The sequence below is a fragment of the Stieleria bergensis genome (assembly GCA_007745635.1).
GTDB classification, from domain to species: Bacteria; Planctomycetota; Planctomycetia; order Pirellulales; family Pirellulaceae; genus Stieleria; species Stieleria bergensis.
Genome location: CP036272.1, coordinates 6,382,383 through 6,440,053, shown reverse-complemented (window position 1 = coordinate 6,440,053; position 57,671 = coordinate 6,382,383). Strand labels below are relative to the sequence as shown.

The 57,671-nt window shown below is 55.4% G+C and carries 36 protein-coding genes; 18 read left to right on the top strand and 18 right to left on the bottom strand.

The features are described from left to right. Positions 1 to 289: 289 nt before the first annotated feature. The 3 genes from hemP to SV7mr_RS22490 all read left to right on the top strand — a co-directional run bounded on the left by hemP (position 290) and on the right by SV7mr_RS22490 (position 3,481). Positions 290 to 520: a hemin uptake protein HemP gene (hemP, locus tag SV7mr_RS22500; RefSeq protein WP_419187782.1), complete on the top strand. Its 231-nt coding sequence runs from the start codon at positions 290 to 292 to the stop codon at positions 518 to 520. 119 nt (positions 521 to 639) lie between these two features. Beyond that, the gene (locus SV7mr_RS22495) at positions 640 to 1,659 is read left to right on the top strand and encodes a DUF1559 domain-containing protein (protein ID WP_145276927.1); all 1,020 of its coding nucleotides are present in this window, start codon (positions 640 to 642) and stop codon (positions 1,657 to 1,659) included. Between the two features lie 151 nt (positions 1,660 to 1,810). Then, complete coding sequence (locus SV7mr_RS22490; protein WP_419187781.1) at positions 1,811 to 3,481, top strand: Kelch repeat-containing protein; 1,671 nt, start codon at positions 1,811 to 1,813, stop codon at positions 3,479 to 3,481. Between the two features lie 66 nt (positions 3,482 to 3,547). On the opposite strand, the gene SV7mr_RS22485 is transcribed toward SV7mr_RS22490, so the two are convergent. From SV7mr_RS22485 to SV7mr_RS22475, 3 genes are all read right to left on the bottom strand, one after another. Continuing rightward, on the bottom strand, positions 3,548 to 6,433 hold the full coding sequence (locus SV7mr_RS22485) for a sialate O-acetylesterase family protein (protein WP_145276923.1): 2,886 nt from the start codon (positions 6,431 to 6,433) through the stop codon (positions 3,548 to 3,550). A gap of 12 nt (positions 6,434 to 6,445) precedes the next feature. Continuing rightward, on the bottom strand, positions 6,446 to 8,935 hold the full coding sequence (locus SV7mr_RS22480; protein WP_145276921.1) for an SUMF1/EgtB/PvdO family nonheme iron enzyme: 2,490 nt from the start codon (positions 8,933 to 8,935) through the stop codon (positions 6,446 to 6,448). A gap of 139 nt (positions 8,936 to 9,074) precedes the next feature. Beyond that, entirely contained in the window at positions 9,075 to 10,175 is a 1,101-nt protein-coding gene (locus tag SV7mr_RS22475) for a sialate O-acetylesterase (RefSeq protein WP_419187780.1), read from the bottom strand. Positions 10,176 to 10,426: 251 nt separating this feature from the next. Here SV7mr_RS22475 and SV7mr_RS22470 point away from each other — a divergent pair, with 251 nt between their 5' ends. Continuing rightward, complete coding sequence (locus SV7mr_RS22470) at positions 10,427 to 10,831, top strand: hypothetical protein (RefSeq protein ID WP_145276919.1); 405 nt, start codon at positions 10,427 to 10,429, stop codon at positions 10,829 to 10,831. 30 nt (positions 10,832 to 10,861) lie between these two features. On the opposite strand, the gene SV7mr_RS22465 is transcribed toward SV7mr_RS22470, so the two are convergent. Beyond that, positions 10,862 to 11,056 (bottom strand): hypothetical protein, encoded by a 195-nt coding sequence (locus tag SV7mr_RS22465; protein ID WP_145276917.1) that lies wholly within the window; start codon positions 11,054 to 11,056, stop codon positions 10,862 to 10,864. 64 nt (positions 11,057 to 11,120) lie between these two features. Here SV7mr_RS22465 and SV7mr_RS22460 point away from each other — a divergent pair, with 64 nt between their 5' ends. The 6 genes from SV7mr_RS22460 (at position 11,121) to SV7mr_RS22435 (ending at position 20,046) form a co-directional block, all read left to right on the top strand. Next, complete coding sequence (locus SV7mr_RS22460) at positions 11,121 to 12,320, top strand: PLC family EF-hand domain-containing protein (RefSeq protein ID WP_419187779.1); 1,200 nt, start codon at positions 11,121 to 11,123, stop codon at positions 12,318 to 12,320. A gap of 93 nt (positions 12,321 to 12,413) precedes the next feature. Beyond that, entirely contained in the window at positions 12,414 to 13,076 is a 663-nt protein-coding gene (locus tag SV7mr_RS22455; protein ID WP_145276915.1) for a 3-keto-disaccharide hydrolase, read from the top strand. A gap of 581 nt (positions 13,077 to 13,657) precedes the next feature. Beyond that, a complete protein-coding gene (locus SV7mr_RS22450) occupies positions 13,658 to 17,989 on the top strand; it encodes a sialate O-acetylesterase (RefSeq protein ID WP_145276913.1) in 4,332 nt (1,443 codons plus the stop codon). 143 nt (positions 17,990 to 18,132) lie between these two features. After that, the gene (locus tag SV7mr_RS22445) at positions 18,133 to 18,591 is read left to right on the top strand and encodes a hypothetical protein (RefSeq protein ID WP_145276911.1); all 459 of its coding nucleotides are present in this window, start codon (positions 18,133 to 18,135) and stop codon (positions 18,589 to 18,591) included. Positions 18,592 to 18,609: 18 nt separating this feature from the next. Next, on the top strand, positions 18,610 to 18,963 hold the full coding sequence (locus tag SV7mr_RS22440; RefSeq protein ID WP_145276909.1) for a PEP-CTERM sorting domain-containing protein: 354 nt from the start codon (positions 18,610 to 18,612) through the stop codon (positions 18,961 to 18,963). A gap of 285 nt (positions 18,964 to 19,248) precedes the next feature. Beyond that, positions 19,249 to 20,046 carry a gamma-glutamyl-gamma-aminobutyrate hydrolase family protein gene (locus tag SV7mr_RS22435; RefSeq protein ID WP_145276907.1) on the top strand — a complete coding sequence of 266 codons (798 nt, stop codon included), beginning with the start codon at positions 19,249 to 19,251 and terminating at the stop codon, positions 20,044 to 20,046. 233 nt (positions 20,047 to 20,279) lie between these two features. Here SV7mr_RS22435 and SV7mr_RS22430 read toward each other — a convergent pair whose 3' ends face one another. From SV7mr_RS22430 to SV7mr_RS22390, 9 genes are all read right to left on the bottom strand, one after another. After that, complete coding sequence (locus SV7mr_RS22430) at positions 20,280 to 22,748, bottom strand: serine/threonine protein kinase (protein ID WP_419187778.1); 2,469 nt, start codon at positions 22,746 to 22,748, stop codon at positions 20,280 to 20,282. Positions 22,749 to 22,839: 91 nt separating this feature from the next. Continuing rightward, positions 22,840 to 23,589, bottom strand: coding sequence for an RNA polymerase sigma factor (locus SV7mr_RS22425; protein WP_145276903.1), 750 nt, complete (start codon positions 23,587 to 23,589; stop codon positions 22,840 to 22,842). A gap of 57 nt (positions 23,590 to 23,646) precedes the next feature. After that, entirely contained in the window at positions 23,647 to 24,909 is a 1,263-nt protein-coding gene (locus SV7mr_RS22420) for a diaminopimelate decarboxylase (RefSeq protein WP_145276901.1), read from the bottom strand. Positions 24,910 to 25,148: 239 nt separating this feature from the next. Next, positions 25,149 to 26,642 carry a hypothetical protein gene (locus SV7mr_RS22415; protein WP_419187777.1) on the bottom strand — a complete coding sequence of 498 codons (1,494 nt, stop codon included), beginning with the start codon at positions 26,640 to 26,642 and terminating at the stop codon, positions 25,149 to 25,151. A 361-nt stretch (positions 26,643 to 27,003) separates the two neighbouring features. Then, on the bottom strand, positions 27,004 to 27,993 hold the full coding sequence (locus tag SV7mr_RS22410; RefSeq protein WP_419187776.1) for an alpha/beta hydrolase fold domain-containing protein: 990 nt from the start codon (positions 27,991 to 27,993) through the stop codon (positions 27,004 to 27,006). Positions 27,994 to 28,133: 140 nt separating this feature from the next. Beyond that, positions 28,134 to 29,714 (bottom strand): outer membrane protein assembly factor BamB family protein, encoded by a 1,581-nt coding sequence (locus SV7mr_RS22405; RefSeq protein ID WP_145276897.1) that lies wholly within the window; start codon positions 29,712 to 29,714, stop codon positions 28,134 to 28,136. Positions 29,715 to 29,987: 273 nt separating this feature from the next. Next, positions 29,988 to 31,112, bottom strand: a complete 1,125-nt coding sequence (locus SV7mr_RS22400) for a TIGR03364 family FAD-dependent oxidoreductase (protein WP_145276895.1) — start codon at positions 31,110 to 31,112, stop codon at positions 29,988 to 29,990. Then, positions 31,096 to 31,665 (bottom strand): phosphonate degradation HD-domain oxygenase, encoded by a 570-nt coding sequence (locus tag SV7mr_RS22395; protein ID WP_145276893.1) that lies wholly within the window; start codon positions 31,663 to 31,665, stop codon positions 31,096 to 31,098. The genes SV7mr_RS22400 and SV7mr_RS22395 overlap by 17 nt, the downstream gene beginning before the upstream one ends. Positions 31,666 to 31,878: 213 nt before the next feature. After that, a complete protein-coding gene (locus tag SV7mr_RS22390) occupies positions 31,879 to 33,231 on the bottom strand; it encodes a DUF5690 family protein (protein ID WP_145276891.1) in 1,353 nt (450 codons plus the stop codon). 396 nt (positions 33,232 to 33,627) lie between these two features. Between SV7mr_RS22390 and SV7mr_RS22385 the strand changes: the two genes are divergently transcribed. After that, the gene (locus SV7mr_RS22385) at positions 33,628 to 34,596 is read left to right on the top strand and encodes a DUF6807 domain-containing protein (RefSeq protein WP_145276889.1); all 969 of its coding nucleotides are present in this window, start codon (positions 33,628 to 33,630) and stop codon (positions 34,594 to 34,596) included. Positions 34,597 to 34,734: 138 nt separating this feature from the next. On the opposite strand, the gene SV7mr_RS22380 is transcribed toward SV7mr_RS22385, so the two are convergent. Continuing rightward, positions 34,735 to 35,457 carry a GntR family transcriptional regulator gene (locus tag SV7mr_RS22380; protein ID WP_419187775.1) on the bottom strand — a complete coding sequence of 241 codons (723 nt, stop codon included), beginning with the start codon at positions 35,455 to 35,457 and terminating at the stop codon, positions 34,735 to 34,737. A 199-nt stretch (positions 35,458 to 35,656) separates the two neighbouring features. On the opposite strand from SV7mr_RS22380, the gene SV7mr_RS22375 reads away from it, so the two are divergent. From SV7mr_RS22375 to SV7mr_RS22365, 4 genes are all read left to right on the top strand, one after another. Beyond that, positions 35,657 to 37,081 carry a thioredoxin family protein gene (locus SV7mr_RS22375; RefSeq protein ID WP_419187774.1) on the top strand — a complete coding sequence of 475 codons (1,425 nt, stop codon included), beginning with the start codon at positions 35,657 to 35,659 and terminating at the stop codon, positions 37,079 to 37,081. 36 nt (positions 37,082 to 37,117) lie between these two features. After that, positions 37,118 to 37,648 (top strand): heme NO-binding domain-containing protein, encoded by a 531-nt coding sequence (locus tag SV7mr_RS22370; RefSeq protein ID WP_145276885.1) that lies wholly within the window; start codon positions 37,118 to 37,120, stop codon positions 37,646 to 37,648. A 126-nt stretch (positions 37,649 to 37,774) separates the two neighbouring features. Next, complete coding sequence (locus tag SV7mr_RS25690; RefSeq protein WP_419188515.1) at positions 37,775 to 38,206, top strand: hypothetical protein; 432 nt, start codon at positions 37,775 to 37,777, stop codon at positions 38,204 to 38,206. Beyond that, positions 38,091 to 38,540: a serine/threonine-protein kinase gene (locus tag SV7mr_RS22365; RefSeq protein WP_419188496.1), complete on the top strand. Its 450-nt coding sequence runs from the start codon at positions 38,091 to 38,093 to the stop codon at positions 38,538 to 38,540. Before SV7mr_RS25690 ends, SV7mr_RS22365 begins: the two co-directional genes overlap by 116 nt. Before the next feature lie 429 nt (positions 38,541 to 38,969). On the opposite strand, the gene SV7mr_RS22360 is transcribed toward SV7mr_RS22365, so the two are convergent. The 3 genes from SV7mr_RS22360 to SV7mr_RS22350 all read right to left on the bottom strand — a co-directional run bounded on the left by SV7mr_RS22360 (position 38,970) and on the right by SV7mr_RS22350 (position 51,561). Continuing rightward, positions 38,970 to 45,983 (bottom strand): hypothetical protein, encoded by a 7,014-nt coding sequence (locus tag SV7mr_RS22360; RefSeq protein WP_419187773.1) that lies wholly within the window; start codon positions 45,981 to 45,983, stop codon positions 38,970 to 38,972. 81 nt (positions 45,984 to 46,064) lie between these two features. Beyond that, on the bottom strand, positions 46,065 to 50,642 hold the full coding sequence (locus tag SV7mr_RS22355; protein ID WP_145276881.1) for a vWA domain-containing protein: 4,578 nt from the start codon (positions 50,640 to 50,642) through the stop codon (positions 46,065 to 46,067). Positions 50,643 to 50,712: 70 nt separating this feature from the next. Next, positions 50,713 to 51,561, bottom strand: coding sequence for an RNA polymerase sigma factor (locus tag SV7mr_RS22350; protein ID WP_145276879.1), 849 nt, complete (start codon positions 51,559 to 51,561; stop codon positions 50,713 to 50,715). A gap of 307 nt (positions 51,562 to 51,868) precedes the next feature. Between SV7mr_RS22350 and SV7mr_RS22345 the strand changes: the two genes are divergently transcribed. The 3 genes from SV7mr_RS22345 to SV7mr_RS22335 all read left to right on the top strand — a co-directional run bounded on the left by SV7mr_RS22345 (position 51,869) and on the right by SV7mr_RS22335 (position 54,836). After that, on the top strand, positions 51,869 to 52,378 hold the full coding sequence (locus tag SV7mr_RS22345; protein ID WP_419187772.1) for a DUF6653 family protein: 510 nt from the start codon (positions 51,869 to 51,871) through the stop codon (positions 52,376 to 52,378). Then, entirely contained in the window at positions 52,371 to 53,351 is a 981-nt protein-coding gene (locus SV7mr_RS22340; RefSeq protein ID WP_145276876.1) for an NAD-dependent epimerase/dehydratase family protein, read from the top strand. Before SV7mr_RS22345 ends, SV7mr_RS22340 begins: the two co-directional genes overlap by 8 nt. A gap of 159 nt (positions 53,352 to 53,510) precedes the next feature. Then, positions 53,511 to 54,836 carry an outer membrane protein assembly factor BamB family protein gene (locus SV7mr_RS22335; protein WP_145276874.1) on the top strand — a complete coding sequence of 442 codons (1,326 nt, stop codon included), beginning with the start codon at positions 53,511 to 53,513 and terminating at the stop codon, positions 54,834 to 54,836. A 71-nt stretch (positions 54,837 to 54,907) separates the two neighbouring features. Here SV7mr_RS22335 and SV7mr_RS22330 read toward each other — a convergent pair whose 3' ends face one another. After that, positions 54,908 to 57,370, bottom strand: coding sequence for a cytochrome c3 family protein (locus SV7mr_RS22330; RefSeq protein ID WP_145276872.1), 2,463 nt, complete (start codon positions 57,368 to 57,370; stop codon positions 54,908 to 54,910). Between the last annotated feature and the right edge of the window lie 301 nt (positions 57,371 to 57,671).

Below are 57,671 nucleotides of genomic sequence, written 5' to 3'. Positions count from 1 at the left end.
AAAGGTGCCCTCCCCAGCACACCTGGCTACCTGTCCCATTAGATCAGTCCGCCGCTTCTAACTCATCGCTCCACAGCAGGGGGGGGTAACAAGTCCTCCGGAGCATCGCAAAGAGTGTTTCCAACGTTTTCTGTCAATTCGCTTGAACGAGTTTGCAAATCCTGCTATCCTATTGATAGTGATTCTCATTAGCGGAATCTGTTGGGTGGCTCTGTTGCCCCTTGTAGGTTCGCTGGTCCCGACCCACGCACGCTTGCGACTGATGGCTGCAAAACACTTCAAAAAGCCGATGCAGACAGATTCAAGACCGAGTCAGTTAGGTCCTGGCAGCGGGGCGTCAAGCTCTGCCGCGGATGCTAGTTCTGCGCGTGTGGTCAATCGAACCGCCAGTCATGAGACTCCCCGAGTGATCCGCTGGGATGACTTAGCCGAAGGGAATCGCACGGTTCGGATTGAATTGAATGAACTCCAGTACCAGTTGCGGCTTACCAAAGCTGGCAAACTGATTTTGACAAAGTAACCCCTTTCCATTTCGCGCAGCCAGCCATCGGCACAACTCTCGTTGATGCCTCAGCCAGCCACGCCTGTACCAGTGACCTTCAAAGGTCCTGAGACGTGTTTGCAAACTGAGGTCTATCCATGGCTAGAACTAGAACGAAAAATAAAACTGTCCGTGCGCGCACCGCAGGCTTCACATTGGTGGAACTGCTAGTGGTGATCGCGATCATCGGAATTCTCGTGGGGCTGTTACTGCCCGCGGTCCAAGCGGCTCGCGAAGCAGCGCGCAGAACAAGCTGCACCAACAATCACAAGCAGTGTGCATTGGCGCTGCAAAACTATCATTCGACGTTCAAACGCTTTCCCGGAATCGGCGCCCGCTCTGAAAGTGCATTCTCGGTGCTGGCGCAGATCTTGCCCTATGCCGAACACACGCAGCTAAGCGATTTAATTGACTTTGAAAGCCCGATCTATACCGGTGGATACACGGGCCGATCGATTCATCGAAACAACCTTGAGGCTGCCGGCACCGAAGTGTCGATGTTCCGTTGCCCCTCTGACCCTGCAGATGCTCGCTTCAGTGCCTTTGATTGTGATGGAGATGCCGGACAATCTTACAGCGGCACGAATATCATGGCCTGCACCGGTTCGGGCCGCGATCATTCGTGGGATCTGCGAAGTCGAACCGACGGCCTGTTTTATTACGGCTCACGATCCCGTTTTCGTGATATCCTAGACGGGACCAGCCAAACGATTGTGTTTGCCGAATCGCTGATGGGCAACGGAATCTCTGGCGGTTCGCGTCCGGTTCATAAATACGAGTCAGTGGCGTGGGTTGGGCACAGCACGGTGACCAACCCGAACGTCGAAGCGATGTCCCAGGGGCCGGTTTGGGGATGGTATGGTTATCGAGGGTACGCATGGATCTCAGGAAAGCCCTATGCAAGCACCTTTAATACCTACATGCCACCAAACCCCAATTACCCAGACGTCAGTCAGTTGACATTCGGATGGTTTGCGGCACGAAGCCATCACCCGGGTGGAGTCACGACGGCTCTGGCCGACGGTAGCGTTCGCTTTGTCAACGACTCGGTTGACTTGCAGGTTTGGCGGAACGCAGGTTCCATTGCTGATCGCGAAGTCCTGCAGGGTGAGCTCTGAAGATCATCAATACACGTTTGTTTCTGATGTCAGTGCCACCAGGCACTGGCATCTCCCTTCCCCATTCGTTTCCATCTTGCGGCACCAGCTAGAATAGCGAAACGTCTCTCGTTGGTCATCAACCATGAAAGCCTTACTGTGGAGCAACTCCATGCCACGATTCCCTTTTCGAGCTGCAACGCTGTTGGCAGCCCTCTCTGTTTCCACGTTCTGTCACGCTCATTTTCCCTGGTTGGCTGTTGACCAGGAAGGCAAAGCTATCTTGGTGTTTGGAGAAACTCCAGCGGCCAGGACTTACAAGCTTCCGCCGACGATCAAACAAGCGAAGCTGATGGATGTGAGCGATCCGAAGCCAAGTAACATCAAAGCAGATGTGGTTGAAACGGAGGACTTCATCGGGCTTGTCTCCGCCGACAAGCCTCGCCCTGATCGCTCGGTCGCCTGCCAAGTGACGTACGGGATTTATCACGGATCGCGTTTGGATTACTTTGCACAGCATGTTGGCCAGCTCTCTGAAAGCTCCGATGTCGAAGCCTCGCTACCCGAGCAGTTCGAGTTGCAGGTTCGCTTGGTTGATACAGCCTCAGGCGTGGACGCCTATGTCACGTCTGCTGGCAAACCGCTGGCGGACGCTGAGGTCAAGTTGTTTTGTGAAGAAGGCCATGAAGAGGCTGATGCGAAAACCGACTCACAAGGCAAGGTGTCCTTCACCGACAAAGAAGTCGAGTCGGGCCTGAATGGCATCATGGTTGGCACGACCAGCGAGAGTGAATCTGGCACGTTGGACGGTCAAGAGTACAAAGCGGTTTCACGTTACCTGACGGCAACCTTTTACGATCCACAGGATGACGCGCGAACGGTGATCGTCACGCCTCATCAAGACCAGCCGGAGTCGAAGGGAAAAGTCACTGTAAGCTCCGAGAGGTATCCCTCGATTCCGCAAGCCGTCACAAGCTTTGGTGCTGCGATCGCGGGCGACAAATTGTATCTGTATGGTGGGCACACCGGACGAGCTCATCAGTACTACATGGAGGCCCAGGCGAATACGCTTTGGCAGCTTGACCTAAAGCAGCCCAGCGGCTGGAAGACGCTTGGCAATGGCCCTCGCCTGCAAGGCCTTGCCATGGTTTCGGATGGCAAAAAACTGTATCGCATCGGCGGTTTCACTGCGAAAAACAAAGAAGGCGAAGACAAAAACTTGCATTCGCAAGCCGCTGTCGCAGCCTACGATCCGGCAACTGGGAAGTGGGCCGACTTGCCAGCTCTGCCAGAGCCGCGTTCGTCGTTTGATGCCGTGGTGGCGAATCACGCGATTTACGTTATCGGTGGCTGGGCGATGACCGGCGAAGAGACCGACTGGCACGAAACGGCGTATAAGCTTGATCTTGGCCAGCAGCCCTTAAAATGGGACGCACTGCCTGAGCCTGGCTTTCAGCGAAGAGCTTTGTCGGTCGCTGCTTTGGACGGGAAAGTCTATGCAATTGGCGGCATGCAGCGCGTCGGTGGTCCATCGACACGCGTCGACGTCTTTGATACCAAGACGCAAAAGTGGTCGCGTGGTCCAGACATGCCTGGTGAAGGCATGGAAGGCTTTGGCAGTTCAGCGTTTTCTGTTGATGGGCGATTGTATGTGACGACCTTCACCGGCACCCTATTGCGACTTTCCGAAGACGGCAAGTCGTGGGACGACCTGCACTTGTTGGAACGCGATCGGTTCTTTCACCGCATGTTGCCACTCGCTGGAAACAAGCTGCTAACCGTTGGTGGAGCCAACATGTCGTCCGGAAAGTTTGCAGAGCTGGATATCATCCATCTGCCCTAGAGATGCAGTTGACTGGCAGTCGCGTTTAAGCAATCAACGCCCGAGGCCAATGGTCTTGGGCGTTGTTTATTTGGCAAGTTCTGCCATTTCGATCGCGATCGCTTTGAAGCTCTTGGGCCATTCAGTCATGGTCACGCTTTTAGCGTTTTTGATCTCAGGGGGCGTGATACCAGGAATCAATGAAGCCGCGGGTTGGGCGTAGAGGAATGCGATCGTCTCTGCGCCATAGGTTCCCGGCAGGCTGTCGGCCATGATCTCAAGTTCGGCCGCGTACTCGCTGGGTTGATAGCCGAGATTGTTTTCAGAGGGGACCCAGATCACGCCGGCAACAGCCATGGGGGTCATGGGGCTTACGCACCAGTTGTAGGCATAGGTCGGAATCGTATCTGAAGGAACATTGCTGTTCTTGCCGGCTTCTGGAAACGCAGGGGCAGACAGGGGAGCGGCAGACGAAAGGTTGAATCCTTGCTCGTTCGCCTTGGCAATTGAATCGACAAATTGATTGACTTCGCCAAGGTGTTTTTCGACAGCTCGTTTGGCAATGTCGGTGCTTGGATACTGCATGAACAGTTCGTTCAAGCGATCTTTGAATTCTGGTCGTTTGACATCTTTGACGCCTTGGAATGACGTCCAGGAGAGCGGCGACGCCAGTTGTTTCGCTCGGCCGCCCTGCCCTGAGGACATGGTGAGAAAGCCTTGCGGGATCGTGTCGCGACCGAGTGTCTTGGCAAAGTGATAAGCAAACATCGTGACGCCTCGATCACCTTCCCAGTTGTCAGTCCCCATCCATGAGGAGCGGTATTTACCGCCACCGGTTTCAAACTTTCGCTTGCGTGGCGTTGGGAAGGTGCTGGCAGCCGTCTTGCGGCGGAACTCACGCACCAAAGGCAGTGGTGCTGGCGGTTCCGCATTCTTATCTCTGGCGTTGTAGGCCATTTCACGGTTCAGTTGAGTCGATCCAGTGAGGTACCAGACATCGCCGACCAGCAGGTCCTTGACGGAATGCTGATGCCCATGGCTGGAGTGAACGACCAGCGAGATCGGCTTTGTCGACGCGGCCAGCGGCGGGAACTGCACGGACCATTGCTGTCGTTCATTGGCAACGACCGTTTTGGTGACGTCGCCAAGTTTGACGGTGACTTCGACTCCTTCATTGGCGTGTCCCCAAATCGGAATCGGCTGATCCCGCTGGATGATGGCTCCATCGCGAAAGTACTCGACCACTTGCAAAATGGGATAGTCTGGATCGGTGTAGCGGGCGTACTTGGCTTTCAGTGCCGCTACCTTCTCCAGGTCGTCTTCTTCGAAAATGAACCGGTGGTTGATCATCGCGAAGGGAGTCGCTGGCAAACCGGCTTTGTTGTACAGATTGCTGTTTTCGGGCACTGCTGAATAAGCGTACTGAACGCCAATTGGCTGCGGGACAGCCTCGCTGGTGACGATCACTTGATCGCCGTCGATCAGTGCATCGGCCGCGTGCCAGGCTCGGTCTTCACCGCAAAGACGAAAGTGATTAAGTTTTGCGTTTGGCGTCGGTTGGGCGGGTTCAACATACAGGCCTTCTTCGCGATAGTCTTTGGCCATGCCTTTATTGCCGACCATCAATCCTCCAAACAGGCTTTCGGCTTCAAACGAGACAATGACACGGTTTCCTTTGACTTCGTAATCAGAATAGATTGGGCCCGTGTAAGGAATCTCTTTGCCGTATTGTTTCGCCAGAGCCCAGCGAGCCATCCGGATTCCGGGATGCAATTTGTTGAAGTAATGGATGCCTTGCGGGCGTGCCGAATTCAGATCCGATTGCACCACCATGCCAACGTTTTCCCGATTGTTCAAAAAGAACAGATGTTGGGCTTGTCGGATATCGGCAAACCCCACTGAATTCGGATCGGGTGCACCGTAGCATTGCATCTGGGTGAAGTAGAACGGCATCTCGGGCATGTTCCATGCTTCACGCCAGCCATTGACCAGAGCTTCCATGCGAGCAGCGTAAATGCTGCCGTCGCCAGAGTTGCTGGTGCCTTGGCACCAAATGGCTCCACGGATCGCATAGGGGATCACGGGGTTGATTTTGCCGTTGAAAAACTGTGACGGACCTCGCCACATGCCAGAAATCCCTGGCAACGCAGGACGCGTGGGCAGTCTGCCTCCTGCCTCCGCAGCGCGTCCGGCGACGATCTGCCAATGACGCAAGTCTTGTTCGTACTGTGTAAACGCTCGCCTGCCTTGCTCTGTCGTTGGGTCGGCGTCACGGATCAAGTCTTTGTCGCCCGAAAGCTTGGGATGCGATTCGATGGATTGACGCTGGGTGAAGGCTTCGACGCGCGTGTTGCTATGAGCGCTCAGCAGAATCCCAATCGGCACATCCAGTTCTTGATACAGCTGGTAAGCAAACGAGAGCGACAGTGCCGAAAAGCCACTGGCGTCTTTGTGTGTTTTCCAGCCGGATTCGGAGGTCGCTTGTTTCTGCGGGTACAGCGCCGAGACAGTGTCGATGCTGATTTCCCGAATCGGGATGTCTTCTGGCGAGGATGAGATTTCCTGAGCCAGTTCGCGGCACATGCTGCTGCCGGCGGTCCAAACCATGTTGGACTGACCAGACGAAAACCAGACTTCACCGACCAGGACACGTTGCAGTTCAAGCGACTCTTGTTGATCGCTTGTGACCTTCAGAGTCCGCTCAGTCTGAGATGCTTGCAGCGGATCAAGGTTGATCATCCACTCGCCGGCGGCGTCTGCCTTGGTTGCTTTCTCTTGCTCGGCAAACGTTACCGTGATGATTGATCCAGGATTTGCAAAGCCCCACACCGGGACAGGTCCGCCCCGCTGTAGAATCATGTTGTTGGTAAACGGGGCCGCAACCTGTAGCGTCGGTTGCTGGCCCAGTGCCAACGTGGTGATGAAGCAACAGAGAGCAAACGCAAAGGAGCGTGCAGAGGCTAGCCGAGGCATCTTCGTATGGGCTCAGTTTTGAGGAGTGAGAGTGAAGTGTTTGACAGCCATGCCATACTGAGGCGGTCGGTCTCGCCAAAATCGCAGCGTGTTAACACCTTGACGCAATTGCACTGTAACCGGTTGAGACGCTTGCCAATCGCCAACGGTGAATGGCATTTTTATCGTCGTCGCTTCTTGGGTATCGTTGATCGCAACATTCAGCCGCTGGTGGTCGTTGGAAGTGACCACCAGAGCGGAGAGCAAGTAGTTGCCTGGCTTCGTGACACTGATTTCGTATTCGAAGTGTGACTTGTTGCCTTGGCTTGGCCCGGTGGGATCAATCTTGGGGCTGATGGAGTAATAGTTTCTGGCGTACTTGTCTGAAATGCGTTCGCAAACATTTCCGTAAATGTCATGCAGTCCCCAGGGATTCGGTTTCTTTTGACCGACCGGATGCGACTTGCCGCCGGCGTTGTTTTTGTACCAGGCATAATCTGCAATCGCTGCTGGATCATCGCCAAAGAACCATTTGCTGGTCCGTCCCGCGCGGCTGGCGTATTCCCATTCCGCTTCGGTGGGCAGGCGAACGTCTACGCCGGTCTGCTCAGCGACTTTGCCACAAAAACTAATCGCATCGGCTTCGCTCACATTGTCGACCGGGCAGTCGTCAGCTTTTGTCGAACGGCTGGGGTTGCTGCCCATGATGGCTTGGTACTGAGCCTGTGTGACTTCGAATTTGCCCAGGTAAAAGCCTTTTGTCAAAGTGACTTCATGTTGGGGGATTTCAACACACTCGAAGCGCCCATCGGTTTTGCTCTCACCACCCATGACAAACGTGCCGGGTTTGATGTAAACCATCTCCATGGTGACGCCGTTGCCCAGATCCAGCGTTTTCGTGCTCGGTTGATCGCCTGTTGCTGCTGAGGCCGCCGCTCGCAATCCCCAGTTTTCGTAACGTCCATAACCACCGCTCAGTAAGCGATGGCCCGAGGTGCAGGCATTCGGATCACCCTTCCACGTGCCACCACGAAGAACCGTTTGTCCTTGCGGGAAGAAACGCGGCAGAAAGATTTGCAGGCCTCCGCCAAAGCTTTTCATGGCCATGACTTCGCGAGTGTTGCCGGCGGGTTTGGTGTATGCCGCCGCAGGGATCAGGACAGTCTCGTTGGAGCCATATTGAATTTCCTTGTCCTGGTCGGTCGTCGGTGAAGCCAGCACCTTTTCTGCAACCGTCGGTTCGTTCGCTTCCCCCAGGTCTTCGCCCAGCGCGTCGAGGGTGACGGCTTTCGATTGCGTGATGATTGACTGTTGAGTCTTCAGCGCGACGTTATTCCAAAAGCCATGTTTGTCTTTGCTGCTGCCATAGGTTCTTGTTTCGCCGAAGGCATCGCCGATCCACTGAGCGCGTTTGACTTTGACGAACTCCTTGCTGTTGGCCCGAGCCTGTGTGCTGGCCAAGAAGTAAACGTCTTTGTCATAACGAGTGGCTGTCCAGCCACAGCCCCATGCACCACCGAGGTTCACGACCCAGCCATCGGGCGTCCAGTGTGCCAAGGCCGCGTGGCCCCGGCTTGGTCTGGCTGTGGTGGGGATGCCGAATGATCGTAAGATGAATCGGCCAAAGAAGGCACGGCGGCCGCAAACACCACCGTTCATCAAGATGTTTTGATACTTCTGGAGTTCGGGGCGATCGTATTTGACATCGCCTGATCCATACTTCACATCGGACGTGACAATGCTGACATATCGCCAGCCATCGTTGGCGTTATAGACATGGTCCGGGCGATAGTTGCGTAGCATCTTGCGTCCCCAGGCTAACGTCTCGTCAGGTTCATCGCCATCGATAACGAATCGCAGTTCCCAGGTGCTTAAGTTCTGGAATTGTGGATCCAGTTCGCCCGCCAAGTACGCCGTTTCAAAGTGACGGTACCGGCTGACGGGATCAACCGTCGCCGGGGCATTCGGGGACGCCGCTGGGTTGGACTGTGCAATGGGAACGCCATGTTCCAGGCTGATCGCCAAAGCCAAGCGTTGCAGTACCCCTGAACTGGCTTGCTTGTTGCCCTTGATGATGTCGGAGTAGATCTTTGCTGCGTTTCCATACTGGGCTGGCCCCTGGCTGCGTCCTTGCTTGGGTGCATTCGCACCGTCAGCGATCAGCATTTGCCGAAGCAATTCGGGGCTGGAAAGCAGTCGTTTGACCAGTGCCGCGTTTTGCTGTGACTGCTGGGTGAATTCCGCTAGTCCCGCAGGCGTGGCTTCCGTGAGCACCACGTACTGCAGCAGTTGGGCATCCAGCGCGTCACTGGAAATGGTTTTGTTAATCAGTTGTGCATTGCTTGGCTGATCATTTGGCAAGGCCGCTGTGAGTGCTTTTTGAAGCGTTGCACGCTGGGCTTCAAAGGCGGCTTTCTGTTTTTCGCCAACGATCGTTAGCGGTGTTTCGGCAAGCGTTGATTGGCTGAAACCGACCAAGTAAATCAAAGTGAGGGCAAGGGAGAAGATCTGAGTGACTTTCATAGGAGCATGTTTGATGATTCGGATGGCTGTGCTGGAAGCCCCAACGCGAAAACTCGCTGGCAACCGGCGCCAGCGAGTTCAATGAGTGCGGCTCCAACAGGATTGCTCGATCGTTGTGGGAGCATCGTGAAGGTGTCCGCTATTCACCTTGAAGCAATTCGACCATGGCTTTGCCCATTGCCAAGCCGACGTTCATGTAGGTCTTGGCATTGCCGCCATAGTGAGCGTTGGAGGCAGAGCCCATGCTGATTGGATGGGTGTACACGGTTGCCACATCACCCTTTAGTGCGGGGTACTTTTCAGGGTTGCTGATCGCGAACATGGCATCCAAGATCATCTTTTCATTGCCGCTTGCGTTTTCTTTGCTGGTTTGTCCCAGGGTCGCGCAAACGAATTTTGCCTCGGGAGCATCAAAGTCACGTCGCAAGGCAGCGATCAAGTGATTCAAATTCTTTTCGTACATCGCGGCATGGCCCTCGTTGTACCGATCCTTGTCACCTTGCCACCACAAGAAGCCAGCGATTTCGTAGCCCGCCGCGCCGGGGTAGAACTCGTCCAGTTCCTTGAGGACATCTTTCGCGCGAGCAATGTCGCCGTCGTACTGAACACCTGCTTTCCAGGTAATGGGCTTTGGCTCGGTCCCCTTTTCCCACTTGTCGGGGCTTTGGCCATACCCGGCGTAAACGTAGGTCTTCCTTTCGACTTCTTTTGTTTGCCGATTTTTGACTTCCAGTTCATATTCGTATGAAGGGCTACCGGGAGGCAGTAAGTCCCAGCCAAGGCTGCGGTTTCCAATCGAACTCTTCAGAATCAGTACGGGAGCATCCAGCGCGTTGCCCAGTTGATGACCAATGCCGGTTTCAATGCCGATCTTGCTTCCTGAGACCGTTAACCAGTCGTTTCGCCGAACGCTGGTCTTGTCGGGGCCACCGCTGCCCATCACATGAACGTTGCGCACGTCTTGCCGCTTCGTCCAGTTGCCTGATTCATCCACCATAAAGGGGTAAAGGTTTTCGTTCTTCACAGCGTATTCAAGCGAGCCTTCTTTGTCGCCTTTGACTTTGCCCATCTCCAGTGTGTTGGACTGTCCCATGATGATGAACACCTGGACCTTCTTGGACATGTCGGCTGGTTTGCCGTCTGGACTGGGAAGGTCGTCGGCAGCCTGAGTCGGCGCGGGACACGATAGACAGGTGGCAATGAAGGCCAGAACCGCGAAGGAGAGGAGTCGTGATTTCATGAGGAAGTTGACGAAGAGGGGATAGGGAAAAGAGGTCACACTTTGCGAGCTCCTATCATAAACCAAGTGAGTGACCGAATGTACTTGCTGAATGAGTACTTTTGGGTTCGAGTTTTGCGGTTCGAAACGTGACGATTGAGGTCCGTTTTTTTCCTGAAATGAGACCCTTGCCGCTCTTCTTTGAGTGCTTCCGTTAATGACGAAGCAGCGTCGCGGTCCGAGTTTTGAATCGAACTGACAGGAGTGGGCAAATGTTGCAATGGCTTCGAGGACTTGCCAAGCAGTGGAATGACTGGGTTGGCGACAAAGACAAAGAGGACGCGATTCGGAAACACCTGACCAACGTCGGTTTTCACGGGCACACCGCCAAGCTTCGCAATGTCCGGTTGGTTGCAGTCCAGCGTCCTGGCTGGTTACAGATCTACCGGTTTGAAGCCCTGGCCAGGGTGCAGCTTCCATCGGGAGCAGCAGTCGATGGGCCGGATCCCGAGCCTCAGTATAAACATGTTTTCGGGCTCGTCAGGGATGACATTCGCAAGTCAATTTGTGATGTGAAAACGTTTTCCCGAGACGACGAGCGGCGAGCACTGTTTCGCCAGTGGGCGGAGGGATTGATTCAGCTCCGCGGAGTGCACGGTTTGGGAGTTTCCAACTAGGCACTGTCTGTGGCAACGCAACACGCTGTTTTAAGGCACTTTCTGCTCTTGTGCGATAGATTCGGAGAGGGAATCGATCGCCGGCATTTCGGTCTGAGTGGGCCGTTTGCGACCGATCGAATTCAGGCTGATCAGCCGGTCGCCACCGAGGCTAGTCGTCCATGGGAAACGATCGCCCAATGATTCGGTTAACGCTTTCAGGATTTTTTGATCCGTCAGCGACACTTTGACTTCGGTGATGGATTATAACAGCGTTGCCTCTTCTCTCGCCCCGCTCGGAGTCTGTCTGATGAAGCGTTTCGTGACCGTGTTCGCCGGTTTTTTATTCCTGCTGGTTTGTCCTCTGGCTCATGCTCAAGTTTCTGAGCGACAACTCTCGCAATGGCTCAAGCGGTTCCCGCAGGCCGACGTCAACTCTGATGGCAAGTTGACGGCTGAAGAAGCGTTGGCATTTCGCAAGCAGATGCAAGGTGCACGCACTCGCAGTGGAGGTGGGGTTCCGAAGGTCTTTCCCGTCGATCCCGGTTGGAGCAAGGATCGCTTTCCCGAGCATGCGGTGTGTTACTTATCGCCTGAGGAAATTGCCAAGTTGTATGCCGGGAAAAAGCCCGGTGGGCAGACCATCGTTCGCTATGAAAAGCCGACCGATGGATCCTTGAGGATTGTTGGCACCGGCCATAGTTTCATGGCGCCTGGCTACAAAACGTTTCCAGCAATTGCCAAGGCGTCCGGCTTGGAGCAACCGCCCCTGTTGACGCATACTGGCGGCGGCATCACTGGCAGCGCTCGTTACAAGTGGGAACAGGAGAACGGGATTTTTCAATTCAATGGCAAGCCCACGCCGAAACTGCTGGCATCAATCGCCAATAGTCCTTGGGATGCCATGATGTGGGGGCCTTACTACAACGACAAGAAAGAGTACTACAACTGCTGGATTGATTTCTGTTTGAAGTACAACCCAGAGATGAAGTTTTATCTTTCGGATGCCTGGCCACAACTTGATCAATTGGACAAGATGCCAGCGTCGGAGGCCGAGTTGACTCCGGAGCTTGTCGCACGATTGGGGCAAGAAAAGTTTGATGTCTATTCGCTAATCATTAAGGAATTGAATCAGAAGTACGGCGAGCGTGTCTTTGTCATGCCCACCTGTGAGGCCATGGTTCAGTGCGTGAAGTACCTTGATGAAGGCAAGTTACCAGGCATTGATGGCGTTCACAAAGCGGTCGGTGGAAAGACGCGTTCATTATGGCGAGACAAACTTGGCCATCTAGGTCCTGGGCTAGAGTCGCTGGAGGGCTATGTCTTTTATGCCACAATTTATGGCCGGTCGCCCGAGTTGATCAAAGAACCGATCTTCGCAAATCAGGAATTCCCCAGCACCGAGCTGGATCAACAATTCCGCAAGATCGCATGGCAAGCGGTTCTGAACAATCCGCTCTCAGGAGTGAAGGACGAAAACCAAAATGGCATCGCGGACGATCGGGAGTAAGCGAGGTGCCGACCGGAGGCTGTTTGTTCGGTTAAGATAGGCGTTTCCGATCCCACCTGGATTTTCCTCGCCACTCTCTGGATAGACTCCCCGATGAAACTGTCTTTCACCCATTTACTAAAGCAATCCGTTGCCTGCGCACTGTTCGTTGGTTTGGCCACAATCAGTTCTGCTGAGGATGACCTGCAAGATGCTCCTGACCTGTTGTCTGCTGGTAAGCTGACGAAACACTTCAACACGGCTGGCAATTGGTCGTTGACCGATGATGCTGTGGCGTTCTTGCAGCCTCGCGCAGGTGAAACCGATTGGACCCGCTACGACTGCTACCTGTGGACCAAGCACCAGTATCGCGATTTCGATTTTCAGTTCGAATACAAACACAACAAAGGCGGTAATAGCGGTTTGTATTTTAATGTCACCGATCCCGATCAAGCGGTCGGTTCAGTGATTGAGGTGCAGATCATTGATAGCGCTGGCAAAAAGAAGCTTGGCGCCCACGGCACCGCGGGCGGCATCCTGCCAGGCGTTGATCCCTCCGCGAACGCCGCCAAGCCTGCGGGGCAGTGGAACACTTTGCGAACCAAAAGCGAAAAGGGACAAGTCACCGTTTGGCTCAATGGTCAGATCGTCAACCAAGTCGCCCTCGAGAGTTCCAAGCTGGCCAGCAAGCCGAAGCAAGGTTACATCGGAATCCAAGATCACGGCATTCCTTTCTGGGTTCGTAACATCAAAGTGGTCGGCGAGCCTGTGAAGTAAACTGCAGCGTCGCTTTCGAGCAGATCGAATCTCGGGTGCCGTGCTCGCACCACTGCTTTGAACCTGTTGGCATTCTGGCTGATATTGCGTTTTCTCTGGTTTTCTCTGGGCAATCGCGATTTCATCGAACCGGGATTGAATTCGTAGGGTGCCGTGTTTGCACGCACCAATCAAATCACAGCGCACAGCTGGGCCGCAGTAACGTGGATTTTCCGCACCACGGACTTGAAGATCTTCACAGCAGTGGTGCTCGCATGCACCGGCTGACTCGCAGCCCCCAACCTCGCTGTGATTTCGTGTTTTGGGGGTGTTGGTGCGTGATGGCACGGCACCCCATCTCCGCTAACGCAAAGGTCTTCAAAGCACGGCAACCCGCCAGTGGAGATCGGCTGCTCGCCCGCCAACCCTGGCGGCAGTCAGACAGAATGGTCGGCGAATTTTCTGGCAACCGACAGCATCTCTTGTTATAACATGTTATAACATGGCATGTCAGTTGTCATGGAATGGTTTGTCGGTGTCTTGTTGTATGCTCTTTTGGCGCCGAAAGAAGTCCGATTTAGCTTGTGTGGGAGTGTGGGTTGATGTGTCGAACGATCAAGCATTTGGTGATTCGTGGAGTCCTAGCTGTTTCGCTGGTCCTGGGGCTGTTTCTGACGAGCGTGTCTGCTCAGGAAGTTGCTGCGACCAGTTTTGAAACTCTCAAGCCAGGCCAGGTTCAATCGATCACTAGCGAACTCGGCGATTGGGTTTTCAGTGGGGGTGTTGCGCGCATCGACCCTCAGCACGCAGCGAGCGGGACTCAGTGTCTGCATCTGACCGGCGGCGAGCGGACGGTTGCCGAATTAACGCTTTCCGACCAAGTCAAAACCGACGGTGCGCTGCGTTTTCGTGCTGAACGCTGGACTGTTCGTGGTCCGTTTTCGTTTCGCGTGGAGAAGTATTCCGGCGATCAGTGGGCGGAAATCTACCACGGCGATCGTCGAATCAAGGTCGGCCGCGCGTTCTTGTCGGATGTCAAAATTCCACTGAACGACCCCAGCATTGAGAAGCTGCGTTTCTCAGTCGTCAGCCCTGCCCAGACAGGCATTCTAATTGATGATGTAAGCATCGTGCCTCCCAAGCTGCAAGAGATCGTTGCGGTGGACGTGCAGTCACTTGCCGTGCCTGTCTTGGTCGGTGCGCAGCACTCTCCGCTGGCAAAGCTGACCGTTCAAACTGACGGTGATTTGAATCCACAGCGATTGGCAAGCATCAGCATGGCCTTCGATGAACGCACCGAGTTGGCTGATCTCGAGGCGGTCGAGTTACTGTTTGGCGGGCAAGTGATCGCACGTATGGAAACGCTTTCAAAGGGCACGGCATTTGAGCTAACGCCCGCCAGTGATGTGGGCACACTCGAAGAGGGGGGGAACGAATTCATCGTTGCCTGTCGTCTGCGAAAGGATGCCAATGTTGATCATCAGGTTCAGCTTCACTGTGATTCCGTCACACTTTCCGGTGGCAGGCAGTACAAGCTTCAGCATCAGAGTCAGCCACAGCGAATGGGAGTTTCGCTTCGCACCGGTGGTGACGATGGAGTTCACGCCTATCGGATCCCCGGCTTAGCGACCACCAACGCAGGCACGCTGATTGCTGTTTACGACATTCGACATCGTAGCGGCGGTGACTTGCCTGGCCACATTGATGTTGGCATGTCGCGTTCTACGGACGGCGGGCGCACGTGGCAGCCGATGCAGACAATCATGGACATGGGGAATGATCCCAAGTGGCGCTATGACGGAATTGGTGATCCAGCGGTATTGGTTGATCAAACCACCGGGACCATTTGGGTTGCCGCGACATGGAGCCATGGCAATCGGTCATGGATTGGTTCTCAGCCGGGGATGGAGCCACATCAAACCGGTCAATTGATGCTGGTTCGCAGCGACGATGATGGTGTCACTTGGTCCCAGCCGATCAATATCACCCAACAGGTCAAGCGACCGGAGTGGAGTTTCATTCTGCAAGGTCCTGGCAAGGGGATCACGATGCAGGATGGCACGATCGTGTTTGCTGCTCAGTACCAGGATCCGCCCGCGAACCGTCGTTTGCCGCATTCGACGATCATCTATTCCAAGGACCATGGCGAAACATGGCAGGTGGGCAGCGGAGCATTCGACGACACCACGGAAGCTCAGGTGGTTGAGCTTCAGCCTGGTGTATTGATGCTGAACTGTCGCTACAACCGCAAGTCGGCACGCGTGGTGATGACGTCCAAAGACATGGGGAAGACTTGGCAGCCGCATCCCACCACCGAGCGTGCTTTGATCGAGCCCAGGGCCTGCATGGCCAGCCTGATTGACGTTGATGCTGAACTTGGTAATGACGCTGGCAACTGGCTGTTGTTCTCCAATCCCGATAGCCTGAGCGGTCGTCATCACATGACCCTCAAGGCTTCGCCGGACCAGGGGAACACTTGGCCAAAGCAGCATCGTCTGTTGCTTGATGAGGGACGTGGGGGCGGGTATTCCTGTCTCTCCATGATCGATGAGCAGACGGTTGGGATTCTCTATGAAGGCAGCCAGGCTCACATGACCTTTCAGCGTGTGTCGCTGAAGGACGTGTTGGGAGACGATCATCGCCAGGGTCGTGACGCAGCCAGCCGAAGCGATCAACCGTTGGATGTGTTTGTCGTCACGGGGCAGTCCAATTCGCTGGGAACCGTCGATCCTGCCGACTATGGCCAGCCCTTGCCAGAAGCCAACTCGGCAGATGCGGCAGTCAAGTTTTTCTGGAGCAATCGCTCGACGCGATCCGGTGATGCGACGGCGGCCCTGATCGGAGATTCCGCCGGCCAGTGGACGACGTTGCAGGCTCAGCAAGGCGAAGGCAAGAACCCAGTGTTCTGGGGGCCCGAGATTGGTTTCGGCCGATCTTTGGTTGCCGATGGGAAGCGGGATGTTGCCATCATCAAGGCCTCCCGCGGTGGCGGTGGGAACAGTTTTTGGCTGAAGGACGCCCCTGACGATCACATGTACCGGCACACACTGAAAACGGTGACGGATGCTGTGAGGGCCCTTCCGGCAGGACGTCGGTTTCGTATCCGCGGCATTGTTTACGTGCAAGGTGAAAGCGATAACATTGGCGAAGCAAAGCAAGCGGGACAACGCTTGGAAGCTCTGCTTGAGAATCTCCGTCGAGATCTGCCCTATGCCGAAGAAGCAGTGTTGCTGGTGGGGGGAATCGCCGCCGGAGGAGCTCGCCAAGACATTGTCCGTGGTCAGCAGGCAGCCGCTGCAAAACACCATCCCGCGATTGAATACATTGGCAACCGTGACTTGAAATCTGCACTGTATGATGGCTTGCACTTTAACCGGGCAGCCAAGATGGAAATTGGCCAACGAATCGCCCAGGCCTGGCTTTCTCGGCCGGAAGGAAAACGCTCCACGCTATGGCTTCCCAAAGTCTTTGGAAGTCACATGGTGTTGCAAGCCAACGCACCGCTGCCGATCTGGGGCAAAGCGGATCCAGGCAGTCAGGTCACCGTGCAGTTGGATCAAGACCTCCAAACCGTGGTCGCCAATGCAGATGGTGATTGGAGTGTGCGGATGCCTCAGCGATCAGCCAGCGCGCAAGCGATTGAGTTGCAGGTGTCGACAGCCGCGGAATCGATTTCACTGCGAGACATCTTGGTGGGTGAAGTTTGGGTGTGCGCGGGCCAATCAAACATGGAATGGCGGCTCAATCAATCGACCAATGGGCGGCAAGAGTTGGCGGCGCTGCAAGAGCAGGACGCGCAGCAGATTCGCTTGCTTGACTTAACAGATGGCCCGCGCGGAGTGGGAAGTGGTTACTCTGCACAACAGTTGGGGCAGCTAACCCCGCAACACTTCGTTGACGGCCAGTGGAAAGTGGCCACCGCGCAAACCGCTCAAGCGTTTTCCGCTGTCGGTTGGTACTTCGGAACGCACTTGCAGGCAGAGCTAAACGTGCCCGTCGGTTTGATCTGTCCGGCGGCCGGTGGCTCGCCCGCCGAGGCATGGATCCCCGTTGAAGCCCTCGAGGAAGATCAAACATTAAAGGGACTTGTCGCTGGCAACTGGCTCGATAGTGAGTTGCTTGGCGAATTCTGTCCACTGCGTGGGCGGCAAAACCTAGAAGCCGCGATTCAAGCGGGCGAATCGATCCCCACCGATCTGATCGGACCCAATCACCCCTTCAAGCCAGGGTTCCTCTGGTCAGCGACGATGGAGCCCATGATTCCATTCGCCATTGCCGGAGTGATTTGGTACCAAGGCGAATCAAACGCTGAAACGAGACCGCGTGTCGCCCAGCATGATCAGCTATTCCCGTTACTGATCCGTCAGTGGAGACAGAAATGGGGGCAGGGAGACTTCCCGTTCTTGTTGGTTCAGTTACCGTCCATGAACCGCCCCTACTGGCCGGAGTTCCGCGAAAGTCAGCGCGTCGCGCAGCAACAGTTGCCGAATGTGGGAATGGCGGTCACGATCGATACCGGGCATCCAACCAATGTGCATCCGCCTGAGAAAAAGATCGTCGGTCAACGACTGGCGCGTTGGGCGCTGGGGACAACCTATCAATCGCCCAAGCACTCGGTTTACTCCGGGCCGCTGCCCGTGGCTGCTGTGCGGCAGGATGCTCTGGTGCGTGTGAGTTTCAACCACGCTGGACAGGGGCTGAAGTCCAGTGATGGTCAGTCGCTGCGGTACTTCGAAGTCGCTGGTGCTGACGGCCAGTATCACCCGGCGGTGGCCAAGCTAGGCCGTTCGGGGTCAGTTGTTGAACTGTCCTCCGCCGCTGTCGAGTCCCCGTCTGCGGTGCGATACGCCTGGGTGCCGTTCGCCAAGCCGGTTCCTAATCTGGTCAACAGTCAGTCGCTGCCCGCGACGCCCTTCGAGTTGACAGTCAAATAAGCTCAAAGAGTTCATTGACACCTTGTTATAACAGATTATAGTGCCATCTTGCGTTCGCGTGTTGAATCACCGAAGGCTGCCATGCTAGGTCTCTTCTTGGAGCTGCTAGCCAAAACTGTTGTTGTCTTAATCGAGCTAGATTCATGCGTTGTTTTGCCCTGCTAAGTGTGCTCCTGCTGCTCTCATTGCCCGCCTCTTTCGCGTCGGCCGGATTGCTGTTGTCCTACGAATCCGGTGTTGCGGGCGCCGTTGGACAGGCGGGTGCCGCTGACCCAACTAGCCAGGGCTGGAGCGTCAATACAGCGGGTTCCGCACCGGATTACAGCTTCGGGCAGGATTCCGGAATGGGTGGCTGGCGGATCACTGACGGCACATCGCGCGACCTCTATTTTTATCAATGCGATTTAACGTCTAGTCAGGCTTCACTGATGCAGAGCCAGGATTGGGCCGCGAACTGGACGGTGGGCGTTAACGCTGACGCCGTTGGTAGGCCTGGTATTGGGACGGTAAATGATTACTACTCGGCCGTTCCCGGAAGGCAGAACAATAATGTGCTTTGGATCGAAGTGGCCAATGAGTATCTCTATGTCTTGAGTTACTAGAGCGATCAGGCTGGCAACGTGTTTCTTAATGACGGCACCAATCGCTTTCAAATCACCACCGGTGGGAACGCGTTATCGCAGGACGTTGGCAACCAATCGCCATCGGTTCACTTCGTCGATTACGAGTTGCGTTATGATTCGCAGTCTGGCCTCGCGTCCTTGACTGACAGCCTGGGTGGTGAACACGGAGTCGTGGCTCGTTCGGGCAACGGGGCAACGAACCGAGTGGTTTGGGGCGCTAGCTCGTCAGCTGGCCAGGGCTCGACGACTTGGAATCAGCTGGCGATCAATACGGTTCCAGAACCGAGTTCGGCGCTGATCTTCGTGATGGCTTCTGCGGGCAGTCTCTTTTTGCGTCGACGACGAGCCTAGTTCTGCGTCGACGGCAGTCTTGCGTCAGTGTCGACCGCAGTCTTGCGTCAGTGTCGACCGCAGTCTTGCGTCAGTGTCGACGACGCGATCAATTCTGGGTCGATTCATGGTCATCGGCCCCAGCGGCTTCCATCATGACATATGCTATGGTGGTCTCTGCACATTGATCTTTCGAAGGACGCCCTCTGCGTTGGGAAATTCAGTAATGGGGGCCAAGCGGCCTGTTTGCGCTGCAATTCCTAAGCTGCAGTTCGAAAGCTGCAATCCCTAAGCCAGGACGCGACCATGTTGTTGAAGCGAAGCCGATTTCTGTTTCTACTTTTTTTGCTGATCGCGCCGTCTATCGGGATTGGGCTGACCAGCCCTGCCCAGGGGCAAGAGGTCTCTGATTCGAAGCCGGTGACTCAGCGTCGGCCGGTGATTGGGATCGCGACACTTGTCAAGGATGAGTACGTTCGTGCGATTCGGAAAGCAGGTGGCATTCCGGTGGTCTTGCCCTGCACCGATGGCAGTCCTGAAGACGTGGCTGAGTATCTGGCGTTGCTTGATGGATTGCTGATGCAAGGCGGCGCTGACATCCCATCGGTTGAATACGGTGAGGCGCCGCACCGGACTGCTGTTGCGCTGGCTGATGATCGCTATCAGTTTGAAAAGGCGATGATCACCGCTTGGATCCAAAAAACAGAGAAGCCATTGCTCGGCATCTGTTTGGGCAGCCAGTGGATCAACGTCGCGCATGGCGGATCACTGGTGCAAGACATTCCATCTGAGTTTGGTGTCAATCACCGTAACACGCAGCATTCTGTTGTGATCAAGCCTGAATGTCGACTGGGGGAAATCTTTCAGGCTCAGCAGTTTGTTGTGAACTCGATTCACCATCAAGCCGTCAAACGCCTTGGCAAGGGGTTGAAGATTGCTGCGGTCAGCAAGGATGGGATTGTTGAAGGCATCGAAACGCTCGATCCCAACCGTTTCTTAATCGGTGTTCAGTGGCACCCGGAACGAATGTCTGAAAGCGCGACCCAGCAAAGGCTCTTCAAGGCCTTTGTGCAGGCTTGCCAGCAGCCAGAGACCGCCAAGTAAAGCCGCGTCTTTAGGCAGTCGTTTGACCATCTTGCTGTGAATGTCGATCAGTGCGAAGTCCTGCCAAGGGAGCGTTAAACGCTCGTGGTCAACGCGCTGTCGATGCAAGATGATTGCATGGTCGCCTGACTTGTGGAACTGTTTCACCCAGTGCCGCTGAACAGGATTGCCGATTCAGAGACGGGAGGCTCGGCAATGATCGACTGGGCAATGCAAGCAACCGAGCCCATGAGCTAGGTGGATTGGCGACTCTCGATCGCTCGCCACAATCCAGCGATCATCACCAGTCCAATCGCGAACCAGATCATCGGTGCGACCAAGTAAACATGATTGTTAAAGTGCATGGCCTCCGCGAGCAGAAACGCGGCACCGCCGATGATCGCCCCCAGAAGTGTCAGTGGAAACAGCATCGTTGCGGCAAATGAAACGAGCAATGAGGTTTTGTTTCCCTGCTTTTGATGCACTTCGTTAATTCCTAGCAATCCCGTCAATGTGGTGATGATGCCCAGCACAATCATGATGCTTGATGGAATCATGATGCTTGATGGAATCATGATCATTGAGATGCTGACCGGTGAAAGGAACCAGTGGCGTTCTCTCCAGAAGATCATGCCCATCAACATTGCCGTGCAGAGATAGACCAGGGTCAACCCGCTGGCAGCGATAGACTTCCAGGTGAACAAGGGTTGTTCAGGTTGGATTGCGATTTGATCCTCTTCGCCGCCGAGCAAGCTTCGCAGTTGATCGCCCTCCGTTTCCAGGCGTTTCACGTCACGACGCTCGATCCACGTGCTGGTGGATTGAACTGCCCACACGCAGTTCACGAGTTGTTGGTCGTCGCTGACCGTCAGGCAATTGACTTTTAGCACGGTCAGGATCGACGCTAAATCCCAGCCGCACAGACCTGCCCACAGGCCACTTGATTTGCCACGCTGAAAGGTCCACGTGTTGCCGGTTTGTTCGACCAGTCGGTAGCCAAGGCCTGTGAAGTGAAACTCAACTTGGTCGGTGATTTCAATCTCAGTGGGTAATGCGAAACGCAATGTCGCGGTCGGTGAATCGATTTTGAACGCGTCGGGATCTTGATTGCGCTGGATCGCCTGCCGGATGCTGGCTGAGGTCAGCAGTACCAAACCGATCGCGAGTCCAAATGAGGCATAGTAGCCACGTTGATACTGTTGCTGATGATCGATTGCCTGCAGTTCCATTTGCCAGCTTGATTCATTTGAACTGTCGCTGTCTGGGTTCTTGAGATCAGGGAATTTGACCGCGTAGGTGGTTTGGCTGAGTTCGATCCGAAAAGCGATGGCGGATGCCAAAGCGCACACGGCCAGCAACGTCATCAGGGCAGCCTGGCCTTTGCGAAGTGGTTTATTGGTGGGGGTCAGGCTGATCAGGAGCGTTAAGAGGCTCAAGAAGCTTGCCATGGCAATGCCCGACCAGAGCTGGTATCCCAGGATGGCTTCAGGGGCTTTTTGAGCCAATTCAATGGGCACATCGCCCGAGAGTGTTTGAGGTTCGATCTGGATGCTGACCCAGGGGCACAGGATCAACAAGGCCGCTGCGACGCTCATTCCAATCATCAGCATGGCCGGCATGCCGATCTTCCTTTTGGATGATCGTGGATCCTCGGAAACCCAACGCCAGGCTTTGCGAATCTCCCGACGAGCGATCGTTGACACGCCGGCTGCGGACGAAAGTTCGGCGGAGATCTGCTCAACGCTGGACTGGAGATCACTGATGTGTTGAAAGCGACGATCGGGCTCCTTTGCCATCGCGCGCAGGACGACATCATCCAGTCGTGAATCGGTATCCGATTTCTTTGACGGCGGTTGAAATTGTCCCAGGGGAAGATCGCCGGTCAGTAGTTCATAGAACACAACTCCCAGGGAATAGATGTCGGCACGATGGTCCACGCTGCGCGTGCTTTCCATCTGTTCGGGCGCCATGTAGGCAGGCGTGCCCATGATCTGGTGTGTGGCAGTCAAGCTATAATCGTGCTGGGATGCGGTCACCATTCGTGCCAAGCCAAAGTCAACAAGTTTTGCCTGGCCACGACGATCGATCAGGATGTTCTCCGGTTTGATGTCGCGATGAACAACGCCTTCATCATGAGCATATTGCAGTGCTTGACAGACTTGCGGGATGATCTGCAGAGCTGTTTCAGCGGACTCCTCTGAGGTGCGGATCCCATCGCGCAAGTTGGTGCCATCGACATGCTCCATCACGATGTAGTACAGCGTTGGCGGCAGTGACGCTTCCGTTGGCAGCCGTTCGGTTGTGACTTGGCCAAAGTCATGAACGGCGACGATATTGGGATGGTTTAGCTTGGCCAGCAATCGGGCTTCGCGGTGGAAACGCTCGGCAAACGCTGGATCGCTACAGGAGTCTGGCTTCAAGATCTTTAAGGCAACATGACGCCCTAATTTGATCTGCTGAGCTTTATAGACTGCGCCCATGCCGCCTTGTCCCAGTAGCTCAATGATGTCTAGATCCGGAAAGCATGCCGCCAGTGCCTGAGGTGTTGGCGCTGTAAAGGAGGCTCCGCTGTGTGAGTCCTTGGTGACGGGGATCGCGTCATCATCGTTGTCCCGTTCGAGTCCAACGGCCATTTCCAGGCCGAGGCCCATGAGGCATTTTGGGCACAGCCCTGCCGGCGCAGCGGCAGCGATTTCGGATTGGCACTGAGGACAAGTGTTCATGACGTTCATTGTTATCACCTCGAAGTTGGTCGGTGATAACTTCTGACGGAAAGCGAACCGATGGTGACAAAAGTTTTACAGCTTTGGAAGTTTATTTGCTCAGAACGCTAAAAAGGCTGCGAATTTCGTCTTCAATTTCGTTCAAATCCGTCACGGTTTGAGAGATTTCATCCCGCAGCAGTTGCCCGAATTGTTTACGCAGTCGCGATGCTGCGGTCTTTGCAGCAGCTTCTGACAGGCCCAGTTTTTGAGCCACTTGCTGATAGGTGATGCCCGGGTGATCACCGATCATGAAGGGTTTGAGATGCGTGAATTGCTCTGCCTTGCCTGACTGTTGGCAATCCGATTCCAGTCGCTGCATGACCTTGCCTAGCAGCGTGATGGCCCACTGTTGGTCGTAGATCTGGTCGGCGGTTCGCTGTGATTCTGATTCGATTTGAAAGGTTGAATCAGCGGAATCAAAGTCCAGCGAGAGTGGTTGTTTTCCACCGCCACGTTTCTGAGCCTTGGCTTTTTCCCATTGCTTGGACAGGAAATGTTTGAACGCAGTCAGCAGGTAGGAGCGAAAGCGACCACGCTCAGGAGTGGCCGTCGCGATGACATTCTTCTCCAGCAGTTCGCTGAAGAAGGCCTGGGTCATCTCTTGCGCGTCATCCAGGTGATTGACTCGGCGGCGGGCGTAGCTGTACAGCGGCAACCAATAGGATTCACAAAGTGAAGCCAGTGCCTGTTGCGCGTCAGGATCGCCGGTCTGTCCAGCGGAGATCACAAGGCTCCAGCGAGTCGTTTGGAACTCGCCAGAGCGTGGTGCAGGCACAGAAGATTCATCGCGGGCGTTCATGCCAGCAATTATAACGCGATTGACTGCTGCCCGCGCGCCGCCGGAATCGCCTTCTGGCTAGAAATCCAGCGTTGCAAAGTAGTCGTCCAGTGTTTCGGCTCGACGAATCTGTTTGACGCTGCCGTCAGGACGCAGCAGCAATTCGGCGCTGCGCAGTTTGCCGTTGTACTGAAAACCCATCGAGTGAGCATGCGCACCGGCGTCATGGATCACCATTGTGTCCCCGATTTCGGTTTCCGGCAAAGGGCGGTCAATCGCGAACTTGTCGTTGTTCTCGCAGAGTGAGCCCACGACATCAAAGTTGCCACCCGTTGGGAGCGATTCTTTGCCCAAGATCGAGATGTGGTGATAGGCGTTGTACATGCCTGGACGCATCAAGTTGGCCATACAAGCGTCCACACCGATGTAGTCTTTGTAGGTGTGCTTCTTGTGAATCACTTCTGTGACCAGGTATCCGTAAGGGCCAGTCATGATGCGGCCATTCTCAAGGAAGATCGACAGCGGATCCAGTTCCGTGCCAGCAATCTTCTTCTGATACAGCTCCTCAGTCGCTTTGCCGATGGATTCGATGTCTAAAGATTGCTCAGCGGGGCGATAAGGAATGCCCATGCCGCCACCGAGGTTGACGAAGTCAAGCTTGATGCCGAGCTCTTTGTGCAAGTCAGCCGCTAGGGTGAACAGCATGTCGGCGGTCTCAACAAAAAACTGAGGATTCAGTTCGTTAGACGCCACCATGGTGTGCAGTCCAAAACGCTTGACGCCATCGGCAAGTGCTTGCTTGTAACCGGTAAACAGTTGTTCGCGCGTGAAACCGAACTTAGCCTCTTCTGGTTTGCCAATGATCGCATTCCCTTCCCGCAACGGGCCAGGGTTGTAGCGGAATGAAATCAATTCGGGCAAGCCAACGTGTTGCTTGACGTATTCCAGGTGGCTTAGATCGTCCAAGTTAATGATCGCGCCAAGCTCCTTGGCACGCTGGTAATCTTTGGACAGAGTGTTGTTGGACGTGAACATGATCTCTTCGCCCTTCAGCCCGACGCGATCACTCAGTTCAAGTTCAGCAACGCTGGAACAATCAGCCGCGCAGTTTTCGTCCTTGAGCACTTCCATGATGTGCGGGTTGGGCAACGCTTTGACGGCAAAGAATTCCTTGAAGCCCGGGTTCCATGCAAAGGCGCGATGCAGTCGCTGAGCGTTCTCGCGAATGCCCGCTTCGTCGTAAACGTAAAACGGAGTGGGGTACTGTTTTTTGAGTTCCGCAATCAGTTCGCTGGTGAGAGGTGTCTGGCGAATGTGTTCGGTCGGTTCTGCGGTGGACATAAGCGGCTGGTACGGTCAGAGGCTGTTGCGGGTCGGCGGCGAATTGCCTACCAGAAGTTTAGGCAGCCAGGAAGCCTCCGCAAAGCCGTTGCAGGGAACCGCTCTGGCAAAAAAACGTCGGATTTCTGTCAGCCAGCGCTGGCACTGGCCGTGTCGGTCCGGCAGTTTGCCTGTTGCAGCGGTTGAGTCTTCGTTCCCAGACGTCGAATCGCTGCTGATTCCGAAATGTTTGGTTGTGGCTAGAGCTCTTGTAGCACCCGCTTGGCCAGACCGGTGGTGGGTTCCGAGTCGCCGTGCAGTAAGTAGGAGCAACCGGCGAGGTAGCGGGTTCGCCATGCGGGATCGATTTGGTAATAGTCCTCCAGCGCCGCCGAGCTGAACTTGTAATCGTGGGCATCGTTGCCTTTTAGAAACACCATCTCTCGGGCTCGGCCGATCAGCTGATGTGCTGCTTCAGGTGTCTGAGCCACAGAGAGCACCGTTTGGGCGGCCGCTTGCCGATCGGAGCCAATTTGCTTGAACAGACGCTCCAGATCAGCGTTTGATTCTTCAGCGGCTTGTAGTTCAAGCAAGTCACTGCTGCCTAGCTTGCCGCGTCCTTTGGCAGATTCGCGAAAGTGAGGAACAAAGGCTGCATTCTGCAGTAGCAGCCATTGCCGGATGCGGTTGTCTTGCACCTGCCGATACAAGTAACGGATGGCATTCGACGTGGTCACCGCATGCAAGGGGACAATGCCCGGTTGCTGTGAAACCAATTCAGCAGAAGCCAGCATGATGCCATCGTAAATGTTGTCAGGGTGTGTCCCCGATTGAATGAGCTCAACGACTAGCTTGGCGGCTTGGCCGGGCGTGGCGGTGCGCAGGCTTTCCGCAACCACACGCGTTTCGACTGGTTTTGACTTGGTGCTGTACCAATGCTTGCCAAGTTGGTCAGCCAGATTCCAGTTCGCTCGCCCATCGCGATCGGCAGCCAGATCTGACGTTGCTGGATTGGGCTCGCCGTTGTGGTTTAAGATTGCATAACACAAAGAGCGGACAACCGGCTCACAGTGTTGCCAGCCAATGACGTTGAGGGTTCGATAGGCATTGGCTAAGTAAATGGACTTGTGTCCGATGCTGCGATAGTCTCTGGCCGCGTGTTTGGCCAGTAAGTTCAGGATCTGTCCGCCAGTAGCCGTTCTGGCAACCACCGTGGCAGCGGCATCGGCGGCTTCAATGTCCCACTTAGACATCGCGACATCTAACGCTTTTAAAGCTTGTGGTGGATCGGGCAATTTTTCGGTTGGCGACTGAGCCATCGTCCAGTCACCCTCTTTCACATCAGACTGCTGAGCGCGTTTGAAGTAATCGATGCTCCACAGTAATGGCGTCCAGCGATGTTCGTTGCTTGCCGCGATTGCAGCTTGGTGTGCCGAATGAACGACCAGCACGCTGTGAAATTTAAACCCCACCGAAGGACGCGGCTGGACGTTGCGAATACCGGCCAGGAAAAGTGCCGCCAACAGCTCTTGATAGTGGGTGCCTTGACGAATCTTGGCCAGTACCCGATCCATCAACTGTTCCCGAGGCGAGGTCTCCAGTAGACGCACCAGAGGCTCAATCTCAGAGCGGAACTGCACGGCGTTGTTGGGAAGTTCAACTTCGGCAGCAGAAAGCTTCGGTAGCCAGGACAACCCGGTTGCACCACCGGCAGCCGCAGCACCGCAACGAAAGAATTGGCGACGATCAGGCATCACGGGCTCCGATAAATAGGTCCTTCGAACGTGTTCAGCACAACTCGTCATTGTAAACCATTGTCAGCCCGCGTGAGTCGCAAATGATTCTGATGGGGAACGCAACCGAAGCCTTCGTTGGCAGCTGATTCCCCAGTTCTCGAATCGGTCCCAAGTTGGTCCACGCTCGGAATCGCTTGGGGCCAACGGCTGACGCTTGCTCTGCGAGTACGCGATGGTTCACCGTTCAAAAGGGCCCCTGCTAGGGGCTGGGCATGCGATGGGCTTGAACTGAAAATTCGATCGCTGTGCGTTCAAGGATTGAATCGCCAGGCAAAGTCACCCTCACGCAAGCACAAAAGCGGACGCCATGGAAACGGGGTCACGGTTTGCCTCGCATTTCATTGGGAAGGTCACTGTCGGGCACGTCTCGTTCGATCCCTCGCAAATGTTTGTCAAAGAACTGGCGTTCACGCTGCCTGACCGCTGGATTGCGAAAGCCGCCGTGACCGCCCTCAGTGACGGTTGTGAAATTACACTTTGCTCCGACGCCTTTGAGCGCTTTGGCAAGACGCACCGATTGGTTGTAGGGGACCAGCATGTCGTCGGTGCCATGAATGATTAAGAACGGCGGATCCTCTTTGGAAACATAGGAGATAGGTGACGCTGACGCGGCCGCTTGTTGATTCGCACTGACTTGTCCCCCAACGAGTTTTCCTTCTGGTGAATCGGCACGATCATGGTCCATGCGGCTGGGGTAATCTTTCATCGCCGCCAGATCTGCGGGGCCAAAGTTATCAACCACACACTGGACCTTACTGGAAGTTGTCAGGTGATCGCCCAGCGTTCCTTCCAGCGCTTTAACTCCGCCGCTTGTGCCAAGCATGGCGACCAGCTGGCCGCCTGCTGAATCTCCCATCACGCCGATCTTATCTGGATTCAAGTTGTACTGCTTGGCGTTGGCACGCACCCAGCGAATCGCAGCTTTACAATCGTGGATCTGCGCCGGCCAGATAGCCTCGTCAGTCAGTCGGTAACCCACCGAGACACCGGCGTATTGTCCCGATGTGACGTAACTGGCCACTCGGCGATGCCCTGCCCTGCGATCGCCTGCACGCCAAGCACCACCGTGAATGTAGACGATCACCGGCAACGGCCGCGTGCTAGCGCGTTGCTGAGGCAACAGCAGATTAAGCTTCTGTTTCGCATTGTCCGTCCCCGCATAGGGAATGTCAGCCTGCAATTGAATTGAATCTGGCAGACCCTGGGGGCGACGCTGTTGAGCAGAGGACACTGGGGCGCAGACGAAAAGTGTGACAGCGGCCAATGCCGATGCCAAAAGCGCCACTGGGGAGACGGGAGCGTCTGTCATTAGGTTTGCCGTGGTGTGAAACGTTTTCAAAGGTCGCGGAATCATCCGTCTGGCCTCGCGTAGGAATCTCGCCTGACGCCAAGCTGCCAGTGTTACAGTGTTTGCCAGCGAGTCTTCCGCTGGGGGCTTTCTGGTCGTCATCAATTGGCCGGTTGTTTCATCGCAGAGTCGGTGTTTGACGGCGGGGAATCAAAGTCAGTGCCGGGCCGGAAAGCGATCTTTTGATAGCCATCACCAGCGGGGCGAATGATATCGCGCCACCCTTCGCTCCAAACCACGCGAGCTTCGCCACCGACGACTTGCCAGCGTCCCGTTGAGCTTGGCACGTGACTTTTGCTGGCTGTTCCATCGGCCCGCAGCGTCATCACGAACGTGGCTTTGGGGTTCGTCGCTGTCTTGCCAATCTCCCACTTTCCGGCAAACTCAGTTTGTGGGGTGGGTGCTGGCTTGGCGCCCTTTTCAAGTCGGTACAGGTAGCCTTCGGTGCGGATGAAGAGCGCGTCACCATCGACGGCCGGTGATGCGCGCAGCACTTGCTCGGTCAGTTGATTGCTCGCCAGCGTTGTGAATTTGCGTGATGGTTGAATGATGTTGCACTGGGCATCTTCATTGAACAGATACAGACGAGCTTCACTCGGTTTATTTCCGGGGACATAAAGTGGCCCTGCCGAGTACTGTCCCGGCATCCGTTTCTTCCAAACAAGTTCCCCTGACCTGGCGTCTAGGCAGCTCATCACGCCTTGCCGGTTGACCATGAAGATCAAGTCGTCGATCAGCAAAGGTGTCGCGCGAGCGGGCACGCCTCGGGTTTCTTTCCAAGCAACATGTGATTCCGTGACATCGCCTTGGCCGTCATGCCGAATGGCCCATAGTTCCGGATGGTCACGGTCAACCACGACATAAGCCATGGTCTGGCTTGCGATAGGTCTGGGGAAGATCGACCAGCCTTTGTGTCGCACGAACCATCGCTCAGTGCCGTCTAGGTTGTAACTGTAGACGCCCTGTGCCGCCACGCTGATCAGTTGCTGCGGCCCATCCAACGTTGGAGCCAAGCCTGGCATGCTGTAGGCCTTGCGATGATGGATCGGGACGGAATCGTAATCAAAGGAACGCTGTGTTTTCCAAAGCGACTTTCCTGATTTCGGATCCAGTGCGATGATGTATTGAACATCTCGACCATCGACATGAAAGATCAACTGCTGGTTGACAAGGGTTGGTGAACTCGCCGGCCCAGCGTTGGTTTCATGATCGCAGTTTAAATCACGGCGTGTCCAAAGTGTGGTTCCTGATTCGCTATCCAGGCAAGCGGTGCCGTAGGTGCCAAAGTGAACGAACACGCGATCCTGGGTCACCACAGGCGTTGGCGTGGCGTAGGTGTTTTCAAAGCTGATCTTTTGAGGGCTTTGAACTTCAAACACCAGTTTGTCGTGGAGGACTTCGCCAGTCTGCTTGTCCAGGCAGATCGCGTACAGCTGGTGTCCCTCTTGCGATGCAGTGGTCAACCAAATTTGATTGCCCCTGATGACCGGAGACGACCAGCCTCGTCCGTGAATGGCCGTTTTCCAGGCGACGTTCTCTTGTTCCGACCAGTCAGTCGGCGGGTTGCTCATGCTGGCTTTTCCGGTGCCATCGGGTCCCAGAAACTGCCACCATGAATCGTTTGCAGTCGCTGGCAATGGAATGAGCGTAAGGAAGAGCAAGCAGGCTGAGATGGATTTCATGACGGTTCAGCGTGAGTTTGCGGGGCGCAACGTGGTGGGGCATGGTGGAGAGCGTGGAATCAATCGCACCATTGTAGCTGAGTCACCATCGCGTGTTTGGGCCTTGCTCTGGACGCGTTCACGCGGGTCGGAGTCGTTGCTTCGGTTTGCTGGTTTGTATTCGAACTGCCCCAGTCATGTGGCCTAGGGAAGTGTCGCCAAGTCGCTGTCAGGCGAAAGATGATTCCTGCAAGATGGCCTGCCGCGATGAAGCACTGTCATTGGCGATGGGAGTTACATCCAGCGGTCCCAGGCGTTTTGTGCCAGTCCAAATGACATGGTCATGCCGGCGCCGCCGGGACCCACGAAGGCATGCACTCCGTCATCGAGTTCCTGTTCAAAGATTGCCAGCGTCGGGTGTTTGGCATAGATGCCATGCCAGCGTTCAGTGATGGTCCAGTCAGAGAGTGTGATGACTTTGCGCAGTTCGCGAAGCATCAGGTCATCAATCTCTTGCTTGTCGAAGGGCGTGATGTCTTGATCGTATTCGTGTGAGTCACCCAAGATGACTTGGCCACTGGGGAATGCGGAGGCCATGACGTGAATTCCAAAGCGATCTAACTCCGGCGTCTCATCGGCGATCCGCTGCTGTAACGCGGCCAACGATTGGCAGTGTTCGAATGCTGTGTAGTGTCGCAGGGTGAGTCCGCTCGCCAAGTGAGGTGTGTTGCGGGGCAGGTTGGCTTGGGACGCGGTCTTTAACATCTGCAGCTTGCAGAGTTTTAGTCCCGAAGACTGCAGCACATCAGCGTATAGCGTCTGCAAATCGGAGCCGCTGCAGATCACGATTCGGGGGGCGGAGAAGCGATCGCCAAACGCAGTGTGGACCAGCGGTGCTTCAACACGCACGACCGGGGTTGAGTACTTGCATGTGACCTTGTCTTGAGTGTCCAGCCACTGAGAGAGTTTTAACGATGCCGTGCGAGGGTCAACGCGCAGTTCGGTCTCGCTGTACATTCCAGCCAACAGGCCCGATGGATTCGCCAGTGGGCTACGGCGGACGGTTTCCTCTGCTGTCAGCATCTTCGTCGGGTACTGGTTTGACGAGCTGAGCTCTTCCAAGACTGCCAGTTCGTCCTCACGATGGGCGAGGTGGATGCTGCCACAAGCTTCCGCTTCAATGACGCCTTGTTCACTGAGTTCTAGCCAGAAGTTGCGTGAGCGCATCGCGGTGTCGTAACGCTGGCCAATGGGTTGCCCGATTGGCCAGATCATGCCAAAGTTGCGCACCGAGGCACCGACCGGTACGTCAGTGCGATCGAGCAGCAGCACACTGAGGCCGCGGCGCGAGGCCATCCAGGCTTGCGCGAGTCCGACGATCCCGCCCCCGATGATGGTGACGTCATAGTCCGTTTGCATGCCGTGCCTCGGGGGTAAGTGATGCGATCAAGTAGCTCGTGTAATGGTCCAGCGGAGGCGTTTGCCGTTCAGGGTCTTTGGCAAGATCGTCCCAGCGACGCAGCGAAACGGCATCCTGAAAGTGAGCGTTGGCTTCGAACTTTGCGGCTTCTTCCTGACTCATCGGACCACCTTGCAGGTGCAAACTGGTGACCGAAGGTGGGCTCAGTTGGTCATAGTAACTGGAGTCCACAGCGCATAAGTATCGCTTGGCATCAACATGCAACCGTACCGGCTCGGTCACGGTGTCTGGAAACAGGTTGCAAAGGTAGTCATAGCCAACCTGTTCGTGGACATCGTCGATGCCTTTGTCGGGAGCATCGTTTGGCAAATGGTGCAACAGATGACCAACGTCATGCAGCAATGCCGCCGCGACCAGTGTGCCGGATGCCCCGCTTTGCTCTGCCAGCCAAGCTGTCTGTAACGCGTGCTCGCGTTGGTTGATGCATTCGCCGCCATACTGTGATTCACCCTGGCGGTGGAAGCAGTCAATGAGTTGCTCAAAGTTTTGCATGTCAAAGCAAACAGCTAGGGGAACGGTGCGATTCGTGCAACGCGTTTGGTCAAGGCAAGGTCAATCGCTTAATCGATCTCCAGCGGTGACAAGCAGCGATCGACTAAGTTAACCAATCGTCGGCGATCAGAAAAGACACAAGCCAATTGGACGCCGTGAAAACGTCTTTGATTCTCAGTGGCTGTTCCTAGGGCACTGGTCGAAGTGTATTGCTCAGGTAACGGTTTCAGGACCTGCGGAATTCTCATCGGCTTCGCCGTCGTGATCCTTTTTCCAGGTGTGATGAAAGTACATCAATGCGACCATCAAGGCGACGATGGAGCCCAGCGAGATGACCCCCAGCAACGTCCGGAAGAAGGGTAGCACCGAACCGGGGGTCTCCAGCGAATTGCGAGTTGCCAATACCACTGCATAGCCCAGGTAGCCGATGGCATCGGCCAGGTACATTAAAAAACCAAGATTGCCAGGGTGTCGAGAGATTGCAATCAAACGCTCAAAGACTGTGGTGTGAAAGGCGACGTAAGGAACGTACATGCCGATTCCGCACATCACCATGAAGACAAACGGTGACACGGCGCCTGTGCTTTGCAGGTAGGCCGATAACGCAATCAATCCAAAGGAGACGCTCATCAATCCCAGCGTCAAACGAATCGCGGAGAGGTTATGTTTGACCCAAATGGCGGCAGCATTAAGCGACGTGACGGCCAGCGCGACCATCGTTTCCGACCTAGCAAAGATCGATGGCTTTTCCGCCACGCCCATGTCGCGCCATAGCTCAACAGCGAAGTCGTCGCGAATCGTGCGAATCACGGTCAGGGCAACATACACCATGACAAGCAATCCAAGGCCCAGCCAATAGCTTCGCAAAAATTGCCAACGCTGGTCAGCCGACATGGGGGCACGCTCCGATCGTTGCTCGCGATCTTCATCGTTCGGTGGGGGCGTCCGTTGCAGCAACCAGACCGCGATCAACAAGGGCACAAAGAAGATCAGTCCGGTGACAGATGGCATCCAGAACTCGTCCACGCCACAGCTTTCCACCAGCCAAACGCCTACCGATTTGACGACTCCCGACGAGATGATGAAGCTAGCGCACAGGGCCGCAGAAAGCGCTTCGGTCTGTTTGCGTCCTTCCAAATATGAGAGCACAAAACCAAACACCATCCCCAACGGAAGACCGTTTATGAATAGCATCAAGGGCTTGATCGTTACGGGCACCAGGGCAAATCCCAACAGTGCTAATTCGGCGATCACAATCGACGTGACAATCGCGATCGCACGAGAGGCCGGTTTGAGTTCGGAAACCACTTTGATGCCGATGAATTTCGACAGCATGTAGCCGGCGAGTTGCGCGATCACTAAAATGATCTTTAAGTCGAATCCGCTGAGTTGCATGCCTTCATAGCTGGCCGCTGTAAACGGCTTGCGAAACGCATACATGCAAAAGTAGACACAGAAAGCTGCGATGGCCGTTAGCCATAGGTGCTTGGATCGCTGAACAGTGGGCAAGAGATTGGCTTTCCGGTTTGACTTGCTGGGGCTTGGTGCCGAACAGGTTGAACGCATCGACGTTGATGCTTGTCGCAACTGAAACTGTGGTCAAAGGGAAGTGGAATCTTTCCTGAGAGAAGCTGCATGATAAGGATAATCAGGCGACGTGAAGGCAGGAGTTAGCTATCCTGGTCTAGTCCTCGTTCGAATCCCAATTCGAATCCCAATTCGAATCCCAATTCGAATCCCAATTCGAATCCCAATTCGAATCCCAATTCGAATCCCAATTCGAATCCCAATTCGAATCCCAATTCGAATCCCTGGCGTCGCGGGCGTATCCCTGGCGTCGGTCGTGCGACACCGCCGGCAGTCGTGGCTTGGACGCGGCTCGCATCCACATCCAGCGGACAACGAGAAACACTTGCGGCTCGCTTTCGACGCAGGTGAACCTAATCAATGACGAGAATTCCGATGATCACCACCCGGTTGCTGACGCTTTTTCTGTTGCCGATTTTGATGGGCCAATGCCTCCTCGCCGCCGATCTGCAGCTTGTCGAAACCGATGACAGCATTCGAATTTCGCAGCGCGGTAAGCCCATTTTGGAATATGTGAAGACTGCGAGAAAAGTTCCTGAAGGTTTGGCACCGCACTATGCCCGCAGTGGATACATCCATCCCGTTTACAGTCCAACGGGTCAGGAAATCACCGGCGATTACCCGCAGGATCACGCGCATCAGCACGCTTTGTTCTTCGCTTGGACCAAGGCCAGCTTTGCAGGCCAAGAAGTGGACTTCTGGAATCAAGCCAAGCAACAAGCGGGCATTGAGTTTCGCGGAATCAGCGAAGTCACGCGAGCCGAAAAACATGTCTCCTTCTCCGCGAAACATGCGTTTACCGTCGGTCGCGGAGACAACAAAGTGGACGCGATCATCGAGCACTGGACCGTGACGGTGTATCAGACGCCCGACGATCGCTTCGTGTTTGACATCCAAAGTGTGCAGCAGTGTGCTGGCGAGACCCCGCTCGTGCTTAAGCAGTACCGTTACGGCGGCATGGCTATTCGCGGCAACATTCAGTGGTTGCTGGACAAGCAAGCCACCGATCGGAACCCCAACGGCTTCCGATTTCTAACCAGTGAAGGCAAGGATCGGTTGCAAGGCAATCACACTCAGCCAAACTGGGTGGCCATGAGTGGTCGAATCGATGGTCAGCCAGTTTCTCTTGCCGTCTTATGCAGCGCGGAGAATTTTCGAGCTCCGCAAACCGTACGACTGCATCCCAGTAAACCTTATTTCTGTTTCGCACCGATGGTTGACGGAGAGTTTACGATCCAGCCAGGCCAGAAGTACGTTTCACGTTATCGCTATTTGGTGACCAGTGAAGCGGCGAATCCGAAAGCGATTGACCAGCACTGGAATCTGTACACCGGTCAGCATTAGTGTGGCGGTGCTGTTTTCCTGCGCCAGCGATAGAACACCGTCAAGGAATCCGCCAGGCTTTGGCAAGGTGAACTCGATCGTGCTTCTCGAAACTTGCGCGCTGCCGGTAGTCTGATTGGATGCGGCGAGTTGATCGCGCTACTGCGATTTGCGGTACAGCTGCAGCACGCGTTTGCGGCCGCGTTGGATTTGAGCGCTCATCAAGTCGCGAGCTTTGGCATGATCGCGTCGTTTCAAAGCGGCTAGCAGTGACTTCTTGCCAGAGCAAGTCAGCGTGGCGACCTTGGCGGTCAGCAGTTCGGGAACGGTGCGTTGAGAGTCAAAGATTTGGCTGATGGCATGATGTTCGCCAGCGACACGTGCCAGCAGCGAGTTGCGGGAGGCTTCGATCAAGAGAGAGTGAAATCGTTTTTCAGTGCTGAGCCAAGCTTCCATCTGTGCTTTGGTCGCGTGACCTCGGCTTTGGTTGGTGAGTTTTTCCGCGATCGCCTGAGCTTCCTTCAAGATATCGTGAAGCTCTTCGAGTTCCAGTTCATTGATGTAGCGGGCAGCCTCGGCAGCCGCACAGCTTTCCAACGCATCACGCAGCACATAAAGATTGTCTAAGTCTTGCGCATCAAGTTTGCGGACAAAGGCACCGGCACCGGGGACACGCTCCACGAGGCCTTCGCTGGAAAGGCGATTGATTGCCTCCCGAATCGGCACAATGCTGACACCGATTTCCTTGGCCAACGTTCGATTGACCAACTGATCGCCAGGCTGCAGTTTTCCGCTGGAAAGTTGCTCGCGGAGAAAGTGATAGGAGCGTTCGGAAAGGTTGGTTTCCTGATGAGGGATATCGGTTTTCCGAGTTGCTGGCACGGTGGAACGCTCTCTAAGGCTGTGGAAGGAGGCGGGTTTTCTGGGGGGACGAATGGCTAATCTTAACGCAATTCGGGCCCTTGGTACAGTCGCCTACGGCTTCACTGTGGCGGTTGTTGGCCAAGTCAGTACAATGGGGAAATCCTTTCTAATCCAGCGAAAATGCTCTCCAGCAGTCCCCCTCTTTGCAGGCATTCAGATGACTTTGGTCAAATGCTTTGGCAGGCGTCGCCTGCACGGTTTTGGTGCGTCATTCATCGGTTTGACCATTCTTGCCACCGCGTTGCTGGTGGCCTGGCAAACATCTGTGCCGGCTGCCGAACCAGATGCTGGTGAACGGACGGATTCTGGCAAAGCGAAGTGGCGGGAAATTCTAACGTCGCGTCAGTGGAAGGTGCCTGCCGATCCTGACCCGCTGGGGGAAGTCGTTTGGCGGGATGACTTGAGTGCAGCGATGAAGGAAGCCAAGCAGACCGGTAAGCCATTATTGGTGACATGGCGCTGTTTGCCCTGTGAACAGTGTGCTGAGTTCGATCAGGAAATCTTGGAGGGCAGTTTGACGCTCAATCCACTGCTGCGCCGGTTTGTAACGGTTCGATTGACCGATGCTTCACTGCTGGATCAGCGGTTCTTTCCTTACAAAACGCATCAGGATTTGGACTTGTCTTGGTGGGCCTATTTCCTGTCGCCGCAAGGCGACTTATACGGTGTCTTCGGTGGCAAGGATCATGTCAGCGAGAACACTCGCATCAGCGAAGAAGCCTTCATCAATAACTTGGTGCGAATTCTAAAACACCATTACAATCCCGATCGTCCGTCATGGAAGATCGACTTGCCCGTTGGACATGCCGCGCAGGTTGCCACGGGGCCCAAGGACTCAAAGGGCTACACACTGCTAAAGGCTAAACGACCGGGACTGGGCAAGCCCCACAAAGAGTTCGGCAGTTGTATCCACTGCCATCAAGTCGGTGACATGATGAACATCGAAGCCATGCAGTCTGATACCTTTGACGTCGGGACAATCACGGACAAATGGCCATTGCCGGAGAATGTTGGTCTGTTGCTAGAACGTGATCACGGGTTGGTGGTCAAACAGGTTGCGGCTGGCAGCCCTGGGGACCGAGCGGGATTAATGCCTGGCGATGAACTGCTGATGGCGGAGGGCACAAAATTGTTCGGACAAGCTGATTTTCGTGGCGTCTTGCATCGTGCAGCTCATGGTGCCGATCAATTGGAGATCGCTTGGCGACGCGGACAGGACATTCAATTTGCAACCGTGGTCCTTGAACCGGGTTGGCGGAAGACGGAATCCTACTGGCGTAAAACCGTTTATGATGGCGTTTATGGACCGACGATGGGATTCTTTCCTCTGCGCGGCCCCAAAGCTGGCAAAGATCAGGGCTTGTCCATTAAACCTTGGATGGGACCGAAGCCTGCCGAACGCCCCGTCTACAGTACGGGTCTGCGTCCCAGTATGGAAATCATCGCCATCAACGGCATGGGCAGGGACCTTGATGCTCGCAAGCTGATCACCTGGTTTCGGCTAAATCACAAGCCCGGTGACGAGGTGACTTACACGGTTCGGGGTGGCAAAGAATTTCGCTTTGTCTTGCCCGCTCCATAGCTCACTCCTGCGAGCGATCAAGACCGACGTATGTGAATGCATTTGGGAAGTTCTGGTGATTTTCCCGGAATCGTCATTCCATACCTTAAGGACCATCAGCGGCTGATCACCAAAGCGTCATCTTTCTCGACGCTACTCCTGCTGATGGTGCTTTTAGGTATGCACGGTTCGATCTGTGTTATCGTTAAGAAGTTTGTTGACACACGCTTTGGCGGCCAAACATGGCAGCAGCTTCTGGACGGTGCTGGGTGTCCTGATTTGGTGCTCTCGCCGATTGAGATCTATCCAGATGAAGCCGTCATGGCAATCCTCGAATCGGCGTGTGAACATTTGGGGATTGAGGTCGCCACGGCACTTTATGAGATTGGCCGATTTGCTGCTGCTGAGTTGGTTGGATTTTCCCGTGGAATGCTGCACCCGGACTGGAAAACGTTTGAGCTGTTATCCAATTTAGAATCCATGATCCATCGCACCGTGCAGATCAACAATGAAGGAGCGCACCCCGCGTCAATCCATGCATTCGAACTGACGCCTGATAAGATGCAAGTGGTCTACGCGTCTAGGTGAGGTTTGTGTCAACTCGCGCGTGGCGTGCTGGTTGGCATGGGGGAGTATTTCCACGAAGAGATCGAGGTGATGGAGGAAACGTGTTGCAAGAAAGGGGACGCATTTTGCACGTTTTCAGTCTGTCGCGTGACGGCAGAAGTTGTCAATCCAACGCGGGAGTCTGACCTGCATTCAATGGTGTCGGATGTCTCGCATTCGGGCGGAGATGAGGATGGATTCGATGCTCTAAAAGATGGGGGCATGGAGGAAACCATTGAATTTGATTCTTCCTGCATCTCCGATCAATCCACCAAGTTGCGTTTTCATTCCTCCGCGGACGTTGATCGCCGGCAAGCCAGCATCACCGCAGCGCTAACAAAGCAGCTGGGCCGATACTCGATTCAAGATGTTCTTGGCGTTGGTGGTGAAGGCGTGGTTTATCGAGGTCTCGATGAAACGCCCTGTGGCCATCAAGACGTTGAAGAGCCCCAAGGTCGGGCAGGAGCTTCGCGATCGGTTTCAGGCCGAGGCACGTCGATTGGCAAAGTTAAACCATCCCAACGTGGTGCGAATCTATGATGTGGGAAAAGTTGGCGGTCAGCCCTACTTTGTCATGGAATACCTTGAAGGCATTACGTTGAGTCGACGCCTGAGGAGGAGCTCGGTTTCAATGGATACCGCGATCGCCATTTTGAGGCGGTTGCTGAACGGTCTAAACGCGGTTCACTCTCTGGGCATGGTTCATCGGGATATCAAGCCTGGCAACGTGATCCTAGGGCTGGATGGCAAGTCGTGTCATCTGCTGGATTTCGGCCTCACCGCTGAATACGACCCAACTGCCGGTCTTCAATCAACTGTGGGTGGGACGCAGGGATACGTGGCACCCGAAAGGTTTAGTAGGATTGCCCGGTGATTATCGATCGGATTACTTCAGCTTGGGATGCATTGCCTATGAGTTGTTTTCGGGAGTGTCGATGAGCCGGCTCCGGAAAACGCATCCACAGAATTGGATGTCTTTGAAAATCATTGAAAACTCAGAGCGTTGGCAGCAAACCCGACCGTTGATTCGGAATGTCGTTTTGGCGATGTTGGCAGACGATCCCACTGACCGGCTCTGTTGCCCGGCTGATATTGAGACGGCTTTCACGACTGGGCAATTCGAATCTGCCTCTTGAGTATCTGAAGAGACAATGGCCTCAGGTTTCCCGGCGGTGCTGTCTTGTCTGGAAGCATGTGACGGACGATGAGTTCGCGACGACTGTGCCCGCCTACAGCGCGTGATCGTTGCGTTTACTTGTTGTGTCGCGAACTCGCCGGCATGATTCACTTGGCTACCTGCCGATTATGCCCCGGCGGTTTGTGTTGTCGCGGCGGGTTTTCGAGCGACGAACATGACCACAGCCATGATGGCTAGCAGCAACACGGTGGCCGCCACTTGCCAGGTCTTCAGCCGACGTTCCAGTTGCACATCGACCTCGATTTCCAGCGGTGCTTTTTCGGCAACCTGAACCGATCGGCGGAACGTGTACACATTGCCTTCTTCTGGCATGTTGATGCGAATCGCTTGTGGAGCGGGTTGAGTGCTGTGCTGATGCTGAACGAGCCGAGCGGCGATCTTGAGCAAGGCTTGATTGTCCGCCGACGAGTTGCCTTGTAGTAAGGCACTCAATTGCTGGGGACGGAAATTGACTTGGTTCTGTTGCAGGATCGGGTTGGTGGTTGCTGCCTGCTTCCACTGTTGATCCAGGGTCGCCGATTGATCATCGCTGTTGTCAAGGAACAGTCGTTGTCGACGGCTATTGAGTCCGACGATGGCTTGTTCGGTCTGCAGGTTTTCCAGTTGAACACGCACGTCTTCGTTTGTCGCGGCGTCCAACGCGTATTGGTTGGCGACACTGTTGAAGACCCAGTTCGCTTTGCTGCGGTCACCTTGTTGAAGCAACTGGCCGGCCTGCCTCAGCATGTTCACGGCGTTCGCTTGCTTCGCTTGTCGTTCGCTGTTGACTAACTGTTCATAGTCTTGGCGATCATAGGACATGCGAACAGGATGGCCCGTCAGTTCCATGTTGCCGTCATCATCAGTTAGCTCAAAACCAAGCGGAGCAATGACATCCCACTGGATATCTTTCAGCGGAACGCTTAGTTCTGGGCTGAGCAGTTTCAAGTTCTTGAGATCGCCGCCGGTCACGCTGTAGACAAAACTGACCGTGGCGGTGCGGTCTTGTAGTCCTGGTAAGACATAGAATTGCCAGGTGTTGGAGTTCTGTCCCAGTCGAATCGAGTTGACGCTCTCGCCGTTGACAAAGATGCTAATCAGTTCACCGCCCTGCGGTAGCCCAACGCTCAGGCTGCTGCGCTGCATGACTTCCATGGTGACATCGACGGCCGTCAGTTGATCACCTGTTGGTGAGAGCACCGAGGTCAACCGGCCTTCGGTCACTCGCAGTTTTAAGGAGTCGGCAATGGAATGGCGTTTCACGCTCACACCCAAGGCTCCGGCTGGATTCACTGCCCGCAGCAAGATCATAGGAGCACTGCGTAGTCCTGAGGCACGCAACGCTTGCGGAACCGCATTCCAGTCAGCTTGTTGCCAGCCTTGGGTCAAGGCTTCTGCTTCAATCTCCAGTCGACCGCCGGTGCGAACACCAAAGAAATAGGCCAGTTGTCGGGCTTGGGGGAAAACGAAAGGCACAAGCGATTCGGTATCATTTGTGCGTTGGCCACGACGTTCATATTCGATCCGTACCATGGTCTTGCCCACAATGCGTTCTTTGAACTGCAATTCCCAGACATTCGAATCAGGAGAGACGCGAACCATGTCGGCAACCTTTTCGCCGGCCGCTCGCAATGTCTTGAGGACTGCATCGTCGGCCAGTGGCACGGTGATCGGGAATGTTCGGATCGAGGCGTTCTGGACGTCCAAATCAATCATCAAGGTCGAACGAGTCTGGCCTTCTCGTAGTGTCACTTCATGCAGGACTTGAGCGATGACCCAGGGGTCCAGTTTCTCAATGCCCAGCACTAAGTCCCAGTCTGATTGCAGCAAGTTGAATGCGATCGCACCCTGCCCTTGCCCGCCCAAGGAACGCGGATCAATCTCGGTGACGTTCAGCCGAGAAACCGCGCGTAAACGCAAACCCGTGGTGGGTCGAACGATTAGCTTTCCCGACGAACGTTCTGCTTGGTCAAGTTCAAAACGGGGCACTTGCCATTGACCGCCCTCGGCAGCCGTCGTCCCTGTCAAAGTCAATGAGAACGACTGGGCTCCAATGGTTTTCCCATTGAGGTGCATGATCACACGGCGACCACCATTGTCATCGATTTCCGACCAATGGCTAAGCGAAGCCCCGGTGAGTGATTCGACTTCAAATCCATCGGGCAAGGGGAAGCTTAGTTGAAACAAGCCGGCGCGGGAGATGCCAGCGGCAAAGTTGACCGCAAGCACCACTCGTTCATCACCGATCGAGAGCACTTGCTCGCTCATCAAGCGAACCTCGGCATCCACAGGCACGACTCGCGCTGTCAGGTCGCCACCTTCTGCACCGTAACGATACACCTTGTGAATCGCAACCTTTCGACCGTTCAGCAGTCGTGCGTCGAAGTCGCTCAGGTTCACCGCGGACAGGTTGTTCGTATCAACTTTTTCCGGCTGAGCGTCGGGACCAAAGGCAACGGCCACCAAGCCCACTTGTCCATCGGGTTGATCAACGGTGACGGGGCTAAGTGCGACATCTGCAGGCAGTGTGTCCAGGCCACGCTGAGTCTGAATCATGACCTCAAATGCGCCCGATTGCGCGGGTTCAATCGCGACCTTGAGTTGTTGTTTCTCGGCATCAAATTGCCAAGCTCCGATGGGGCCGTCGACCGAGCTGACCATGAAGCCCGCCGGAATCATCACGTCCAGCGAACTCACTTGGCCTTGTGATGTACGAACATTTAACTGGTGCGTGCCGTCAACGACACCTGGGCCCGGGATAAAGAGGTTTGACGATTCGACAAAGAACTGTGTTTCCTCGGTGGTCACATCGCGAGCCATCGGCTTCAGGGTCACCGTCGCATCACCAAGGCCGAGTAGCACGGTGGCTTCGGTTTTGTCTTTGCCAGCTGAGGGTTCCACGCGAACTGCGGTATTGCATGAGATTTCCCAGTCAGCTTGGTCAAGCTGTACATCAATCTTGCGTAGCGCTGCTGGACCTGTCAGCACAGCGATCCCCTGTCGATGCTGGATGTCTTCGAGCTGGAAATCAAACTCGGCTTGATAATCCGCCATGGCAGGTTCGCCGGCGGGTTGGTTTTCAGGGACAGGGATGCTGATCACGTAAGCCATGCCCAGCTGGGGGATGACTTGTTTGGATAATCGCAGCCCTTGCCCTTCGAAACGCGTCAGGGTTGCCGGCGCTTTGAGCAGCAAGAAGCGATCACCAGGTCGGCCAGCGATTGACACTTGCCCCGTAGCAGTTAAGCGGTTTTCTTGATGTTGGATCTGCCATTGTTGGTTGATCGAGTCCGCAGCAACGAAGCCAGCTGGAACTTCCGCACCTGCCTGACTGGCGTTGCTAAACAAGATCGCGAGCAGCAACACGCCGGTGGTTGCCGTCTTGCTGACGACGTCTGAGCGAGCTTCCTGTTTGGCAGCTTTCACCGCGGCACGCTTCTTGCGGAAGTTCTTCCAGCCCTCTCGCCCCCAAGGCCAAACGAACTTGGCGAATGCCCACAGCTGCGGTGCGATCAAATAGGCCACCAGCCAAGCGGCAATCAGCACGAACAGTCCCGGTGCTCCATTGGGTTGCAGCAGGGTTGCCACAGCCAGCAGGCAAACAGCGAACTGCTGTACCGCTGGACGCTTTGGTTGCGACTTCAGTCGATACGAAGCGAGCAACAGAATGATCGCGGCGACGGTCAGGCCAACTCCCGGCCATGAAACTTGAACCATCCATGTTGGCAAATTGTTGACAGCGACCTCCACCGCTTCACCCGAGGAGAGCACCGGTAGGTTGAGTTCTAGCTGCTGAATTTGGCTGCCATGGTTCATGGCCACGTCCGTTGCAGTGATCGCGACGGCAAACGCTGCGATGCCCGCGGCGATGCCAAACACTTTGTAGATCGCAGATCGACGCAGCAACCAAGTCGCCAAGGCAACAAAGAAGCCAATGCGAATCAGCAGCCAGATGCCTTGCTTGACGATCCATTGGAATCCGGTTTCCGCGAGCACGGGCTTTGGTGGCGCGATCTCTTTGGAAACCGGCACCAGGACCTGATGCTTGTCGCTGTGGATTCGCCATTGAGTCTTCAAGACAGGTGCGAAAACGACCGGCAAGGACAGCACGGGTTGCGTTGACTTGACCGCTGGTTTGCTGATTCGCAGCGTGACTGGGATCGGTCGGTTAGGATCACCACCAGGAAGTGGAATCAGCGTGGCGTCCTTGGTTTGTCTGGCGTTGACAGGTTTGCCATCCACGCTGACATCCCAGAGACGAACGGGGTCGGCCGGCAGTTTGACTTTTAGCGACCGTCCGCCCAGCGATTTAACGTAATAGGTGATCTCGGTAGCTAGCTGGCCATCCTTGGTCACATCACTGTTCACTTCACTGAATTCAACGATCTGTGCGGCGGTCGTTCCCGGCTGGAACCAGCGAACATTCAGGCTCAGATTGAACGGACGTTCGGTGTATTGCCAGGTGCCAAGGGCTGGAGCGGTGCTCAGTAGGCGTAGCTCGGCCGGCAGTTCCAGTGGGTCCAAGACCAGCATCCCATCGGAAACCGTTTGCGCTTCAAGCTCGACTTGCATCGGGCTGACCACTTGGATGTAGCCACGTTCGTTTTGCACTTCCTGTGGCGTAATCAGTCCGGCTTGGAACGTGCCGCCACCTTCGCCGGGGTTTTCTTCAAAGGTGACCAGCAAGGTAAACGCACCCATGACCGGTTGATGCAGGGTGACAATCAACGTGTCCTCTTCCCGCCGCCAGGTGCGAACATCCTGCCCATCGACGTTCACATTCCCTAGCGACTGGGGGACGGTCAGTTTCCACTGGGAAACCGGCGCGCCGGTGACAAAGTAATTGATCAGTGCACTGCCATAGACGGTTTCTTGGCTGAGCGAATACAGATGGAAGACATCGGACTGTACGCTGCGTTCGAGTTGTTCCACCTGCATGGTTGCTGACCAGTCGGCCTGACGAATGCGGAACGCTTGTTGCAAGTTCTGCGTTGGAGTTGGGAACGAGGCCAAGCTCTTTTCAGCCAAGTGATCGGTGGTGCCCGTGGTCAACCGATAGCCTGGATCGGCTGCGACACCGATGTCACCACGGACCGACTTGGTTTCTGGAAACTGAATCGGTCGCAGCTGCCAGTCACCGGTGGCTGCGTTTTGAGTTTTCTCCAGCACCAAGCGGACCAACTGACGGCCCGAGACATCGCCACGAAAGACGATCTTTAAGTTGCGAACGTTCTGGCCTGCGTCAATCTCACTGGCCACGATGTAGTCGGCAACATTTGCACCGGTTGCCGAAACAACAGTGTGGTCATCTGGAATATGAACGTCCCATTCGCGAATGGGTGCTTCACGAATGTCCAGTTCAATGTCTGCTTGAAGCGATTGCTCGGTTTCAGTCAGTCGGTAGACCGAGATTTGCGAAACGCTGACTTCGGGCTGCACGCGATCAGCCAACACGCCATAGTTGTACTCGCTGGTGGGGAAGCGATAGGCGAAGACTTGTCGGGCCTCGATGGCTTCGGCTGGGAATTGTTCGGGTGCGAGTTGGGTCAGCCCCGAGATCTCAGTGGGCTCCAGACGAACCGATCCCAGGTTGGAAAGTCGCACGTATCCAGAATGTCGAACGGCATCAACGGGCGTTAGACGCATCGCTTTCGCTTCAATGGGAAAGGCACCCAAAGCGGTTTGAGTTTGGATCACAAAATCCGCCTTCGCATTGATGGGCTGGCTGAGCACAATCTGCAGCGTTCGCGAGGTGGTTGGATCAGCTTGGTCATCGGCGGGAAGGACTTTCCAAGAAATGATGTTGGCTCCTTGCACTTCCAGGATTTCGCCCGGGCCGGCAATCGTCATGTCAATGCGGGACAGTTCGCCTTGGAGAATCTGATAGCTGACGCGATGCGCTTGACGCAGCAAGCCCGCACCGATTTTTGTTTCGGTAAAGCCAGAGGTGGTGAAGAACAGTTTGCCTGAGGACTCTTCACGCGATTGCTTCCAACGCACCAAGGCTCGACCGCTTGCAGGAAGAAATCCTACCCAGTCTTCACCTTGGCGATTGGGAACGATGGTGTCCTTGCTGGCTTGGAATTCGATGCTTGGCTCGATGCCTTTCAGAGCGATCGGCACGACAGCGCTGGCCGCGACGGTGAAGTCCATGTGTCGCCAATCTTGGTGCTCATCTAGCTTGGCAACAAAGTCAAGTTCCAGTGGGTATTGGCCGGGCTTGTCAAAGTGCATTTGGTAGAGGGTTTGTTTGCCCGTGCTGACCAGTTGCAAACGTGTTCCCGCAACGCTAGGTGACTTGCTAATGGCTGCGTTGCCAGAGAGTACCTTTAAAGTGGCATCGTCTTGCGAAACAATGGCATTGCCACGCAATTTAAACTCGATGGATTTCCCATTGGGGTGCAGGGTTCCAATCAGGGTGCTATTGGTGATTTCAACAGGTGCTGGAGCTCCGTTGCTGCGACTGAGTTGCAGGACGATCTGACCGCCTTGGTTGGTCTGCAAACGCTGGATGCCGTTCTGGCCATCCAGTGGGACAAAGCCATCGGCCTTGGCAATTTTGGCAACGACTTGAGCATCGTGCTGAATCGAGATCACGGCGGCAAAGCCAATCGAGTCACCAGCGGTTAAGTGTGTCAGTTCACGCTGTGCCGGTAAGCTGAGATCATTCGAGTTCACTTGAATGATTGCTTGGAGGTCTTTGACGTCTTCGCTGACATGCAAGTCGAGGAATCGCGATTTGCCAGCCTTTCGCACTGCCCAGGACGTCAAGCCTTTGCCGGTGACGTTGGTGACCAAGCCTTGTCCTGCGATACCGAAGGTCAGCGTTTTGGCCTGTCCCTGAATCACTTTGGCTTGGAGCGTGATTTGCTGGGCGACGGAGTCGCTCTTGACGGTCACCTTGGCGTCAACCGACCCTGAGAAAATCACGGGCAGCTTGGGCTTGCTGATGGCGTTGCGCAGAATCACAAAGCCGCCCTCGCCTGCGTCTAGGACGTTCTCAGAGGCAGCCTGATCGGTCGCCGTTTGATCTGAGGTTTTGTTGGCATCGTCTTGCGCGATCGCTCGACCGCTCAAAAGCAAGGTCACCAGGGAGGTGATCAGGAGACATCGTTTCAGCATGTTCATGACGTTAGACATCAGTTGTTGGACAGCGGTACGCGAGGCGTCCGTTGCGGGAGTAAGGTGAGCGTTCGTGTTTCTTGTTTGGTGACGGGCGGGCTACTGAATGAGCTCTGCCTGTTGAATCATTTGGATCAGTTCGGCGACCCGTGGTGCGCGGCGTTGTTCTGATGGCAATGCCTGCAAGGTGCGGAAAAGTTCCTTGAGGTCGACGGTTTGACCGATCGCATCGCCACGTAACTTGGCCGCGAACAAGGCTGCGGTGGCAGCCAGTTGCATGCTGGGAGCAGCTTGGTCCATTTCGCTGGTGTGTGACTGGTAGGGGATCGGCCAACGCTGTTCAATCATGCGGCCCGTTTCCAGGTCTTGGAAACGAACCGAAACCGAACCAATATCGCCTTGTCCATCAGGATTGACTTGGAATTGATACACCGCGACGCCAGCTTCTTCGGCAGCCATTTCTGCCGCGTCGACCTTGTCGTTGCGGAAATCTTCCTTTTTCAAGGCGTGCTTTTCGAAACCCAGCAACTTGTATTGACCCACTCGCTGTGGGTTGAATTCGACTTGCACTTTGACGTTCTTCGCAGCCGGACGCAGAGCACCTGCGACCTGCTGGGCGAAGCGATCGTCTGATTCATCCATGCCATCGATGATGTAATAGCGACCATCGCCTTTGCGAGTCAGCGTCTCCAGGACTTCGTCGTTCAGTCCATTGGCACTGATTCCAGCAGCGTCAAAGGCGATGCCTGATTGACGCATTTGAATGACACGTTTTTGCAAGCTCTCTGGATCTGCGTCGCCTAAGTTGACGGCTCCATCGGTCAGCAAAACGATGCGGCTTTGGTACTGTCCACTGCGATGACCTTCGCGAGCTTTTTCGTAAGCCAGCTCCAGAGCGGTTTCCAGATTGGTTCCGCCTTCAATTGGCTGTTGGATGACTTGTTGCAGCAGTTTGTCGGTTTGGTTGCCGGCGATTTGTTCAGCCACCAAACGAGGCGTGCGAGCGAAACTGATGAGCGTCACTTTGTCGGTTGGCTTCAATTGCTTTGCCAAGGCGCTGAGCGCCTCGGTCAACAGTCGTCGGCGATCGGCGCGTTCCATGGATCCCGAATGATCAAGCACCAATGTCAGCGAAAGTGGCGTCGCCATTGAACGGCCACTCGCAGCTGTCCGCATCGAGACACGCATCAAGTTTCGTTGCTGCAAAAAGGGATGCACGCATTGTTCTAACTGACAGGCAACTTTGCTGTCTTGACTGGGGTTGGGATCTGAGTAGTCCAGGGCGTTGACGAATTCTTCAATCCGAACTTTGTCCGCTGCAGGCCACTGGCCTTGCGAAAGTGCGGTCCGAGCAAGCTTGAAAGCCACATCACTGACGTGAAGCGAGAAGGTTGAAAAGGGTTCTTCGCTAGCGCTGGTCTCGTTCAATCCTGCGGTGCGCTGGGCATCTTTCTTTTCTGCTGCTTGCGATTGTTTTTGAAATCCAAAGGACTCTTTGATGCGTCGTGACTTGGCAGAGACATCTTTGCCCGCGACCGCTTGGCCGTCGCGTTCGAACGTGACATCAAAGTCGACGTTGTCGTCAAACGAGATGTCAGCGATTCGCCAGCCCAGCGGCACACCTTTGGCGCCTTTGCCGCGAATGGATTCGTCGGTGGGTTTGCCATCGGCTTCACCGTGTGATGCTTTGGCGTCAAGCATCTTGAGTCGTCGTTCCAGTGGGACGCTCAGGATGATTCCCTCGGCGATTTCGCCTTCTAGCATCGATTGGCCATTGCGGTTGCCCTTTTCGGCGTAGGAATAGAAGTCGCGACTGGAGTCTTCACCAGCTTGTCCTGCGTCAAGGGAATCACCTGCTTCGTGATTGAAATCCCATCGTTGTTGGTTTCCGCCTCGTGCGTTTTTTTTGCCTGACTCAGGTTTGGCAGGTTGCGGCAGGGCAACGCCTCGGCCGGCAACCCCGCCCCAGTGACTGTTTTGGTAACGCGTCTCGTTGGGTTGCTTGCTTTCGCTCAATGAGCTCAACTTGTCCAGCTCACCGCTAAGCGATTCGGTTTCGAATTCAACGATTCTGGATTCATCAGCTTCCTTGAACTGTTCCAACATCTTTTCCGCGTTGTCGGTGGCAGTCTTTGATCGAAGCGCTGATCTCTGATCGCGAATGATGCCGCGAACCGCTTCTTGGCTTTTCAGCGTCTCTTCGAGTTCTCTGACTTCAGCAGCAGCTGGTTCCTTGGCGGCTTGGGCGGCGCTGGAAAACTCACTGGCTGATCGCTCGACTTCACGTAATCCCATGGCAAACAGGTCGGTAGTAGCCGGAGCATCAACGGGTGCTGCTGCATTCGAAGGTTGTGTGGGGACCGGTGGTGTGCCAGCGACGACCGCAAGTAAGCGATCGCGATCAATGAGTTGCATTGAGTCGCTGTTCTTTTCACCACCACTGGCTGAGCTAGGCGGCTGGTGTCCATTGGAATCCACAACGATGCCCCCAACGATCAGGGCTTCGGTGGCGGACTGGGCTTCGGTGGCGGACTGGGCTTCGGTGGCATCAACGGACTGGGCTTGGGTGGCGGACTGGGAGTCACGACCAGAAACTCGACCATTGGTTGCAGTGCCGGTGATGGGCTGGTTTGCGACTGCGCCCAAGGCGTCCAGGGACAAACTCATGTCGGCGTTCGACACGCGAGCGTTTAGCTCGACGGCACCGCCGCCGCCACCCATTCCGCCGCCACCACCACCAAACCCGCCGCCGCCAAATCCACTGCCAGTGAATCCATTGCTGATGATTGCGTTGCGGTTGGCGCCGCTTGAGTTTGCTCCACCGCTGCCACCCATGGGGCCGTCGTTGCCAGGTGCAAATCCAGCAACGAGAGGCGGCGCGCCTGGCTGGCCGCCTCCGATTCCACCCCCATTGCCACCACCCTCGGCTATGCCGTCAAGATCCATCCCACCAAGGCCAGCGTATCCATCCGTTGGTTGGGCAAAACGCAATCCTTGGTTCGGCTGGCTTGATTGAATTCCCGAATCCATCCAAACGCCCCCAGTGGCACCATTGACCCCGAAACTGGATTCGTTGCCGGCATGCTTGCTCATCCATTCCGCATTCATGATTCCGTCTCCATTATTGTCGACGTCTCCAAGCAAGCGGTCCGCGCCTCCCTTTCGTTTTGTTTTGCCGGTGGGAGCAGCGAGATCAACAGGCATTCTGGTTGTTTCGTCGCTCAGTTCCAGACTGCGAGACGCTCGATCGTTGATCCCCAGTCTGCCGGGAACTGAACCGAATCCACCCGCTTGATTGCCACTCAGATCGTTGGTTCCAGGTCCGTTGACGCCGAGTCCGGGGCGGCTCATCAATCCAGTGGCTTGGCCCTGTTGAGCTTGTTGCTGGCTTTGGCGTTGCAAATGCTCCGCTTTCTGGGCAACCCTTGCGGTGGCCTCGGGGGCCAGTTTCATCTGCGGTCCAGCTGGCAGGTCTTTCACATCGTCTGCCAAGTAATCGGGCGTTGGCAGCGTTGCCTTGCCTTCGGTGGTGGCTCTAGAAAAAAAGTTCGAAACGGGGCCGGAAGAAGGAGTCGTTGCAGGCAACGCTTCTTGAGGCTTCTTGGTGATCGGACCCGAAGGCTGTCCGCCATCGCCACTGCTGGGTTCTCCAAACGCTTCTCCGAATCGTTCGCGTCGCCATTGACCACGCACTGGTTGGTCTCCATCACTTTCTCGATAGCGTGATCGGGATTCCGTCTCCGCGGACTTGTTCAACAGGGACAGTCGTGACTCTAAGTCGACGATCTTGGTGCCGGTTTTCCAGTCAGAGTCAGCGGACTGACGGGCTGGCGATTGGGGTGCAATGAACTTGTCCGATCCCATGCTGAAACTGTCGTCAAGGGAGCCCCGAGCCGATTCGATTTGCACCGATTCGGCTTGCTCAGCAAATCGTTGATCATGCAAAGAATCAATGATCGCACCGCGTTTGTCGCCCTCTGTGGTACTTTTGTAATACAGTTGAGGCTCGGCTAACGCACCATCGATCGCAGTCGCGGGAGCTTCTTCGATGTCGTAAAGGAATGCCTTGGCTGCTATCGCGTTGTCTTCAACGAGCGCTTGCGCATCATTGGCCATCGTGACGCTGCGGTATCGCCTGCTATCAGTCGGAGCGAATGCTGCAAATTGACGGTAACTTGGCAGCAACATGAAAACGCTTACACTGGCGAGCGCCAGCACGGAGGCGGCGATCGAGATCCAGCGGAGCAAGTTGCGTTTGTTTTGCCACACAGGCAGCGCGTCTTGGGCAGCGGACTGAAGATCACCGGAAGCTGTGGATTGTGTCGCCGCTGCGATTCCTTTCGGTGCAGACTCGATTGCCGCCAGCACGTTCTGCCGCCGGTCACTGGACAGTTTCCACTGACCTGCATCCCAATCCGCTAGTTCGGCAAACGTGTCCGTCGCTGGTTCGCTTGCGGAGGACTCTGATGTTCCGGGTGGGTCGGCTTGCAAGGCGACCACTTCGCGCATCAAGTCATCAACTTCCGTGATTTCCTTGACAAACACAGCCAGTTCTTCACGCTGCTCGATCAAACCTTGCAGTTGCTCGCATTCCATGTCCGAGGCTTCACCGAGCACCATGGCAATGATGCGGGTTTGTAGCTCCAGGTCGATCGTAGGTTCGTTTTCTTGGCTCATCGGACGATCGTCAAAAGACGTTTTGGCAGGAAGTTGCGTTTGATTCTGAGAAAAGGGGGCGGAGGTCAGGTTAGGCGCCGTCGATGCCCAAGGGGCGTAATCGATTGGCCAGGGAGGTTAGGATGTTGTGCAGGCGATAGCCGACATTGCCAATGCTAAGACCAGTTCGTTCACTGATTTCGCGATACTTCATGCCCTCGAAGTATTTCAGCCGAACGATCTCCTGGTCTTTTGCTTCCAGTTGATCGATCGCTTCCCGCAGCAATTCACAGGCTTCGATCCGCTGACTGATCGCCTGAGGGCATTGCTGAGGTTGCAGCGAGGCCATTGCCAGTACCGCGACCGGTGATGACGTTCTGCTGGCCGAGCTTTTGGCAGCGGCGTCCCTGGCAACTGAGGGATGGCTCATGGTTTCATTCCCCTGGTGACTTTCACCGGACGCGGTGCCACGCTCTGTTTCCTGGCCCTCAGCTTTTTCACCACGGGCGGAGTGATTGGAGCGGTGTTCGTGATTGCTGGGGCGGCTTTGTGTGAAGCTGCCCGTGGCCGTTGTGCCATCGCTGGCAAATTGTTCAAGTAGTCGTTGGGCTGCTGAACCTGGTGGTAGTTCAGCTTTGTTTTTTCTTAAGTAACCCAGCACGCCGTTGCGGACGCTGCGATACAGCCAGGCCTGCGGGTTTTCCACCGTTTGCCAGTGGACGTGCAGTTTCATAAACACTTCCTGCACAATCTCCTCGGCCACTTCGCGTCGGCGCAGCATTGAAAATGCATACCGCAGCAAGGGCGTTTCTAGCGATTCAAAGAGCTGGCGCAGGCACAGATCCCGCTGGCCAGCGGGGCCGCTGGCTTCGATGGAGCTGGGCTCACCGGCATTCGGTTCCGCAGTGCTCGGCTCGAGGGGGATCGAAGGTGTCAACATGCACTCGGGTGCTAAAAATCGCTGGTGGGAGTCACTTGATGGGAAGGTCAGCCAGGGGGAGATTTCCGTGGAAACCTTGCCCGGTAACTAGATGACTCGCCAGAGAACGCTTTCTTAGGAAGAAAAAGAAATAATAGGAGCAGATGGCTATTCTAGACGGCAATCTCTAAGCTGGATCACAGATTGAGGTGATCCGCAGATCGCTGAAACGAGCGTCACGCTCCTGTGAACAGGCTCTCACGCTGGCTGCTTTGCCGATTTGCTTGGATGCAATTGCCAAGCTTTCCTTACGAAAGACCCTCGTGCCATGAATCAACTTGCGAAAGCCACCGAGCGTCTGATGGCGATGGATGATCGCACTTGGCAACGGCATGCCAACCCTTGGAGCGGCTGGACGCGCGTGCTTTCGATGCCACTGTTCTCCATCGCTGTTTGGAGTCGCGATTGGATTGGCTGGTGGTGCTTGGTCCCGTCATTGCTTACCATTGTTTGGGTCTGGATCAATCCACGCCTGTTTCCTCCGCCCGCTTCGCTTGATAACTGGATGTCGCGCGGCGTGTTGGGTGAACGTGTTTGGCTGGCAGACTTGCCCGGTACGATCGCCGATCACCATCGACCTGTGATTCGAGCCACGACCTGGATCGCATCACTCGGTGGTTTGGTGTGGCTGGTCGGCCTGTGTACCTTTGACTTGACTGCGACGCTGGCTGGCCTGACCGCTTCGATGCTAGGGAAACTGTGGTTTCTTGATCGGATGGTCTGGATTGAACGTGACTCTCCAGTTGAACGTTTAGAACCCTCAATAACGCATGACTGATCACAACGCTGTCGCTTCGATCTTAATCACCGGTGGTTATGGATGTATCGGTGCTGAGACCACCAAGTGGTTGCTGCGCCATACGGATAGCCATGTCACCGTTTGTAGCCGCCAAGTCAGTCAGAGCCGCACCGCCAGTGTGTTTGCCGATGTCGATCGATCCCGCCTTCGCTGCGTTGCCGTTGATGTGCGTGAGCAAGCCGAATTGCAGCAACTCCTGAATGATCACAAGATCACTCATGTTGCCCATCTCGCCGGATTGCAAACCCCGGATTGCAATCAGCATCGTGACTTGGGCATGCAGATCAATTTGGGTGGCACGCAGAATTTGATCGAAGCCATGAAGGCGAGTGGTTTGCCCCTCCAACGCTATGTCTTCGCCAGTAGTGTGGCTGTTTATGGACCGCGGGCGAGTTACCCGACAGGGGTTGTCCCGGTTTCTGCTGTGCCGCAGCCGGTCAACGTTTACGGTGCCTGGAAATTGGCTGGTGAAGTGATTAGCCGTCTGTTTGCCGAGGAGACCGGTGTGCCCACGATCAGTGTCCGGCCGGGCGCGTTGTTTGGACCCGGGCGTGATGCTGGACTGACAGCCACGCCCACCACCGCGCTGAAGCATGTCGCCAAGGGGCTGCCCTATCAGATCCCTTATCGCAGTCGCCAAGATTATTTGTACGCGCCGGATGTTGGCGCCGCAGTGGCGCAAACGCTGGTCGCACCATTTTCTGGTTACGATGCATTCACCTTGCGCGGGCACAGCGTCAACACTCAGCAGTTTGTCGATGCGTTAAGCTTGGCGGTTGCCGAGTTAGGGATTGAGCATCAAATCACCATCGGCACGCAAGAGGTGCCTTTCATCTGTGATCTGGATGAAGCTCCTTTTTGCCAAGCGTTTCCCAAGGCCCCGCTCACCGATCTGCAGGCTGCGATCAAGCAGTCGTTGGAAGTGTTCCAGCAGGCAGTCACAAAACGCTAGCTGTGGGTTGCGGTGGAAACGATGCGGGCAACGGACCGGCGTCTAACGCCAAGGCTGCGAGACTGGGCCGCAGATGGCAATGCTTGCGATCAACAGTGGCCTACTTTCTAATGTGATGTAGAACACTTCTTTCCTTTGCTCATACCAGGGTTACCACCGATGGTCTTTTGTTCACTTTATCGACGCTTTGCCCTCACCGTCGCTGTGGCGACTCTGGCCGTCACCCAGGGGCAGTTTGCTGCCGGGCAGTCGGTGGTTTGGGGCAAGTTTCAGAACGGCGGTCAGCCATACTCAGCGGAATCAGAACTGCCGGTCGAATGGTCACCGGAAGAGAATATCGCCTGGACAGCAGACATCACGGGTTACGGTCAATCGACGCCCGTGATTGCTCATGGCTTGATCGTTGTCACCTCGACCAGTGGTGACAACAAGGATCAGTATCATGTCTCCGCTTACGACGTCCAGTCAGGGAAGAAGGCCTGGGAAGTCACGCGGGAGAATCCCTCGCCGTACAAGAACACACCCATGGTTAGTCGAGCGGCTCCCTCGGCGATCGCAACCAAGGCGGGGTTTGCAGCCTTCTTCGAAGGAGGCTTGTTGCTGGCAGTCGATGGCGACGGCAATGTCTCGTGGGAGCAAGATTTAGTCGCCAAGCACGGCCAAATCGAAGCGCGTCATGGATTGGCTGCGTCGCTTGAGCAAGATGCGGAGCGGATTTTCGTTTGGGTTGAGCGAAGCCAGGATCCTTATGTGCTAGCCGTCAATCCTGAAACCGGCGAACAGATCTGGCGTTCGGCCGGTGTTGGGGCAGCCTCTTGGTCATCGCCTCGTCTGGTGCCGGTCGGTGAAGGTGCTCATCTGGTTTGCAGCGCCAGTGGCAAAATCGTGGGTCTGGATCCAGTCAGCGGTCAACGGCTTTGGGAGTTTGACAAGATTGCCAACAACTCTTCGTGCACGCCGATGCCTGTCGGCAAGGGACAGTTCTTGATTGGCGCCTCGGATGGTCGTGGTGCTGCAGTGGCTGGTGCTGCAGCGGAATCCAATGGCTTGGTGCAGATCACCAAGCAGGATGATGGTTCATTCGTCGCCGACTACAAGTGGCAGGCAGTCAAGGCAACTTCAACCTTTGGGAGTCCTGTCGTGGCGGGGGAGACAGCAGCGATCGTTAGCCGCGCCGGTGTGCTGTATCGCCTGGATTTAGAAACCGGCGAAAAGGTTTCCACCGGTCGGATTGATGCCGGTGGGATTTGGGCGACCCCAATCGTTAGCGGGGACAAACTTTATCTCTTCGGCTATAAGGGGACAACCTCCGTGGTCTCGTTGGCCGACGGCAAGCAGATCGCCAGTAACCGGTGTTGGGATGCCACAGGCCCCGGGGCAAAAACGCCAGGATTCGGTGGCGGAAACGTCTTGTACGCCGCAGCCATCGCAGGCGATCGGTTGATCCTTCGTCGCGGCGATAAGCTGTATGCGATTGGCAAATAGAGCTTGCCGCGAGCCTCGATCATTCAAGCTTGAAACGCCAGTGAGCGAGTCGCGGTTCTCGCTCGCTGAATCTATAACGTCTTCAGACGGCGTTTTCTGCGCCACAGGAATGCGCCCAAGGTCAGGCCACCAAACAGAACCACGACTCCCATGACTTGAGCCCAGGCGGAGCTCAGGACAATCTTGTTGACCAAGCTGAAGTGTTGGTCGTTGGTCTTGGGCAACTGCCCACTGAACTTGGCGACGTGATGAAGTAAGCTAACAGCCATTGAGTTTTCAGGAATCTCTTTATGGCAGGCAACACAGGTTCCGTCACGGGTCATGTGTTGCAACTCTTCGCGGTTGAAGGCTCGGGAGAGTTTCCAGTGATGGCCTACCGTGGCAACTTGATTGCCGTCTCGATCAACAATTTGCGACCAGTCATGGTCGAGATTGGGAATGGATTCCATTTGAGGTTGGGCTCGTTTTGACAGCACCGTTCCGTCGGTGGTTTGCAAGTCGACAAAGTGCTTTTCGTTCCATGGTCGTGGTCCACCGATGCCCAAACCCAAAGCCTTGTCCGACGCGTGACAGGATTCACAGGTCCGCGCGTTCTTGGTCATCGTGTGCGGTTGCGTGGGGCTCATGTCGATCGCGAGCTGCCCCTCGTCGCCACTGCCTTCCATCCCCGCGGGCGTCCTGAAAATATGGTTGGTCAGAATTGGTTTCCCATCAGGACCAATGATGGTGACTGATGGTTGGCAGCCTGGTGCCAGAGGCGTCACACGGCCTTCGCCGTTGATTCCCATGATCGGATCTTCCCAGCGCAGATAGCTTCGCTGTTCGCTCACTTTGCCTGGAATGATCGTGTCAAAGCCTGCTTCGCCATCGTTGGTTCGGTGCTCGGGGTCAGCATGCTTTCTGCCGGCGGCGACCCAATCAAACCCTGTTGCCGATTCATTGCACTCTGGGCATTGATCCTTTTGGCTGTAGTCAACTTTCACGTGACAGCCATAGCACTGTGGCGTCCAGCTGGCATGGCAGGTGTAACATTCCATTCGATCCAAGTGTTTGGAGACGCCTTGCATCGCGACCAAGCCTCGCGTGCTGATCGCTTTTTCTTCGACCAGCTTTTTCAGCGGCTTGAGCCGAAGGTCTTTGCCTTCGGCGGTGTAGACAATCACTTCATCGCCGTCGCGGACGACGTTCTCGTAAGGATTGCCGCGCGCGGTGAGCAGGAAGCCGTCTTTCTTTTCATGTGCATAGCCAGCCCAGGTGTGTGGCAGCTGTTTGTCCGTGATTCCACGTGCCTGGCCATCGGCAGGCGTCATTGCGAATTCGTCCATGTATCCCAACGGCAATTCCCACGGAAAGCGATCGGGAGTTCCATGGCAATCGGAACATTCAATTTGCACCGCCGCCAAATTTGAAGCGGCCAAGAACCCATCGCCGTGAACATCTGTCGACGTATGGCAGTCCTGACACTTCATCCCTTTCTGATAATGGATGTCCTGTTCCATCGCGATGTAATGCTTGCTATGAAGATCCGGCTGTTCCTTTGCTTCGGCGGTCAACGGCGAAGGGTACGGCGTTTCCATCAAGCCTTGAAATGAGACCCCGATGCGTTTGCCCCGGTTGTGGCAGGTGGTGCAGGTTTCCGCTGGCAAGCCATGGTAGCTGATTCCATGCACCGTGACCTTGGCTTCCCGAGTCCCTTGGATTTGGTGAGTCAGCGGGTGTGCGGTTTCGTCTTTTGGGATCGAGGTGTCGCGGCCTTCATAGAAACCTTCATTGCTGTAGGGAATGTGGCAAGACGAGCAACCCATGCCGCGAAAGTCACCGCGTCGGGATCGGCCTTTGACCGCGTGGTGACAGCGATTGCATTCTTGGCGAATGTAAGTGAATGCAGCCAAGCTGGGATCGTCTTTCAGCTGATCCAGTTCATCGAAGCCCAGTGCTTCGGGCAGCGGTTCATGCCTTTCAACAAAGACGTTGGGCTCAAGCTCTGTCAGACGCTGCATGTACTGGCGATAGGCGTCTGTCCCCAATCTTGCTTTGGGGTCCTTGGGGTTTTCAACGGCATAGTTGGCGTACTTATGCTCGTAACCTGTTAAGGCACCAAAGGACCAACAGGTGCCTTGGATCTTCCCTGCTTCGGTCATCATCAGGCTTTGCCACTGCACGCGGACTTGTTCTTCGTGACAGCGTCCACAGGTTTGCGCATTCACCCAGGGGCTGCCAGGATCTGGATAGAAGTCCTCTCCGCCGTGGGCAATGGCTTTGTCTTTCGTCTCCGTTGCGTCGCCGTTATGACAGATGATGCAGCCAGCCGGGTCGCCTGCGGCTTCGCCTTGGGCCATGATCTGGTTGAGCATCTCGGAACCGATTTCGCGAATCGGTTCAATTTCTCCATGGCAGGCCATGCAGCCCGATTGCTTGGCTTTGGGGAAGTGATCCACCAAACGCTCTTGCGCTGCGACTGGGCTCATCAGCCAGGCCAGAGCACAAAACAACGCTGCGGTGATCTTCGATTGTGGCGTGTGGGCACGGTGCATGAAGTTGCCTCGGTCAAGTTGCTGACGTCTAAGAGGAGCAGCGGTGGATCAGCAGCTATTGATACGGAAGCCAAATGATGCGGAGCAAACGGGCATCCAAGCGGGTCGCTCGGAGCCTCGTCAACGCCGCTGACGCAGTTGGCCGCCATCCTGCAGAATTGCTCTGGATTGCTAATCTCCCCAGCTTGCCAGTTCAATGCAAGCTCACTTGCCCAGAAAGCGGTGGCCGCTGGCAAACTTCATCCAGACTCGGGTGGTGGAGATTAAACGCAAGGGCATGCACCGAGCCATCACGTTGATG

What these genes read in the sequence shown, in the direction of transcription:
- SV7mr_RS22435 (WP_145276907.1), top strand. Translation starts at nt 19,249, where the DNA reads ATGTTGTTGAAGCGAAGCCGATTTCTGTTTCTACTTTTTTTGCTGATC.
- SV7mr_RS22460 (WP_419187779.1), top strand. Translation starts at nt 11,121, where the DNA reads ATGAAGCGTTTCGTGACCGTGTTCGCCGGTTTTTTATTCCTGCTGGTT.
- SV7mr_RS22455 (WP_145276915.1), top strand. Translation starts at nt 12,414, where the DNA reads ATGAAACTGTCTTTCACCCATTTACTAAAGCAATCCGTTGCCTGCGCA.
- SV7mr_RS22425 (WP_145276903.1), bottom strand. Translation starts at nt 23,589, where the DNA reads ATGAACGCCCGCGATGAATCTTCTGTGCCTGCACCACGCTCTGGCGAG.
- SV7mr_RS22370 (WP_145276885.1), top strand. Translation starts at nt 37,118, where the DNA reads ATGCATTTGGGAAGTTCTGGTGATTTTCCCGGAATCGTCATTCCATAC.
- SV7mr_RS22485 (WP_145276923.1), bottom strand. Translation starts at nt 6,433, where the DNA reads ATGCCTCGGCTAGCCTCTGCACGCTCCTTTGCGTTTGCTCTCTGTTGC.
- SV7mr_RS22450 (WP_145276913.1), top strand. Translation starts at nt 13,658, where the DNA reads ATGTGTCGAACGATCAAGCATTTGGTGATTCGTGGAGTCCTAGCTGTT.
- SV7mr_RS22400 (WP_145276895.1), bottom strand. Translation starts at nt 31,112, where the DNA reads ATGCAAACGGACTATGACGTCACCATCATCGGGGGCGGGATCGTCGGA.
- SV7mr_RS22430 (WP_419187778.1), bottom strand. Translation starts at nt 22,748, where the DNA reads ATGAACACTTGTCCTCAGTGCCAATCCGAAATCGCTGCCGCTGCGCCG.
- SV7mr_RS22345 (WP_419187772.1), top strand. Translation starts at nt 51,869, where the DNA reads ATGAATCAACTTGCGAAAGCCACCGAGCGTCTGATGGCGATGGATGAT.
- SV7mr_RS22480 (WP_145276921.1), bottom strand. Translation starts at nt 8,935, where the DNA reads ATGAAAGTCACTCAGATCTTCTCCCTTGCCCTCACTTTGATTTACTTG.
- SV7mr_RS22330 (WP_145276872.1), bottom strand. Translation starts at nt 57,370, where the DNA reads ATGCACCGTGCCCACACGCCACAATCGAAGATCACCGCAGCGTTGTTT.
- SV7mr_RS22405 (WP_145276897.1), bottom strand. Translation starts at nt 29,714, where the DNA reads ATGAAATCCATCTCAGCCTGCTTGCTCTTCCTTACGCTCATTCCATTG.
- SV7mr_RS22420 (WP_145276901.1), bottom strand. Translation starts at nt 24,909, where the DNA reads ATGTCCACCGCAGAACCGACCGAACACATTCGCCAGACACCTCTCACC.
- SV7mr_RS22410 (WP_419187776.1), bottom strand. Translation starts at nt 27,993, where the DNA reads ATGACAGACGCTCCCGTCTCCCCAGTGGCGCTTTTGGCATCGGCATTG.
- SV7mr_RS22350 (WP_145276879.1), bottom strand. Translation starts at nt 51,561, where the DNA reads ATGTTGACACCTTCGATCCCCCTCGAGCCGAGCACTGCGGAACCGAAT.
- SV7mr_RS22385 (WP_145276889.1), top strand. Translation starts at nt 33,628, where the DNA reads ATGATCACCACCCGGTTGCTGACGCTTTTTCTGTTGCCGATTTTGATG.
- SV7mr_RS22375 (WP_419187774.1), top strand. Translation starts at nt 35,657, where the DNA reads ATGACTTTGGTCAAATGCTTTGGCAGGCGTCGCCTGCACGGTTTTGGT.
- SV7mr_RS22495 (WP_145276927.1), top strand. Translation starts at nt 640, where the DNA reads ATGGCTAGAACTAGAACGAAAAATAAAACTGTCCGTGCGCGCACCGCA.
- SV7mr_RS22445 (WP_145276911.1), top strand. Translation starts at nt 18,133, where the DNA reads ATGCGTTGTTTTGCCCTGCTAAGTGTGCTCCTGCTGCTCTCATTGCCC.
- SV7mr_RS22335 (WP_145276874.1), top strand. Translation starts at nt 53,511, where the DNA reads ATGGTCTTTTGTTCACTTTATCGACGCTTTGCCCTCACCGTCGCTGTG.
- SV7mr_RS22475 (WP_419187780.1), bottom strand. Translation starts at nt 10,175, where the DNA reads ATGAAATCACGACTCCTCTCCTTCGCGGTTCTGGCCTTCATTGCCACC.
- SV7mr_RS22490 (WP_419187781.1), top strand. Translation starts at nt 1,811, where the DNA reads ATGCCACGATTCCCTTTTCGAGCTGCAACGCTGTTGGCAGCCCTCTCT.
- SV7mr_RS22390 (WP_145276891.1), bottom strand. Translation starts at nt 33,231, where the DNA reads ATGCGTTCAACCTGTTCGGCACCAAGCCCCAGCAAGTCAAACCGGAAA.
- hemP (WP_419187782.1), top strand. Translation starts at nt 290, where the DNA reads ATGCAGACAGATTCAAGACCGAGTCAGTTAGGTCCTGGCAGCGGGGCG.
- SV7mr_RS22395 (WP_145276893.1), bottom strand. Translation starts at nt 31,665, where the DNA reads ATGCAAAACTTTGAGCAACTCATTGACTGCTTCCACCGCCAGGGTGAA.
- SV7mr_RS22360 (WP_419187773.1), bottom strand. Translation starts at nt 45,983, where the DNA reads ATGTCTAACGTCATGAACATGCTGAAACGATGTCTCCTGATCACCTCC.
- SV7mr_RS22470 (WP_145276919.1), top strand. Translation starts at nt 10,427, where the DNA reads ATGTTGCAATGGCTTCGAGGACTTGCCAAGCAGTGGAATGACTGGGTT.
- SV7mr_RS22355 (WP_145276881.1), bottom strand. Translation starts at nt 50,642, where the DNA reads ATGAGCCAAGAAAACGAACCTACGATCGACCTGGAGCTACAAACCCGC.
- SV7mr_RS22415 (WP_419187777.1), bottom strand. Translation starts at nt 26,642, where the DNA reads ATGCCTGATCGTCGCCAATTCTTTCGTTGCGGTGCTGCGGCTGCCGGT.
- SV7mr_RS22340 (WP_145276876.1), top strand. Translation starts at nt 52,371, where the DNA reads ATGACTGATCACAACGCTGTCGCTTCGATCTTAATCACCGGTGGTTAT.